At 48.0% G+C, this 50,495-nt stretch carries 48 protein-coding genes and 1 tRNA gene (1 of these 49 only partly in view); 35 read left to right on the top strand and 14 right to left on the bottom strand.

Translation table 11 applies throughout. From position 1 onward, the window contains the following. From cmoB to AC6R1A_RS09805, 3 genes are all read right to left on the bottom strand, one after another. Positions 1-937, bottom strand: a 937-nt coding sequence (gene cmoB / locus AC6R1A_RS09815; protein WP_500646176.1) for a tRNA 5-methoxyuridine(34)/uridine 5-oxyacetic acid(34) synthase CmoB, incomplete at its 3' end; no start/stop codon positions are given. Positions 938-1,077: 140 nt separating this feature from the next. After that, positions 1,078-1,815: a carboxy-S-adenosyl-L-methionine synthase CmoA gene (cmoA, locus tag AC6R1A_RS09810; protein ID WP_487902693.1), complete on the bottom strand. Its 738-nt coding sequence runs from the start codon at positions 1,813-1,815 to the stop codon at positions 1,078-1,080. Positions 1,816-1,917: 102 nt separating this feature from the next. After that, on the bottom strand, positions 1,918-2,799 hold the full coding sequence (locus AC6R1A_RS09805; protein WP_500634145.1) for a DUF72 domain-containing protein: 882 nt from the start codon (positions 2,797-2,799) through the stop codon (positions 1,918-1,920). Positions 2,800-3,068: 269 nt separating this feature from the next. Here AC6R1A_RS09805 and aspS point away from each other — a divergent pair, with 269 nt between their 5' ends. Then, positions 3,069-4,841: an aspartate--tRNA ligase gene (gene aspS, locus AC6R1A_RS09800; protein WP_500634144.1), complete on the top strand. Its 1,773-nt coding sequence runs from the start codon at positions 3,069-3,071 to the stop codon at positions 4,839-4,841. A 107-nt stretch (positions 4,842-4,948) separates the two neighbouring features. Here the strand turns inward: aspS and AC6R1A_RS09795 are convergent, their stop codons facing one another. Next, entirely contained in the window at positions 4,949-5,641 is a 693-nt protein-coding gene (locus AC6R1A_RS09795) for a pseudouridine synthase (protein ID WP_500634143.1), read from the bottom strand. Between the two features lie 345 nt (positions 5,642-5,986). On the opposite strand from AC6R1A_RS09795, the gene AC6R1A_RS09790 reads away from it, so the two are divergent. After that, positions 5,987-8,212, top strand: coding sequence for an NADP-dependent isocitrate dehydrogenase (locus AC6R1A_RS09790; RefSeq protein WP_500634142.1), 2,226 nt, complete (start codon positions 5,987-5,989; stop codon positions 8,210-8,212). A gap of 101 nt (positions 8,213-8,313) precedes the next feature. Here the strand turns inward: AC6R1A_RS09790 and cspD are convergent, their stop codons facing one another. Then, positions 8,314-8,535, bottom strand: coding sequence for a cold shock domain-containing protein CspD (gene cspD / locus AC6R1A_RS09785; RefSeq protein WP_334550993.1), 222 nt, complete (start codon positions 8,533-8,535; stop codon positions 8,314-8,316). Positions 8,536-9,073: 538 nt separating this feature from the next. On the opposite strand from cspD, the gene clpS reads away from it, so the two are divergent. Both clpS and clpA read left to right on the top strand, forming a co-directional pair. Further along, the gene (clpS, locus tag AC6R1A_RS09780; RefSeq protein WP_334550991.1) at positions 9,074-9,394 is read left to right on the top strand and encodes an ATP-dependent Clp protease adapter ClpS; all 321 of its coding nucleotides are present in this window, start codon (positions 9,074-9,076) and stop codon (positions 9,392-9,394) included. Positions 9,395-9,437: 43 nt separating this feature from the next. Continuing rightward, positions 9,438-11,708, top strand: coding sequence for an ATP-dependent Clp protease ATP-binding subunit ClpA (gene clpA, locus AC6R1A_RS09775; RefSeq protein ID WP_334550990.1), 2,271 nt, complete (start codon positions 9,438-9,440; stop codon positions 11,706-11,708). Between the two features lie 76 nt (positions 11,709-11,784). On the opposite strand, the gene AC6R1A_RS09770 is transcribed toward clpA, so the two are convergent. Both AC6R1A_RS09770 and AC6R1A_RS09765 read right to left on the bottom strand, forming a co-directional pair. After that, positions 11,785-12,411, bottom strand: coding sequence for a YdcF family protein (locus AC6R1A_RS09770; protein WP_500634141.1), 627 nt, complete (start codon positions 12,409-12,411; stop codon positions 11,785-11,787). 8 nt (positions 12,412-12,419) lie between these two features. Further along, the gene (locus tag AC6R1A_RS09765) at positions 12,420-13,241 is read right to left on the bottom strand and encodes an NAD-dependent epimerase/dehydratase family protein (RefSeq protein ID WP_500634140.1); all 822 of its coding nucleotides are present in this window, start codon (positions 13,239-13,241) and stop codon (positions 12,420-12,422) included. 258 nt (positions 13,242-13,499) lie between these two features. Here AC6R1A_RS09765 and AC6R1A_RS09760 point away from each other — a divergent pair, with 258 nt between their 5' ends. Continuing rightward, positions 13,500-14,270 (top strand): substrate-binding periplasmic protein, encoded by a 771-nt coding sequence (locus tag AC6R1A_RS09760; RefSeq protein ID WP_500634139.1) that lies wholly within the window; start codon positions 13,500-13,502, stop codon positions 14,268-14,270. On the opposite strand, the gene AC6R1A_RS09755 is transcribed toward AC6R1A_RS09760, so the two are convergent. The 3 genes from AC6R1A_RS09755 to AC6R1A_RS09745 form a co-directional block, all read right to left on the bottom strand. Further along, entirely contained in the window at positions 14,267-14,500 is a 234-nt protein-coding gene (locus tag AC6R1A_RS09755) for a TIGR02647 family protein (protein ID WP_334550984.1), read from the bottom strand. The genes AC6R1A_RS09760 and AC6R1A_RS09755 overlap by 4 nt on opposite strands. Before the next feature lie 245 nt (positions 14,501-14,745). Continuing rightward, entirely contained in the window at positions 14,746-14,877 is a 132-nt protein-coding gene (locus tag AC6R1A_RS09750; protein WP_487902670.1) for a hypothetical protein, read from the bottom strand. 188 nt (positions 14,878-15,065) lie between these two features. Continuing rightward, positions 15,066-15,866 carry an ABC transporter permease gene (locus AC6R1A_RS09745; RefSeq protein ID WP_500634138.1) on the bottom strand — a complete coding sequence of 267 codons (801 nt, stop codon included), beginning with the start codon at positions 15,864-15,866 and terminating at the stop codon, positions 15,066-15,068. A 429-nt stretch (positions 15,867-16,295) separates the two neighbouring features. On the opposite strand from AC6R1A_RS09745, the gene torE reads away from it, so the two are divergent. From torE to AC6R1A_RS09640, 21 genes are all read left to right on the top strand, one after another. Next, positions 16,296-16,472, top strand: a complete 177-nt coding sequence (torE, locus tag AC6R1A_RS09740; RefSeq protein ID WP_334550978.1) for a trimethylamine N-oxide reductase system protein TorE — start codon at positions 16,296-16,298, stop codon at positions 16,470-16,472. 76 nt (positions 16,473-16,548) lie between these two features. Next, positions 16,549-17,730, top strand: a complete 1,182-nt coding sequence (torC, locus tag AC6R1A_RS09735) for a pentaheme c-type cytochrome TorC (protein ID WP_500634170.1) — start codon at positions 16,549-16,551, stop codon at positions 17,728-17,730. A gap of 24 nt (positions 17,731-17,754) precedes the next feature. Further along, positions 17,755-20,217 (top strand): trimethylamine-N-oxide reductase TorA, encoded by a 2,463-nt coding sequence (torA, locus tag AC6R1A_RS09730; RefSeq protein ID WP_500634137.1) that lies wholly within the window; start codon positions 17,755-17,757, stop codon positions 20,215-20,217. 185 nt (positions 20,218-20,402) lie between these two features. After that, positions 20,403-21,212: a hypothetical protein gene (locus tag AC6R1A_RS09725; RefSeq protein WP_500634136.1), complete on the top strand. Its 810-nt coding sequence runs from the start codon at positions 20,403-20,405 to the stop codon at positions 21,210-21,212. A gap of 185 nt (positions 21,213-21,397) precedes the next feature. Next, the gene (locus AC6R1A_RS09720; protein WP_500634169.1) at positions 21,398-23,140 is read left to right on the top strand and encodes a glycoside hydrolase family 36 protein; all 1,743 of its coding nucleotides are present in this window, start codon (positions 21,398-21,400) and stop codon (positions 23,138-23,140) included. A 66-nt stretch (positions 23,141-23,206) separates the two neighbouring features. Beyond that, entirely contained in the window at positions 23,207-23,728 is a 522-nt protein-coding gene (gene ruvC / locus AC6R1A_RS09715; protein ID WP_487902666.1) for a crossover junction endodeoxyribonuclease RuvC, read from the top strand. Between the two features lie 71 nt (positions 23,729-23,799). Further along, complete coding sequence (gene ruvA / locus AC6R1A_RS09710; protein ID WP_500631932.1) at positions 23,800-24,417, top strand: Holliday junction branch migration protein RuvA; 618 nt, start codon at positions 23,800-23,802, stop codon at positions 24,415-24,417. Positions 24,418-24,438: 21 nt separating this feature from the next. Next, positions 24,439-25,446 (top strand): Holliday junction branch migration DNA helicase RuvB, encoded by a 1,008-nt coding sequence (gene ruvB, locus AC6R1A_RS09705; RefSeq protein ID WP_334550969.1) that lies wholly within the window; start codon positions 24,439-24,441, stop codon positions 25,444-25,446. A 494-nt stretch (positions 25,447-25,940) separates the two neighbouring features. After that, positions 25,941-27,533, top strand: coding sequence for a cytochrome ubiquinol oxidase subunit I (gene cydA / locus AC6R1A_RS09700; RefSeq protein WP_500634135.1), 1,593 nt, complete (start codon positions 25,941-25,943; stop codon positions 27,531-27,533). Positions 27,534-27,550: 17 nt separating this feature from the next. Further along, on the top strand, positions 27,551-28,687 hold the full coding sequence (gene cydB / locus AC6R1A_RS09695; RefSeq protein WP_500625846.1) for a cytochrome d ubiquinol oxidase subunit II: 1,137 nt from the start codon (positions 27,551-27,553) through the stop codon (positions 28,685-28,687). A 12-nt stretch (positions 28,688-28,699) separates the two neighbouring features. After that, on the top strand, positions 28,700-28,807 hold the full coding sequence (cydX, locus tag AC6R1A_RS09690; RefSeq protein WP_000270284.1) for a cytochrome bd-I oxidase subunit CydX: 108 nt from the start codon (positions 28,700-28,702) through the stop codon (positions 28,805-28,807). Next, a complete protein-coding gene (gene ybgE, locus AC6R1A_RS09685) occupies positions 28,800-29,102 on the top strand; it encodes a cyd operon protein YbgE (protein ID WP_500631935.1) in 303 nt (100 codons plus the stop codon). The genes cydX and ybgE overlap by 8 nt, the downstream gene beginning before the upstream one ends. A gap of 213 nt (positions 29,103-29,315) precedes the next feature. Further along, the gene (gene ybgC / locus AC6R1A_RS09680; protein ID WP_334550962.1) at positions 29,316-29,720 is read left to right on the top strand and encodes a tol-pal system-associated acyl-CoA thioesterase; all 405 of its coding nucleotides are present in this window, start codon (positions 29,316-29,318) and stop codon (positions 29,718-29,720) included. Continuing rightward, complete coding sequence (gene tolQ / locus AC6R1A_RS09675; RefSeq protein WP_500631936.1) at positions 29,710-30,408, top strand: protein TolQ; 699 nt, start codon at positions 29,710-29,712, stop codon at positions 30,406-30,408. The genes ybgC and tolQ overlap by 11 nt, the downstream gene beginning before the upstream one ends. 5 nt (positions 30,409-30,413) lie before the next feature. After that, positions 30,414-30,857 (top strand): ExbD/TolR family protein, encoded by a 444-nt coding sequence (locus AC6R1A_RS09670; RefSeq protein WP_487902661.1) that lies wholly within the window; start codon positions 30,414-30,416, stop codon positions 30,855-30,857. A 13-nt stretch (positions 30,858-30,870) separates the two neighbouring features. After that, positions 30,871-31,959 carry a cell envelope integrity protein TolA gene (gene tolA / locus AC6R1A_RS09665; RefSeq protein WP_500634134.1) on the top strand — a complete coding sequence of 363 codons (1,089 nt, stop codon included), beginning with the start codon at positions 30,871-30,873 and terminating at the stop codon, positions 31,957-31,959. 27 nt (positions 31,960-31,986) lie between these two features. Further along, positions 31,987-33,339 (top strand): Tol-Pal system beta propeller repeat protein TolB, encoded by a 1,353-nt coding sequence (tolB, locus tag AC6R1A_RS09660; protein ID WP_500625849.1) that lies wholly within the window; start codon positions 31,987-31,989, stop codon positions 33,337-33,339. A gap of 32 nt (positions 33,340-33,371) precedes the next feature. Next, complete coding sequence (gene pal, locus AC6R1A_RS09655) at positions 33,372-33,911, top strand: peptidoglycan-associated lipoprotein Pal (RefSeq protein WP_334550954.1); 540 nt, start codon at positions 33,372-33,374, stop codon at positions 33,909-33,911. 15 nt (positions 33,912-33,926) lie between these two features. Continuing rightward, complete coding sequence (gene ybgF / locus AC6R1A_RS09650) at positions 33,927-34,700, top strand: tol-pal system protein YbgF (RefSeq protein WP_500634133.1); 774 nt, start codon at positions 33,927-33,929, stop codon at positions 34,698-34,700. 199 nt (positions 34,701-34,899) lie between these two features. Beyond that, positions 34,900-35,961 (top strand): quinolinate synthase NadA, encoded by a 1,062-nt coding sequence (nadA, locus tag AC6R1A_RS09645; protein WP_500634132.1) that lies wholly within the window; start codon positions 34,900-34,902, stop codon positions 35,959-35,961. Positions 35,962-36,090: 129 nt separating this feature from the next. After that, positions 36,091-37,125 carry an ion channel gene (locus AC6R1A_RS09640; protein WP_500634131.1) on the top strand — a complete coding sequence of 345 codons (1,035 nt, stop codon included), beginning with the start codon at positions 36,091-36,093 and terminating at the stop codon, positions 37,123-37,125. A 42-nt stretch (positions 37,126-37,167) separates the two neighbouring features. Here the strand turns inward: AC6R1A_RS09640 and AC6R1A_RS09635 are convergent, their stop codons facing one another. Next, entirely contained in the window at positions 37,168-37,737 is a 570-nt protein-coding gene (locus AC6R1A_RS09635; RefSeq protein WP_500631941.1) for a UPF0149 family protein, read from the bottom strand. A gap of 125 nt (positions 37,738-37,862) precedes the next feature. Here AC6R1A_RS09635 and AC6R1A_RS09630 point away from each other — a divergent pair, with 125 nt between their 5' ends. The 9 genes from AC6R1A_RS09630 (at position 37,863) to AC6R1A_RS09590 (ending at position 48,272) form a co-directional block, all read left to right on the top strand. Continuing rightward, positions 37,863-40,289: a hybrid sensor histidine kinase/response regulator gene (locus AC6R1A_RS09630; protein WP_500634130.1), complete on the top strand. Its 2,427-nt coding sequence runs from the start codon at positions 37,863-37,865 to the stop codon at positions 40,287-40,289. Positions 40,290-40,543: 254 nt separating this feature from the next. Next, positions 40,544-40,993 (top strand): L-alanine exporter AlaE, encoded by a 450-nt coding sequence (locus tag AC6R1A_RS09625; RefSeq protein WP_487902653.1) that lies wholly within the window; start codon positions 40,544-40,546, stop codon positions 40,991-40,993. A 145-nt stretch (positions 40,994-41,138) separates the two neighbouring features. Next, positions 41,139-41,226, top strand: a tRNA-Ser gene (locus AC6R1A_RS09620). Between the two features lie 324 nt (positions 41,227-41,550). Then, entirely contained in the window at positions 41,551-42,777 is a 1,227-nt protein-coding gene (locus AC6R1A_RS09615) for an integrase domain-containing protein (protein WP_500634129.1), read from the top strand. Between the two features lie 80 nt (positions 42,778-42,857). Continuing rightward, positions 42,858-43,853, top strand: a complete 996-nt coding sequence (locus AC6R1A_RS09610; protein ID WP_500634128.1) for a hypothetical protein — start codon at positions 42,858-42,860, stop codon at positions 43,851-43,853. A 99-nt stretch (positions 43,854-43,952) separates the two neighbouring features. After that, positions 43,953-44,183 (top strand): helix-turn-helix transcriptional regulator, encoded by a 231-nt coding sequence (locus AC6R1A_RS09605; RefSeq protein ID WP_500634127.1) that lies wholly within the window; start codon positions 43,953-43,955, stop codon positions 44,181-44,183. Between the two features lie 266 nt (positions 44,184-44,449). Then, the gene (locus AC6R1A_RS09600) at positions 44,450-45,469 is read left to right on the top strand and encodes a hypothetical protein (RefSeq protein WP_500634126.1); all 1,020 of its coding nucleotides are present in this window, start codon (positions 44,450-44,452) and stop codon (positions 45,467-45,469) included. Next, positions 45,466-46,782 (top strand): VapE domain-containing protein, encoded by a 1,317-nt coding sequence (locus tag AC6R1A_RS09595; protein ID WP_500634125.1) that lies wholly within the window; start codon positions 45,466-45,468, stop codon positions 46,780-46,782. The genes AC6R1A_RS09600 and AC6R1A_RS09595 overlap by 4 nt, the downstream gene beginning before the upstream one ends. 698 nt (positions 46,783-47,480) lie before the next feature. Further along, positions 47,481-48,272: a hypothetical protein gene (locus tag AC6R1A_RS09590; protein ID WP_500634124.1), complete on the top strand. Its 792-nt coding sequence runs from the start codon at positions 47,481-47,483 to the stop codon at positions 48,270-48,272. A 149-nt stretch (positions 48,273-48,421) separates the two neighbouring features. Here AC6R1A_RS09590 and AC6R1A_RS09585 read toward each other — a convergent pair whose 3' ends face one another. The 3 genes in view from AC6R1A_RS09585 to AC6R1A_RS09575 are tightly spaced (each overlapping or abutting the next) and all read right to left on the bottom strand, a layout consistent with a single transcriptional unit that may run on beyond the window. After that, positions 48,422-49,579 carry a hypothetical protein gene (locus AC6R1A_RS09585; protein ID WP_500634123.1) on the bottom strand — a complete coding sequence of 386 codons (1,158 nt, stop codon included), beginning with the start codon at positions 49,577-49,579 and terminating at the stop codon, positions 48,422-48,424. After that, a complete protein-coding gene (locus AC6R1A_RS09580) occupies positions 49,569-49,907 on the bottom strand; it encodes a cyclic-phosphate processing receiver domain-containing protein (RefSeq protein WP_500638715.1) in 339 nt (112 codons plus the stop codon). The genes AC6R1A_RS09585 and AC6R1A_RS09580 overlap by 11 nt, the downstream gene beginning before the upstream one ends. Next, positions 49,868-50,495 carry the 3' portion of a hypothetical protein gene (locus tag AC6R1A_RS09575; RefSeq protein ID WP_500638714.1) on the bottom strand. 104 nt of this gene lie beyond the right edge of the window, so 628 of the gene's 732 nt are visible here — the last part of the coding sequence; its start codon lies off the right edge, out of view; its stop codon occupies positions 49,868-49,870. The genes AC6R1A_RS09580 and AC6R1A_RS09575 overlap by 40 nt, the downstream gene beginning before the upstream one ends.

The following is a 50,495-nucleotide window of genomic DNA, read 5'->3' as shown; positions in this document are numbered from 1 at the left end:
GCGCCGGATAGCCTTCCACGGTTTTGCTCGGATCGCTTGGGTCTAAATAGTCTGGCAATGAGTTATGCGTCATCCAATCGGTGGTGCGCTGTTCACCGGTGGTTGTGACGTTTTCATCCACAATACGCACTTGCTCAAAGCCAACCAGTTCCAGCCAGACTTTGAGCGCTTTGGCGGAAGGGAAGAAGTACACATTTCGCATCTGTGCGTAGCGCGATGTCGGCACCAACACGGATGTTTCATCGCCTTCGATAACCAGAGTTTCGAGCACCAGCTCTCCGCCTGCCACCAATTGATCTTTAAGTTGGATCAAGTGATCAAGCGGCGAGCGGCGATGGTAGAGCACACCCATGCTAAAGACGGTATCAAAGGCTTCCAGTTTTGGCAGTTGTTCTATACCCAGAGGCAGAAGATGGGCTCGCTGATCACCGCCCATCAGTTTGCGAATCGCTTCAAACTGGATCAAAAACAGGTGTGATGGGTCGATGCCGACCGTAAGACGCGCGCCTTCGCCCAGCATGCGCCACATGTGATAGCCATTGCCACAACCGACATCCAGCACACTGCGATTTTTCAGTGGAGAGATATGAGGGAGGACACGATCCCACTTCCAGTCGCTGCGCCACTCAGTATCAATATGGATACCGTGTACGGTGTACGGCCCTTTACGCCAAGGGTGGAAGGTACGCAGTAAGTTTTCGAGTTTCTTTAACTCGCCCTCATGGAATGGCGTGTCATTGCTCAACGTCACCGAATGTTTAATATCGACTTGATCTGGCGCGCCTTCTGGGATCTTGTTCAGTGCTTTTAACCAGCGGCCAAAATCACCGTGTTCGGCATTTTGCCAATCGGTCAACTGCTGTGGCAGAACATTCAGCCAAGGTTGCAGACGCGTGTCTTGAGCGATGAGTTGATAGAAATCGGCAAAATTAAACATGAAAACAAGGTCCTCGTTGATACAGGCATGCCCCTAGATATTTATGGTTGCTCGCGGCCTCTAGGGACTCGGCGCGTGCAAATGTGGAGATGGGTGTCGTACAACACTATTCGTTGATGGACACCATCTGATCGTGATGACTACTTAATCGCGAACATAGAACCAAAGTTAAAACACTGAAACCAAACGTCAAAACTACTAAAGCCAATCTTGGCAAAGCGCTCTTTATGCGCTTTGATGGAATCAGGACGCATGACGTTTTCAATTGCGCTGCGCTTTTGGCTGATCTCGAGTTCGCTATAGCCATTGGCGCGTTTAAAGTCATGGTGCAAATCAATTAATAGCTCGTTGGCGCCGACATCATCAAAGACAAATTTCTCGGACAAAATGAGAATACCGCCAGGTCTTAAACCCGCGTAAATCTTCTCTAGCAAACTGTAGCGGTCTTGTGGTGAGAGAAATTGCAGCGTGAAGTTCAAGACCACCACAGACGCGTTGTCGATGTCGATGTGTCGAATATCGGCTTCAACCACCTCAACAGGCGTATCGCTGCGATAGGCGTTGACGTGCAGTTTGCATCGCTCAACCATGGCTTGCGAGTTATCGACAGCGACAATCTTGCAGCCTTCTTGCTGGATGTGGCGACGCATAGAGAGGGTCGCGGCACCCAATGAACAACCCAAATCGTAAATGTTGGAGTGAGGCTTAACGAAGCGCTCGGCCAACATGCCAATCGCTGAAATGATGTTGCTGTAGCCTGGTACCGAGCGCTGGATCATGTCAGGGAACACTTCTGCGACACGTTCATCAAACGTGAAGTCACCAATTTTGTCGATTGGCGCCGAAAAAATGGTATCTGGGTTGCTCTTAGGGTTCATCACACACTCTCGCTACGGCCGATGCAAACAGTCAAGCATGCCATCGTCAGATGTCAAAAAAGGCGCGTATTTTATGAGATCTTTGCGCGCTTGTCATGTGACTTAAAACATTGATATTTGCGCGTGGTCGCCTTGGCTCGGAAATGGCGCTAAATCGGGCAATGACACCTGCTGTTGCAAACGTCGATAGAGCTTCGCGGCTAGCTCGGGCGCAATCAGGTTGTCGGCGGTATGGATCATCAGGTAAGGCTGCTTTCCTTCACCTATCCACTGCGGCAATTTATCGAGCCAAGGAGTAAAAAAAGCGTCATTGAGTGGTTCATCAGGATGGCCAATAAAACGCACCATAGGATGCGCTCCGGTGGCAATGGCGTGCACGGGAACGCGCGGTTTCTTCTCTTGGGCATCAATTAGGGCAGCAAAAAAGGGGGAGCGCCTGTCTGGCTGAGTCGAAAAAACAGGGCGACTGTCCATAATGATGCGATCGTAATTGCGCTCCAGCAGCCACTGATTGAGTCGCTTTTCGGCGTCACCTTTGGCGAAAAAGGCGGGGTGGCGCACTTCAACACCGATGGGAAAGTCCGGTGGCAGCATGGCGCAGAAGGTCGTCAACTGTGAAAAGTGTTCCGGTCCAAAGGCAGCGGGGAGTTGAATAGTCCATTGCCCAATGCGCGGTATCAGTGGCGCCATAATGCGCATAAAGTCGGCGAGCAGTGCTTGGCAGCCTTGCAACTGATGCTGGTGGGTGATGGCTCTGGGAAGCTTAAAGGTAAAGCGAAAATCATCGTGCGTGGCGGCTTTCCAGTTGCTCACGGTCGATGGCGTTGGCGTGGCGTAAAACGTGGTGTTACCTTCAACGGTATGGAACACGTCAGCATACTTTTCAAGGCGTTGTGAGGCCTGCGTGCCACTACCATAAAACGCCTGCTGCCAGTGGTTGTTTGACCACATCGTCAAGCCTAATCTTAGCGGTAACTTGTCCATATTCCCCTCAATACGCATCGGATGCCTCTACTCTACGAGAGTTTTGAAGAAAAAGGTAATCTGGCGTTATAATCGGGTCAATTTGACGGCGAAATCGGCTTTTTTGGCCATTTGTTGGTGTAAAAATCATCAAAGCACGATAAAACGCAATAAATTGTCGCTGCAACAGTCGATTTAAAATGACTTTCAGCGTATAAATGGACCTTTGCTCTGGCGGCAGTCAGCTAGGGCGTCATCAACTTATTACTAGAGAGATTGGGAATTTCATTATGCGTACCCATTACTGTGGTCACCTGAACAAGTCCCTAGCAGGACAAACTGTAGAACTGTGCGGCTGGGTAAACCGTCGCCGTGATTTAGGCGGTCTTATTTTTATCGATATGCGAGATCGCGAAGGTATCGTACAGGTAGTGGTGGATCCAGACATGGCGGACGCGTACGAAGTGGCGAATACCCTTCGTAGTGAATTCTGTATCAAGCTAACGGGTGAAGTGCGTGTTCGTCCAGAAAGCCAAGTCAACAAAGACATGGCCACCGGTGAGGTTGAGGTCCTTGCGAAAGGTCTTGAGATCATCAACCGCAGCGACGTTCTGCCTCTAGACTTCAACCAAAAGAACTCGGAAGAACAACGTCTAAAATACCGTTACCTAGACCTGCGTCGCCCTGAAATGAGCGACCGCATCAAGCTGCGTGCGAAAGCGTCTAGCTTTGTTCGCCGTTTCCTAGACGACAACGGCTTCCTAGACATCGAAACACCTGTACTGACCAAAGCGACACCAGAAGGTGCGCGTGATTACCTAGTACCAAGCCGTGTTCACAAAGGCAGCTTCTACGCGCTTCCTCAGTCTCCACAGCTATTTAAACAGCTGCTGATGATGTCGGGTTTTGACCGTTACTACCAAATCGTTAAGTGTTTCCGTGATGAAGACTTACGTGCTGACCGTCAACCTGAATTCACTCAGATCGATATCGAAACCTCATTCATGACCGCTGACGAAGTGCGTGCAACCACAGAGAAAATGGTTCGCGACATGTGGCTAGAGCTACTGAACGTTGACCTCGGTGAGTTCCCTGTCATGCCATTTAGCGAAGCGATTCGCCGTTTTGGCTCTGACAAGCCTGACCTACGTAACCCACTAGAGCTTGTTGATGTTGCTGACCTAGTGAAAGACGTTGAGTTCAAAGTCTTCTCTGGTCCAGCCAATGACGAAAAAGGCCGCGTTGCTGTGATTCGTGTACCGGGCGGTGCGTCACTCACTCGTAAGCAAATTGACGGCTACGGCGAGTTTGTTGGTATCTACGGTGCGAAAGGTTTGGCATGGATGAAGGTCAACGATCGCGCAGCGGGCATGGAAGGTATCCAATCTCCTGTGGCTAAATTCCTCAGCGAAGAGGTGATCAATGGCATCCTTGAGCGCACGCAAGCGGAATCTGGCGACATTATTTTGTTCGGCGCAGATAAAGCGAGCATCGTGGCTGAAGCACTGGGTGCACTGCGTCTGAAACTGGGTAAAGACCTTGAGCTGACAAAAGAAGGCACTTGGGCGCCTCTATGGGTTGTTGACTTCCCAATGTTCGAAGAAGACGACGAAGGCAACTTGCACGCGATGCACCACCCATTCACATCGCCTCTCGGTGTGACAGCAGAAGAGCTAAAAGCGAACCCTGCAGCGGCGAACTCTAACGCCTACGACATGGTACTCAACGGCTACGAAGTGGGCGGTGGTTCTGTTCGTATCCACAACGCGGAGATGCAAGCGGCGGTATTCGATATTCTTGGTATCGATGCGGATGAGCAACGTCTGAAGTTTGGCTTCCTATTGGACGCACTGAAATTTGGTACGCCGCCGCACGCTGGTCTTGCATTTGGTCTCGACCGTCTTGTGATGCTGTTGTGTGGTACCGAGAACATCCGTGATGTGATTGCGTTCCCGAAAACGACGGCAGCGGCTTGTCTATTGACCGACGCACCTAGCCTTGCTAACCCTGCCGCGCTTGAAGAGCTAGCGATTGCAGTGACCGCAGCGAAAGATAAAGAGTAATCCCTTTACGGGTGACGAAACCAAAAAAATACCGCTCAATAGAGCGGTATTTTTTTATCCTAAGTTACTCTGAGAGGGTAACGAAGAATCATTTATAACAAGGGCAGTTACAAGTCGACGGTTTGCCACTCGCCTGGCTGCAAATCGCCTAAGGTGATGTCACCCATCGAGTAGCGCACAAGCCTAAGGGTCGGGAAGCCGATGTGCGCGGTCATGCGTCTGACTTGGCGATTACGACCTTCGATGATGGTGATGGCGAGCCAAGTCGTTGGAATCGAGGCGCGAAAACGCACCGGCGGGTTGCGCTCCCAAATATCAGGCGCGTCCATGCGTTCGATGGTGGCCGGCAGTGTCATGCCATCTTTTAATTCAACCCCTTGGCGAAGCTTATCGAGATCCGCGTCGTTCGGCTCACCTTCTACTTGTACCCAATAGGTTTTAGGGGCTTTCGATTTGGGCGAGGTCAGTTTGGCTTGCAAGATGCCGTCATTCGTCAGCACCATCAGCCCTTCACTGTCACGATCGAGTCTTCCAGCGGCGTACACATCTTTAACATCGATGTAGTCGGCTAGGGTTTTTCTTCCCTCCCCATCGGTGAACTGGCTCAAGGTGTCATAGGGTTTATTGAAGACGATCACCTTACGTTCTGATGGCGCGATCTTCGCTTTTTGACTTGGCTTTTTTCTGCGATGTTTAGACGAGCTGCGCTTGGCATCAAGCGCGCCAAACGGTCGTTTTAAACGTGTTTGACCGTTGCGTGGTGAAGCGGGCTGAGACTCGCGTCTTGAGCGTGGTGACATGTTAACTACCTTGCAAAAATGTAAACGAAGTGTGGGCGAAAGTTTCGATCTATCTCGAATTACGCTATGATGTGCGCGCCTCGAATCAGGATTGGCGCACAAGATAATAGACTATTTTGCCGATTTTGTTTAATTATAACGATTACGTTCTCATGGACGCCGAGTCAGCGAAACACAAAGTTTCAACGGCGATGGCCAAACAAAAAAGAGACATCTAAATCGCAACAAGTGAGGGGATGACGATACCAAGGCAACCACATTCGTGTTGGTATTATCTACTTGTCGCGGACAGACCACAAAAGCCCATGCATCCAATGGGTTTGTCAGAACAAATAGGGAAATTTCATGCCTACAGAAAAGCCTACAATTATTTACACGATCACCGATGAAGCGCCAGCGCTAGCGACCTACTCACTACTGCCAATTATCCAGTCTTTCACTGCCTCCTCAGGCATTGACGTAGACACACGCGATATTTCACTCGCCGGTCGTATCATCGCGAGCTTCCCTGAGCACCTGACGCCAGAACAGCGTATCGGTGATGCGCTTGCTGAATTGGGCGAGTTGGCGAAAACACCTGACGCCAACATCATTAAACTGCCGAACATTTCGGCGTCTATCCCACAGTTAAAAGCCGCAATTAAAGAGCTGCAAGCCAAAGGCTACAACCTGCCGAACTACCCTGAAGAGCCAAGTACATACGAAGAGGAAGCGATCAAAGCGACCTACGACAAGATCAAAGGCAGTGCAGTGAACCCGGTGCTACGTGAAGGTAACTCTGACCGCCGTGCGCCGCTTTCAGTCAAGAACTACGCAAAGAAAAACCCACATTCAATGGGCGCGTGGTCAAAAGAGTCGAAGTCTCATGTCTCTAGTATGGATGACAAAGATTTCTTCGGTAGCGAGAAGTCGGTGACGGTCGAGCATGCGACCAAAGTGACCATCGAATTTGTCGCGAAAGACGGCAGCACAAAACAACTGAAAGCGCCGTTCGCCCTGCAAGATAAAGAGATCATTGATTGCGCGGTGATGAACAAAAACGCACTCGTGGCGTACTTTGAGCAAGAGATTGCAGACGCGAAGCAAAAAGATGTGCTGCTATCACTGCACATGAAAGCGACCATGATGAAAGTCTCTGACCCAGTGATTTTCGGTCATGCCGTGAAAGTCTACTACAAAGACGTGTTTGCTAAGTATGGTGAGCTGTTTGAGAAACTCGGCGTTGATGTCAAAAATGGTATCGGCGATGTGTACAGCAAGATTGAAGCCTTGCCGCAAGATCAAAAAGCCGAGATTGAAGCCGCGCTTCAAGCTGTGTATGAAACTCAACCACCATTAGCTATGGTCGATTCTGATCGCGGTATCACCAACCTTCACGTGCCAAGTGACATCATCGTTGATGCCTCGATGCCGGCCATGCTTCGTGCATCCGGTCAAATGTGGGGCCCTGATGGCAAACAGAAAGACACCAAAGCGATGATTCCAGATCGCAGCTACGCGGGTATCTACCAAGCGGTGATTGATTTCTGTAAAGAGCACGGCGCGTTTGATCCAACCACTATGGGTAGCGTGCCTAACGTGGGTTTGATGGCGCAGAAAGCTGAAGAGTACGGCTCACACGATAAGACCTTTATTCTCGACGCCGATGGTGCTGTCCGTGTTGTTGACAGCAACGGCCAGGTGCTGCTTGAGCAATCGGTGGAAGCGGGTGACATCTTCCGTATGTGCCAAGTGAAAGATGCACCGATTCAAGACTGGGTCAAACTTGCGGTGACACGTGCACGCGCAACCGGCGTCCCTGCGGTATTCTGGTTGGATGAAAATCGTGCTCATGATGCTCAGCTGATCAAAAAAGTGAACGCGTACTTACCTGAGCACGACACCTCTGGTCTAGAGATCAAGATCCTTGCACCACTTGAGGCGTGCAAATACTCGCTAGAGCGCATTAAAGAAGGTCTTGATACCATCTCTGTGACAGGTAACGTGCTGCGTGACTACTTGACGGACTTGTTCCCAATTCTTGAGTTGGGAACTTCAGCCAAAATGTTGTCTATCGTACCGCTAATGAACGGCGGTGGTCTGTTTGAAACAGGGGCGGGCGGCAGCGCGCCGAAGCACGTTCAACAGGTGGAAAAAGAGAACCATTTGCGTTGGGATTCATTAGGTGAGTTTTTGGCATTAGCAGCGTCACTGGAACACCTCAGCGTCGTGACAGGCAATGCTAAAGCGCAAGTGCTGGCCGATGCCCTTGATAAGGCGACCGGTGAGTTTCTTGACAACAACAAGTCACCGTCTCGCCGAGTTGGCGAGCTTGATAACCGTGGCAGCCATTACTACCTAGCGAGCTACTGGGCAAAAGCGTTAGCAGAGCAGACCGCTGATGCTGAGCTTGCGGCGGAGTTTGCGCCGATTGCGAAGTCGTTGCAAGACAACGAAGAGGCGATTATCGCTGAGCTCAATGGCGCTCAAGGTGTCACGGGCGATCTGGGTGGCTACTACGCACCAGTACTTGAAAAGGCCGCGACGCTAATGCGACCAAGCGCAACACTCAACAGCATCATTAATCGCTAATAGACTAGCGAACCGATAAACAAAAACCCGCTGACAAAGCGGGTTTTTTATTGCGTTTGATTTGCGGCGCCGAAGAATCGGGCGAAGTTTTTTGGCAGCGGTTATTTAGCTGGTTGAGCGTCCACTGGTGTCACCACGCTGGCGTGGTAGCCTTTGGGACCTTCTTCCACTTCAAAATTGACTTGTTGGCCTGCTTTCAGAGTACGATACCCATCCATTTGAATGGTTGAGTAGTGCGCAAACACATCACTCTCTTCACCTTCTGGACAGATAAAACCAAATCCCTTGGCATTGTTAAACCATTTTACTGTACCTGTAGCCATGCTATACATCCCTCATGCATTGTTTACTGACGTTGTTGGTGGTTACACGACCGATTTCAACTCCGCTCTATACTGCCGCCATTCCTGTTGCCATTTGATGACCGTCTAGCGCGGAATGCTGTCAAAATGTGACGTGTAAACAAAAAGTGAATTTCCATTCAGCCGCTGCCAAATTTTTACTCACTATTTGACCAATGTAGCCAATGATTGAACACAGTCAATAGAAAAAACGTATTACATCCTACATATTTGCAAACAAATCACTTTTGAGGTTTACATTTTTGCAACGGTTTTCAATTTCTAGTCTATGGGGTGATTTTGACAATTCAGCGATTTTGGCTTCTTTTTAATCAATCAGATAGAGGGCTTGAGAGAATAAAAATCTTTTATTTGCAGGCTTGGAAATGGTGGATTAGTCTCTAAGTAAGCGTGAAATTTTTGTTGTGCTTAAATGGTCTGAATTACAAGAGCAAAATCTAAAACTTCTCTTCCATGAAGTGGTAAACTGAAACCAGATAAACCTAATTGTTGAAGAGTCATGAGCAAGCAGTTTGAATGGGTGACTCCAGATTCTGACTTACTGGAGCAAGAAAGAACAGAAATTAAGCCACCGTCCATGTATAACGTTGTATTGAACAATGATGATTACACCCCCATGGACTTTGTCATCGAAATCCTAGAGCGTTTTTTCTCTATGGATATTGATAAGGCAACTCAGGTGATGCTCAAAGTGCATTATGAAGGTAAAGCGGTCTGCGGTACCTACACCGCGGAAGTCGCTGAAACCAAAGTGGCGCAAGTCACAATGTATTCCAAGGAAAATGAGCATCCCCTGCTTTGTACAATGGAACAAGCGTAACGTTTGTTCGAGCAACCATCGTTGTTCTATTTAGGAGGTACTTATGCTGAACAAAGAATTAGAGTCGAGTCTAAACGGCGCGTTCTCACGTGCACGTGACAAACGACATGAGTTTATGACCGTCGAGCACCTCCTGCTAGCATTGTTAGAAAATGATGCTGCGCGAGAGGCATTGAAAGCCTGCCAGGCTGACATCGATGCACTTCGTGCCGAGTTGGACATTTTCATCGATCAAACCACCCCCCTGATTCCTGATAACGACGAAACCCGTGAAACGCAGCCAACCTTGAGCTTCCAGCGTGTGCTGCAGCGAGCCGTTTTTCACGTGCAATCGTCCGGTCGCAGCGAAGTGACTGGCGCGAATGTTCTCGTTGCTATCTTTAGCGAGCAAGAATCCCATGCTGCTTATCTGTTGAAGAAAAACGACATCAGCCGCTTGGACATCGTCAACTTTATCTCTCACGGCATTACCAAAGCCTCCAGTTCGGGCGACGAGTCCTCTTCATCGGATTCCTTTGGCAGTGACAGTGTCGAAGAGTCAGGCTCTGAAGAGCGTCTAGAAAGTTTCGCGACTAACCTCAATCAAGTGGCTAAGCAAGGTCAAATTGACCCACTGATTGGGCGTGATAAAGAGCTAGAACGTACTATCCAAGTCCTGTGTCGCCGACGTAAAAATAACCCACTGTTGGTGGGTGAAGCGGGCGTTGGTAAAACGGCGATCGCGGAAGGCTTGGCGTGGAGAATCGTCGAAGGGCAAGTGCCTGAAATCATCGCCAACAGCGTGATCTACTCGCTCGATATCGGCTCGCTGCTGGCGGGCACCAAATACCGCGGTGATTTTGAAAAACGTTTCAAAACCATCTTAAAGCAGCTTGAAAAAGAGCAAGATGCCATCCTATTTATCGATGAGATTCACACCATCATCGGTGCGGGTGCGGCATCTGGTGGTCAAGTGGACGCCGCTAACCTCATCAAACCGCTCCTCAGCAGCGGTAAGTTACGCTGTATTGGCTCCACTACGTACCAAGAGTACAGCAACATCTTTGAAAAAGAGCGTGCGTTGTCGCGTCGCTTCCAAAAAATTGACGTGGTGGAACCTTCGCTTGATGACACCACCAAGATCTTGATGGGCCTAAAACCCAAATATGAAGCGCACCACGAAGTGCGTTACACCAACAAAGCCTTGCGTGCGGCGGTTGAATTGTCGGCGAAATACATTAATGAGCGTCACTTGCCAGACAAAGCGATTGACGTCATTGATGAAGCGGGTGCGCGCAGCCGTTTAGCCCCTGCCAGTCGACGTAAGAAAACCGTCGGTGTGGCTGACATCGAAGCGATGGTTGCCAAAATGGCGCGCATCCCAGAGAAATCGGTCTCCTCTTCTGACAAAGAAATTTTGCAGAACTTGGATGAGAAGATGAAGATGTTGGTGTTTGGTCAAGACGATGCCATCGATGCCTTGAGTGAGGCGATTAAGCTGACTCGCGCTGGGCTAGGTAACGACAACAAACCGGTCGGTTCTTTCTTGTTTGCGGGCCCAACCGGGGTCGGTAAAACCGAGGTCACGGTGCAGCTTTCTAAACTCATGGGTATCGAACTGCTTCGTTTTGATATGTCTGAGTATGGTGAGCGTCATTCGGTGAGCCGTTTAATTGGTGCGCCTCCAGGTTACGTTGGCTACGATCAAGGCGGTTTGTTGACCGATGCGGTTATTAAACATCCACACTCCGTTGTCTTGCTGGATGAGATTGAAAAAGCGCATCCAGATATCTTCAACTTGTTATTGCAAGTGATGGATAACGGCACACTGACGGACAACAATGGCCGTAAAGCGGATTTTCGTAACGTGATTCTTGTGATGACCACTAACGCGGGCGTGAAAGAAACCGAGAAGAAATCCATCGGTCTCATTCAGCAAGATCACAGCCATGATGCGATGGCAGAAATTAAGAAGGTCTTTACACCTGAGTTTCGAAATCGCTTGGATAACATCATCTGGTTTAACAGCCTGGATGAACATGTTATTCATCAGGTGGTTGATAAGTTCATCGTTGAATTGCAAGCTCAGCTGGATGCACGCGGCGTGTCGTTGGAAGTCTCTGATGATGCTCGTCACTGGCTATCGCTCAAAGGTTACGATAAGGCGATGGGTGCACGTCCAATGGGCCGCGTGATCCAAGAGCAGTTGAAGAAACCTTTGGCGAACGAGCTGCTCTTTGGCTCCTTAGTTAACGGTGGCACAGTGAAAGTCGACCTTGATGGCGACGCGCTGACCTTCAAATACTTAGGCGAGCAAGAAGAAGCGGTACACTAAATCCAAACACGAATAAGACCAAGGCCAAATCATCGCGATCTGGCCTTGTTGTTTTGCTACGAGGCTAAACTGTCGTTCAATCAAAGATGGCTTTGAGTGCACGATACGCCTGTTCGACGGAATCTGGCACCACTTGCTCGACCTGAAACCCAAGCTGTGGATAGGTTTTTATTCGCTCGAAATCGCCAAGCATTGCCCGCACTGTGGTATCAAGGTCAATCTCTTCATTGAAATAGTCCCAGACTGTTAATGCCGGCGAAGTGACGAACACCTGCCGATAGGGTAGAGGCCACTGTTTTAAAAACGCGGCATAGCAGCGCCGCTCCATATACGGTTTTTGTACCAATAGAATCGAATCGAGCTGAATGTTCAATCGTTGGAGCTTTTCAGCGCTAAACAGCAGGTTTTCGCCGGTGTTCGTGGCTTGGCTTTCTATCACAATATCACGGCGTGGAACGCCCATATCGATGGCAATTTGAGCGAAGGTGTCGGCCTCACTATCGGTAAATAGACCTTGCGTTAAGCGCCCAGCACCGCCGCTAAAGATCACCGTCTTGGCCCAGCCGTCGAGGTAGAGCTTGGCGGCGTGCTCTGCAACACGCACATCATTACTGCCGAGAACCAACAAACCATCACAACGCTCTAACGGTTGGTTGAGTCCCATATACGCCCATAGGTGCTCAAGATGTTGATACAGTCTCATGGTGTGACTCATAGCGCTTCTAGCGTATGTTGGAAATGAAAACGGTATCCGAGCTCTAGTAAACGGTCCGCCATAATCCGTTTATCTTCCACGTCGACAATCGGTGGTAGGGGCTCTGACAGCCCAGCCCTTTCTAACGCAGTTTGATAAAATTGCGCTTTGCTCACGGTATTAGGCGTCGTGGCATTGACTACCATATTGTTGTCATGCAGAGCTGCAAAACTGACTGCACCTATGGCATCAAGTAGGTGAATCATATTGGCGGGCGCAAGGCGACTGACTTGGCGAAGCTTGGCTGCAAATCGAGAAGGGTGACGCTCAGGGCCAATAAGACCGCTGCAACGAACGATGGCAAAACGCAACCCAGAATCTTGAATGTGTTGCTCAGCACGGAGCATGATTTTGGCATTGTCAGAAAAGGTACTGTGCGTGTTGGCCAATGCTAAGGTGGCGTCGTCCTCATACATCTCTTTCGCCACTGATGGGTAAACCGTGGTCGAACTGACCATTACCAGCTTGTTGACCCCGATATTGACACAGACTGTGGCGAGTTTTTTCCACTGCTCGGCATATTCATCACCCTTACCTTTACGAAAACCTGGCGGAAAACAACCGATCACGATCGAAGGTTGAATCGCGCTGAGTGAGCGTTCCACCTCAGACTGCGGACTCTCGAGCTGGCAGATAAAGCCATCGAGGTGCGCTGCTTTGAGCTCATCTGCCCCCGCCTCACTAGTGCGGCTGACCGATACCTGATGGCCAATGGATTCCAAGTATTGAGCAAGTGGGCGACCTAACCATCCGCCGCCAATAACCGCTATATGACTCATGACATCCTTCCTTCATTTGTTTCCTTTACTCTATCTTGCGTTAGGTGCAATGAAAAGCATTGTGAAAGTGTTCGCAACCGTACCGCAAGGACACGTAGAAGTGTTGGCCAAAATGAATCTAGCGAATTGAGTCAATCACGCTAATATTAAAAGTGAGACAATGGGTTGGCAATGGGCGTCAAACCTTGGATGTCACTCGCTTGAATAGCGATTGCTGCGAAGGCGTTGAATGCTAGGGTGTTGAAAAAGGAAGGTAAGATGATCAAGTGGTGGTTTGCTTTGTTGTTACTGACATGGCAGGTACAGGCTAATCAACGTGTCGTGATGACGTCACTCAACTGGCCACCGTATTCAGGTGAAGAGCTGATTGAGCAGGGTGTCTCCGTCGCCATTGCCAAGGAAGCGTTTGCCGCCATGGGCTACCAGTTAGTGGTTGAGTTCAAGCCTTGGGTCAGAACGGTGACGACGGCCAGTCGCAAAGCCCAGTACATCGGTTACTTCCCCGAATATTATTTTGATACACAAGAGTTTGTGTTTTCAGAACCGATTGGTCGCGGTCCGCTAGGGCTGGTGGAAAACACCCAATCCCCCATTCGTTGGAGCACACTCAGCGATCTCACTCAATACCGCGTTGGAACCGTGAAAGGGTATGTCAACACACCAGAATTTGATCAGATGGTCGCTTCCGGCTTCCTCACAGTGGAAGAGACGCTCGATGATTTACATAATGTTTATAAAGTGGCAAAAGGGCGATTGGATGCGGCGGTGATTGATGCCAATGTGCTCGATTTTTTGATTCGGCGTGATTCACGCTCCGCTTTATTGTCAAAGCGATTGCGAATGAACCCCACCTTATTGGCTGAAAAAGATCTCTTTTTGGCGTTTAACAACAGTGAAGAGGGGCGAAAGTGGCGAGACATCTTTAATCAAGGCCTCGCCAAAGTCGATCCACTGGCGATCGCGGCCAGTGTTCAGAAAAGACAACAAGAACCGGGTAACGTGACTCAGTTACCCGTGGCGGATAATTAGCTGCACAGCACGCGAAGAATCTTATCAGCGTGCTCGGCCACTTCAATGCCTTCGTCCGTCAGGTAGCCACCATCAGGTAGCGTACAAAGCCCCTTTTGATACAGACGAGCCACCGCGGATTGCATCTCTTGCGACGCCTCGTGGTGCACTTTGATGCCAGTCGCTGCGCTGCTGATATCGAACTGAAGTAAGAGATTCAGTTCAGAAAGGTGCTCGCTGGAGTATTTCATAGACGGTTTCCTTCTGTTTCTATCGTCGATCTCACCATAAGCGCCCAGGCCCGTTAGAACAACGCCTTACGGCGAGTTTTGTTAGCTCAACCACTCTTTTTAAGTGGCCAATGATCACTTCTGAAAGCTAAATCTTATTTCCTTACTTTTAGTGCTTAAATTTGATCACATTTAGAAACACCGTTTGGATGTTTAGTTGAATCAAAAAACCTAGCTCGCGCTAGGTTTTTTCGTATCGTCTCTGATTAATCGAGGCTTTGATGATAGGGCTCATCAAATGGCAGCAGTTCTTTGGGCAAAGAGACCAGCCAATCACGCAGCTCTTCACTGCCTACCTCTTCTTGATCGCACACTTGGTGTAACGGATTCACTATCATAACAACACTCCTTTGCAGTTACCGATTGCATCCTATGGTCATTTTATGACCTGTTTATTACAGTTATCGAAATAAATCATACTCGGATGAAAGTAAAGGAATTTTTCTATAATCGTTAAAATTTACGTTTTGCGTCTCGACCAAGGCTAGGTATCACCACGGTTATCCACAGAATCTGTGGATAAGATCTATTCTTGTTCAGGCTCGATCCTTTTGACCCGTGTTTGACCCGATTGGCTAAAGTTGACTGCAATATTCAGCCGAAGCGTGGTGGTAATGGAGATGGTCATCATGACAAATATCGCCACCATGATCATCACTTGGTATTTGATCGCAATAATAGGGCTTGCTCCGCCTAAAATTTGACCAGTCATCATTCCTGGTAACGTGACCAATCCGCTGGTGGTCATTGAGGCTAATGTGGGTGCCACGGATTTTTGAATCGCTTCGCGAACAAAAGGCAGGGTGGCAAAGCTGGGTGGCGCACCCAGTGAGATCGCCGCTTGGTACTCTGAATTGCGTTGCTCAAAGGCGGTGTAAAAATGTTGCAGCGCGACGATATTGCCGCTCAAACTGTTGCCCAGAAGCATGCCTGCGAGGGGAATTAAGTACTGAGCGTGATAAAACGGCGTGGGTCTCACGACCAAAGCGGTGATAATCAGCAACACTGGCGTCAGGCCGACGATGAGGCTTGTGGTGACGACCGCCATCAATGGGCGGCGAGGTAAACGTGCTTTGTTGATGATGGAACTGGCGCCAATCAAAATCATCACGGCGAGCCAGAGCACATTGACCAGCGCGCTATTGAGCTCAAACAGGTATTCGAGATAGACCCCAACCAGGGCCAGTTGCAGCGTCATTCTCGCGACGCCTATGAGCGCATCTTTGCCAATGTTCAGTTGATAGTAGCGACTGATAGAGAGCGGAACGCTCAAAGTAAGAAAAAACAGCCCAAGAATGGGCCAAGGAATATCCACCACACTGCTCATTATTCATCTCCATATTCGCGCTTATTCTACACCATTGCGTTCATTGTGACAGATTGACCGCTGCGCTCGGATTGAGCCCATCATTCCCGTTTCTTATTAATAATAATTTAACAATTTGTTGGGAAGTTGAGTGCTTAGACTTGCGTTTCTTAAGCCAATTTGAAAGTGAAATGTTATGTGAGTAACCGTTTTTTAACTCTTTCTTCTTGTTCATATTTCTTCACAAATGCACCTTATTTAACACATAAAATCGCAATCCATCACATCTCTGTATCAGCTCAAAAAAGTGTCGAATAGTCGCTGTGATGGGCTTGAATTCGATTGAACCCCACAGAATGTGTGGTCTACCATTACGCCTATCAGTTGTACGAAATTTGTGCGTATCGATCAGCGCTCAAAGTGAGCATCAGTGACAGGGCAGGCAAATGTATGAGTAATGTTAACAAAATAGAGAGTGGCGAAAAGCGCTCCTTGGAGTGGAAATCGTTCCTCTTCATCACAGTGATTCTTTTCCCCGTGTTGAGTGTCGTACTGGTGGGTGGATACGGATTCATCGTCTGGATGCTACAGGTCTTTTTCATGGGACCACCGGGAACGCACGGTTAATGACGCACGGTGAGTGATGCACGGTTAAACCAAGAACCGTCACTGACGTTAAGAATAAGATGAAAGAGAAAGAATGATGAAAGCACTAATTGTTAAGCTGTGGCGAACCATGACTCGCCCTGCAGTTCATATCAGCCTAGGTGTGCTCACCATGGGTGGCTTTATTGCTGGGGTGATTTTCTGGGGTGGATTCAACACAGCGCTAGAAGCGACCAACACCGAAGAGTTCTGTATTAGTTGTCACACCATGCGTGACAACGTCTATGTTGAGCTGCAAGAAACCGTGCACTGGAAAAACCATTCAGGGGTTCGCGCAACCTGTCCGGACTGTCACGTACCTCACAACTGGACGGATAAAATTGCACGTAAAATGCAGGCCTCCAAAGAGGTGTTTGCACAGGTGTTTGGCGATCTCGATACTCCTGAGAAATTTGAAGCGCGCCGTCTTGAGTTAGCCCGTCACGAATGGGACCGTTTCTCAGCCAATGGTTCACTGGAGTGTAAAAACTGTCACAACTACGAGTCGATGGATTTTGATTTGATGTCACCCACCGCGCGCATTCAAATGCAGTCCGCGGCTGAGCGCGATCAAAGCTGTGTGGATTGTCACAAAGGTATTGCGCACCACTTACCGGATAATATGGAAGCGGCGAGCGGCATTGTGGGGGATCTTGAACAGGTCGCCAACGGCACTTCATACAATGTGGGCAATTCTGTGGTTTCGATTCGTCACTTGCCTCTTTACACCGACGAAAGCGCGACCACCGAAGCGGGCCTACTTAGCCCAGCAAGCCAAGTGGCGATTGTAGAAACGAAGGGCAACATGATCAAAGTAGAGATCGACGGCTGGCGCAAGGCGAAAGGCTTTGGACGTGTCATTCAAGAAGATTTTGGTATGAACATCTCAACGGCCATTTTGACGCGCGATGTCTCTCAGGGTGACCAAGTGGTGACAGGAGAAAGCAAAGAAGACGAACTCACGGGGTTGCCATGGGAAAAAGTGGCCGTGGACTTGTGGATGAAAAAAGAGTCGATGGTCTCGGATTTCGAACCGATTTGGAGCGCTGCCGGCCAAGCGTATCAAACCAACTGCTCGACGTGTCATACGCAGCCTGATGAGGCGCACTTTAGTGCCAATGGCTGGGTGGGGATGCTCGATGGCATGATTGCCTTCGTCAACTTTGACACTGATACCGAAGCCTTAGTGCTCAAATACCTGCAAAAACACTCTTCTGATTTCTCAGATGGTCACCACTAATTCGCGGCAATGGAGTAACAAATAATGGCAATCACAAGAAGAAGTTTTCTAAAAGGTGTCGCGGGAACCAGTGCTGCCTCCTTGATTGGGCCGAGCTTATTGACGTCGGCTGCGGCGAACGCCGGAGAAGTGGAGGGTACCTGGAAGGTATCTGGCTCACACTGGGGCGCATTTCGCGCCCGCATCTGGGGCGGAAAAGTACAAGAAATCAAGCCACTTGAAGTCGATAAGTACCCAACCGATATGCTAAATGGCATCAAAGGGATCATCTACAGCCCCTCTCGTGTACGCTACCCTATGGTGCGTTTGGATTGGTTGAAAAAGCATAAGTACTCGACCGATACACGCGGCAACAACCGTTTTGTTCGAGTCACTTGGGATGAGGCTCTGGATCTCTTCTATCGTGAGTTGGAACGCGTGCAAAAAGAGTATGGCCCTTGGGCTTTGCACACTGGACAAACTGGTTGGCGTCAAACCGGTCAGATGCACAGCTGTAACAACCATATGCAGCGTGCGATGGGTTTGCATGGTTACTCCGTGAAAAAGGTCGGCGACTATTCAACCGGCGCGGGGCAAACTATTTTGCCTTATGTGTTGGGTTCCACCGAGGTGTACGCGCAAGGCACATCATGGGAGCTGATCCTCGAAAACAGCGACAACATCGTGTTGTGGGGTAACGATCCGGTCAAAAACCTACAAGTGGGCTGGACATGTGAAACGCACGAGTCGTTTGCCTATCTTGAGCAGTTGAAAGAAAAAGTCGCGCAGAAGCGCGTCAATGTCATCTCCGTTGATCCAGTACGCAACAAAACTGCGCGCTATCTAGGTAATGAGTTGCAATACATCCACCCGCAAACGGATGTGCCTTTTATGCTTGCAATCGCGCACGTGCTGTACAACGAAGATCTGTACGACAAAGCCTTCATTGATACCTACTGCCTCGGTTTTGAAGAGTTTATTGACTACGTGCAAGGTAAGACTAAAGACAAGGTCGAAAAAACACCCGAGTGGGCGGCAGAGATTTGCGGCGCATCCGCCGACGAGATTCGCCAATTTGCGCGCATGCTTGTGAATGGCCGCACTCAGATCTTGGTCGGCTGGAGTATCCAACGTCAGGAGCACGGTGAGCAGCCATATTGGATGTGCGCCGTGATTGCTGCAATGGTGGGGCAGATTGGTTTGCCTGGTGGCGGTATCTCTTACGGTCACCATTACTCAGGTATCGGTGTATCCTCGACGGGATTTGCTGCGCCGGGATCGTTTCCGCTTAACATCGATCAAGGTCAAGAACCAAAGCATACCAATCAAGATTTCAACGGCTATAGCCGCGTGATTCCGGTGGCGCGTTGGGTGGATGCCTTGCTCGAGCCGGGTAAAAAAATCAACGCCAATGGTGCTGTGGTTACCCTGCCAGACATCAAAATGATGGTGTTCAGTGGCAACAACCCTTGGCATCACCATCAAGACCGCAACAAAATGCGCCAAGCGTTCAAAACGCTGCAAACCGTGGTAGCGATTGATTTTGCTTGGACGGCCACTTGCCGTCACGCTGACATCGTCTTGCCCGCCTGTACTCAGTTTGAGCGTAATGATATTGATGGTTACGGTGCGTACTCTGGCCGTGGTTTAATCGCTATGCATAAGCTGGTTGATCCGCTGTTCCAGTCGAAAACCGACTTTGACATCATGACGGAACTGACGCGCCGTTGGGGTCGTTCTGAGGATTACACGCGTGGTATGAGTGAGATGGAGTGGATAAAATCACTCTATGATAACTGCCGTGAAGCCAACAAAGGCAAGTTTGACATGCCTGAATTTGATGTGTTCTGGCAACAAGGTTTCCTTGACTTTGGCCAAGGTGAACCTTGGGTTCGTCACGCTTCGTTCCGTGAAGACCCGGAAATCAACGCGCTGGGCACGCCATCGGGCTTTATTGAAATCACCAGCCGCACTATCGGTAATATGGGCTATGAGTTCTGCCAAGAACACCCGATGTGGTTTGAAAAATCCGAGCGCTCGCACGGCGGCCCAGGTTCACAGCAGTACCCCTACTGGCTACAATCGTGCCACCCAGACAAGCGTCTGCACTCACAGATGTGTGAATCTGAAGCGTTTCGTGCGACCTACGCGGTGCAAGGGCGTGAGCCTATCTACATCAACCCAACCGATGCTAAACGCAAAGGCATCAAAGAGGGCGATGTGGTTCGAGTGTTCAACGGCCGAGGTCAGCTACTTGCTGGCGCCGTGTTGACCGATAGCTACGCCCCAGGCGTGGTACGTATCGAAGAGGGCGCATGGTATGGGCCACTTAACGAAAAAGTGGGCGCGTTGGATACCTACGGCGATCCGAATACGCTGACTCAAGACATCCCGTCCTCTGAGCTAGCGCAAGCGACCTCTGCCAACACTTGTCTGGTGGACTTCGAAAAATACACCGGCACATTACCGCCAGTGACCGCCTTCGGCGGGCCGATTGAGGTCATGTAGCACCCATGTAGCCAGCAAAGACCAGCATCGCGCTGGTCTTTTCCTATTTTAGTGACCTGATCACTCCCTGTTTTGGGAATAATGGTTATTCCTATCAGTTCGAGCACGATAACCGCATAATTCGCCACGTTTAATTCCAATAATCAGTGAAAGGGACATCGCTGAACAACTTTGTGGAGATGGCGATGAGCAACAAACCTCTATTCGCACTGAGCGCGTTGTCGTTGGTGCACTTTAATGCAGTAGCCAATGAAGATGTGCAGGACATGTCGGATCCGTTGGCGGTCTATACCCAGGCGGGTGTCGGTTATACCGACAAAGGTCTGAACCTGAAACTCGGTCAAGCGTACGACACCGGCAATCCAACCACGATGGCGATGCACATCGCAGAGGTGAAAGGCTTCCTTGGTGAAGATCTTGGCTGGAATGGCGGCACACGTTCAGACAACGACAACAGCATCGATAGTTTACGCTACCGCCACTTCAGCGTGGATATGACTAACGGTCGTGGCTCGCAGGTGGACGTGAATCTTGGATTCCAAAACACAACGCCAAACGGCGAGGCAATGGGTACTCAAGGCAGCGTCTCTTACAGTTTTATTCAAGCGTTGCCTAAAATGGGCCCGGTAAACTTCTACCCATTGGCAGGAGCGGGCGTCGCATTTGGTGAAAATCCCCAAGCTGCGACAGATAACCAAGCGCAAGATCGCTGGGACATTCACGGCACCTTCTATGTTGTGGGTATGTACAGCAAAATCGAAGTGACTGAGAACATCTGGCTCAACTACAACCCAATGTACCTAGGCACCATGTCTGGCTCTAGCTTCTACAAAGACAATGCTTTTGGTGCAGGTGAAGATACGCTGTACGCGCACGAAGCGGCGGTCTCTTACCAAATCAACCCACGCGCCAACGTTCGCTACTTTGCCAACTGGAACGAGAACGTCAACTACGCGAAAGGCGATCACCGCATCGAATTTAACTACCAGTTCTAACGTTAAATACGTTTTGTATGGTCAATGCCGCTTCCTGTGAAGCGGCATTTTTCGTTGCGTCGAATTTGGCGAAAACAAAAACCATCACATATAGTGATAAAAGTGTGATTTGTAATAGATTTGTTGGTTAGACAGGCACGGTGAGCAGTGCTGTAATGTCAATCGTTGTGGTGAGAGGTAACGAGATGGGCCAAGTGATTCGATTAGATAACGAACAGGTGCTGTATGTGCCGAGCCGCGATCTTGATGCGGTGGCAGAGGGCAACGAAGTCCACTTTCGCTTCCAAGGCTTAAGTAATGATCCATTCGGCTCACACTACGCACTGTTCTCAACGGATTTTCAGTTTGAGCGTCAGGCAACGGTACTTGGTGATGGCTTTCAAATGCTCGCTCAAACCACCGGCACCATCGACAAGCCGGTGGATATCGGTCGCTGCCCCGACAACAGCGCGAGCTATCGGCTCTATGGCTCCAACGAACCTAAACGCTATTACAACTATCTGGTGGTCGAAGACTCGCTGGGCTACACCTTGTTTGGCTTTACCTCTTGTCGGCGTTTCGCCGGCTATTTTGAGGTGAGAGAGCAGAAGGGTACGCGTACCCTCACGGCTTACATTGATGGTGAAAATACCCACCCTAGTGATTGGAGCCATAGCGAACTCGAATCGGTTGTTGTGCTGAAAGGCTCTTCACTTTCCGGACTGTATGAAACCTTCAGTGACTGCATTGCCAAACATCATCCATCGCGTGCAGGTGTTGATGGTGTCGCGCCGCTGGGCTGGTGCTCTTGGTATGCCTATTATGCGCAAGTCAAAGAGCAGCAGATTCGCGACAATGTGCGCTGTATGAAAGAGAACATTAAGCCGCTCGAGTACGTGTTAATTGATGACGGCTATCAAGCGTTTATGGGCGATTGGCTCTCGCCTTCTGCGCAGTTTCCGTCTGGGCTTGCGTCCTTGATTGAGGAGATAAAGCGCAGCGGCAAAAAGCCTGCGATTTGGGTCGCGCCTTTTATTGCCGAGGGCAACTCAACCATTTTTCGCCAGCATCCAGATTGGTTTGTCACCCATGACAATGGCCAGATCATGAAAGCAGAAGACGTCACCTATGCGGGCTGGCGATGTACGCCTTGGTATCTGCTCGATACGACTCACTCGGATGTGCAAGATCATCTCACCCAAGTGTTTAAGACCATGTGTGAAGAGTGGGGGATTGAGCTGTTTAAGCTTGATGCTAACTATTGGGGAGCGTTAAAAGGCCGTCGTTGGCAGTCGGGCATTACGGGGGTGGAAGCCTACCGAATGGGGATGGATGCCATTGCTCAAGGGGCAGGCGATGCGTGGCTACTGGGCTGCAATGCCCCAATGTGGCCGTCGCTAGGCATGGTAGATGCGATGCGCGTATCCGATGATGTCGAGCGAGACCCAAGGCGATTTGAACAAATCGCCAAAGAGACCTTCTACCGCAGTTGGCAGCATCGCAAACTGTGGCAAATCGACCCCGATTGCGCGACGTTGGTCTCGTTGCCCAATCAGGCAGCGGAACGTCAAGCGTATGAATTCCATCGTGATGTGTTATTAGCCAGTGGCGGATTACTGCTCTCTGGCGACCCTCTACCGGATCTCACCACATTCGCGAAAAAGACCCTAGCGAAACTGGTGATGCGACACAACCACAATCAAGACGCCGCCAAGTTTACCGCGTTTAACCTGCATCATGGGTTTTTGAAACTGACTGAGCGTAACGACTTACACTGCTTATTTAACTACCACCAAACCGGCCGAGAAGTCACGCTGACCTCCGATTACCCAGTGTATTGGTTTGATTATTGGAGTGGCGAGAAGCTGACCGCTGAGCCTGAGCAAGTGATTGAAGTGACGCTTGAGGCGGGCTTATCGAGCCGCGCGATCATTACCGCCCCGTCTTGATGCTTTACGCTACATATTCCCCCATCGATTGGGTAGAATGACGTTTTTTGCCAATCTAGGATCTCAATGTCGATAATTTTAGGAATCGATCCGGGCTCAAGAATTACCGGATATGGCGTGATTCGCCAAACAGGTCGACATCTTCACTACCTCGGCAGCGGTTGTATCCGCACGTCAGAATCGGAATTGCCCGGCAGGCTCAAGCAAATTTACGCGGGCGTTTCGGAGATCATCACCCAGTTTCAGCCCGATGTGTTTGCTATTGAACAGGTCTTTATGGCGCGCAATGCCGATTCCGCACTTAAATTAGGTCAAGCCCGGGGCAGCGCTATTGTGGCGGCGGTGAATGCTGAGTTGCCGGTGTACGAATACGCTGCGCGTCTGATTAAACAAGCTGTGGTGGGTAATGGCGGCGCGGATAAAGAGCAAGTGCAGCACATGGTTCAGTCGATGCTCAAACTGCCAGCCAAACCACAGGCGGACGCCGCCGATGCGCTGGGTGTGGCGATTTGTCATGCCAACACCAACAAAACCTTGGTGGCGCTCGCGGGAAAAGCGACCAGCGCACGACGAGGACGCTACCGCTAGTTTTTTACTGGCTATATATCCAGTTCTTTATTATCATCAAACCACTTTTATACAGCGAATAGGACGAACCAGTGATTGGACGATTACGCGGCATTTTAATTGAAAAACAACCCCCAGAGCTGCTGATTGAAGTTAGCGGGATAGGCTATGAAGTTCAAATGCCCATGAGCTGCTTCTATGAATTGCCCAACATTGGTGAAGAAGCGATCATCTACACGCACTTTGTGGTTCGTGAAGATGCGCAGTTGTTGTACGGCTTTAATACCGTCAAAGAGAGAGCGCTGTTTCGTGAAGTGATCAAAGCCAATGGCGTAGGGCCAAAACTGGGTCTCGGCATTTTATCGGGTATGACGGCGAGTCAGTTTGTCGCCTGTGTCGAGCGAGAAGATGTCTCTACCCTGGTCAAGCTGCCTGGAGTAGGCAAAAAAACCGCAGAACGATTGGTGGTTGAGATGAAGGATCGCCTCAAAGGCTGGGGAGCGGGCGACTTGTTCACGCCACATACTGATGCCGCGCCGATGGATTCGGCGACACAATCAAGCCAATCGAACGCGGAAGAAGAGGCGATCAGTGCGCTGCTTGCGCTTGGCTACAAGCCAACCCAGGCGTCTAAAGTGGTATCGCAGGTGAAAACGTCAGAGATGAGCAGCGAAGAATTGATTCGTGAAGCGCTCAAATCTATGGTCTAGCCCATTGAAAGGTAAACAGTCATGATTGAAGCGGATCGCCTGATTGCCCCAGACAATGCTGTCTACAAAGAAGAAGACGTCATTGACCGTGCAATACGCCCGAAAAAGCTCGAAGATTACCAAGGCCAGGATCATGTCCGTGATCAAATGGAAATTTTCATCAAAGCCGCCAATTTGCGCAGCGAAGCACTCGATCACTTGTTGATCTTTGGTCCTCCGGGTCTGGGTAAAACCACGCTGGCGAACATTGTGGCTAACGAGATGGGCGTTAACATTCGTACCACCTCGGGGCCAGTACTTGAAAAAGCGGGCGATCTGGCCGCCTTGTTAACCAATCTCGAAGAAAATGATGTGTTGTTTATTGATGAGATACACCGCTTGAGCCCAATGGTTGAAGAGGTGCTCTATCCTGCAATGGAAGACTATCAGCTTGATATCATGATTGGTGAAGGCCCGGCGGCGCGGTCGATTAAAATTGATTTGCCGCCGTTCACCTTGATTGGCGCTACCACGAGAGCCGGGTCGTTGACGTCGCCACTGCGCGATCGTTTTGGTATTACTCAGCGTTTGGAGTATTACAAAATCGCCGATTTGCAGCACATTGTCCAGCGAAGTGCCGATTGTCTAGGGCTGTCGATGGATGCGGAAGGGGCGCTTGAAGTCGCGCGCCGTGCGCGAGGCACGCCTCGTATCGCCAACCGACTGCTACGCCGCGTACGTGACTACGCTGAAGTAAAAGGCAATGGCCATATTTGCGCTGACACCGCAGACAAAGCGCTCAATATGCTTGATGTTGATGCCAAAGGCTTCGATTACATGGATAGGAAATTACTGCTCGCCATTATGGAGAAATTTGGTGGCGGACCGGTTGGCCTCGACAACATGGCGGCAGCGATAGGTGAAGAGAAAGACACCATCGAAGACGTTCTTGAACCTTACCTCATTCAACAGGGGTATCTGCAACGCACACCAAGAGGTCGTATTGCGACCGATCGAGCTTATCTCCATTTTGGTATCGACAAGTCTTAGCGAGTCAATGCCCAATCGTGAATGAAAACTAAGTTTGCATAACCAGCTCCGATGAGCTGGTTTTCTATTTTTGGTGATCAATGTCACAAATGTAAATTCTTTACTACCCCTTTATGGTTAATGAAATAAGGTGTTTTGTTAATCGCTTGTTCTGCATAAAAATGAATTCGACTCGTCTAATTACGCCCCATTAACATCCGCGCTGATTTTCTTTTGATACAGATCAATTTGATGGAAAATTAATCAAAAATGCGGCACTAAAGTTGATACAAATCAAAGCGGACAGTTTCTATAAACCTTTTGAAACGCAGAATTTTTAGCAGTAATATTAGTTCCAGCTATATTAGCTGATGCTTAACAATTAACTAACTGTTACGGTACATTTTTGCAACAGTAAGTCGTTATCTGATAACAACTTTTAAGATTGGGTAACGAATAATCATGCTGCATCAATGGAAGTAAAGTGTCTTCAGCCGGCACAAAAGGAGTAATCAATGTTCGATATTGACGTAGTGGATCTGTCGCGGTTGCAGTTTGCATTAACCGCGATGTATCACTTCCTCTTCGTACCGTTGACTCTCGGAATGGCGTTCTTACTCGCCATCATGGAGTCTCTGTACGTGATGACCGATAAGCAAATCTACAAGGACATGACCAAGTTCTGGGGTAAGCTGTTTGGTATTAACTTCGCCCTAGGTGTAGCAACGGGCCTGACCATGGAATTTCAGTTCGGAACCAACTGGTCTTACTATTCTCACTACGTAGGCGACATCTTTGGTGCGCCTTTGGCCATCGAAGCACTGGTTGCCTTTTTCCTCGAATCCACCTTTGTCGGCTTATTCTTCTTTGGCTGGGACAGGCTCTCTAAGCGTCAACACTTAGCCGTCACTTGGCTCGTTGCGCTTGGCTCCAACTTTTCGGCGTTGTGGATCTTGGTGGCCAACGGTTGGATGCAAAACCCAGTCGGCGCAGAGTTCAACTTCGAAACCATGCGTATGGAAATGGTGAGCTTTGCCGAAGTGGTGCTCAACCCAGTGGCACAAGTTAAATTCGTTCACACGGTCGCTTCAGGTTACACGACGGGCGCTATGTTCGTGCTAGGCATCAGCTCTTACTACTTATTGAAAGGTCGTGACGTTGCCTTTGCGCGTCGTTCGTTTGCGATTGCGGCTTCTTTCGGTATGGCGGCGATTTTGTCGACTATCGTCCTTGGCGATGAGTCAGGCTACGAATTGGGTGAAGTGCAGAAAGTGAAACTTGCGGCAGTTGAAGCTGAGTGGCACACAGAGCCAGCCCCTGCGGCCTTTACTTTGTTTGGTGTCCCGAACCAAGAGACCATGCACACCGATTACGCGATTAAGATCCCTTACGTCATGGGCATCATCGCGACACGTTCGTTTGATGAGGAAGTGACGGGTCTTCGTGATTTACGTGATCAGCACGTGGACCGTATCCGCACGGGTATGCTTGCTTATGAGCTGTTAGAGAAGCTGCGCGCTGGTGACAAATCTGCTGAAAACGTCGCGGCGTTTGATGAAGTGAAGGGCGACCTTGGCTACGGTTTGCTGCTCAAGCGTTACACTGACAACGTTGTCGATGCTTCAGAAGAGCAAATTCAAGCGGCGGCGGATGACTCAATTCCTACTGTTTGGCCTCTATTCTGGTCGTTCCGTATCATGGTGGCGTGTGGTTTCATCATGTTGTTTGTCTTTGGCGCGGCGTTTATCCAGACCTGTCGTCAGAAAATCGAACAGAAAGCGTGGATCCACAAAGCGGCGCTATTTAGCATCCCACTGCCTTGGATTGCGGTTGAAGCGGGTTGGTTTGTCGCCGAGTTTGGTCGTCAGCCTTGGGCCGTTGGTGAAATCCTACCGGTTCACGTTGCTGCATCCGCGTTGACTGCGGGTGAAATCTGGACGTCGCTGTTTGCCATTTTGGCGCTTTACACCGTGTTCTTGATTGCAGAGGTCTACCTGATGGTGAAATTTGCACGCAAGGGACCGAGCAGCCTGAAAACAGGTCGCTACCACTTCGAGCAAGATGCTAACTCTGTTGAAGACAAAGTTAGTCGCCAAGTAGAAGCTTAAGGCAAGGAGAAACACAGATGTTTGAATACGAAATCTTGCGATTGATTTGGTGGGTACTGATTGGTGTTCTACTAATAGGCTTCGCCATTACTGACGGTTTCGATATGGGGGTTGGTGCGCTGGTCCCTGTTATCGGCAAAAATGACAACGAACGTCGTGTCATGATCAACTCTATCGCCCCGCACTGGGACGGTAACCAAGTGTGGTTGATTACCGCGGGTGGCGCGCTGTTTGCCGCTTGGCCACTGGTGTACGCGACCTCGTTCTCCGGTTTCTATCTGGCGATGATCGTGACGTTGGCAGCACTCTGGTTGCGTCCGATTGGGCTTGATTACCGCTCTAAGATTGAAGATCCTAAATGGCGTAACACTTGGGATATCTGTATCTCGATCAGCGGTTTTGTCCCACCGATTATCTTTGGTGTGGCGTTTGGTAACTTGCTGCAAGGGGTTCCGTTCCAACTCAATGAGTTCTTGATGCCGACCTATCACGGTTCCTTCTTTGGCTTGTTGAACCCATTTGCTCTGCTGTGTGGCCTAGTGAGCTTGTTTATGATCATCTTGCAAGGCGCAACCTGGCTACAGATGAAAACCACCGATGACGTGCACGCTCGTGCTCGTGGCGTGGCTCAACTGATGGGTCTACTGACAGCGGCTGCCTTTGTGGGCGCGGGTTTTTGGGTGCAAAGCATTGATGGTTATGTGATCACTAGCGTGATTGATGGCAATGCGGCGTCAAACCCACTCAATAAAGAAGTGGTGCGTGAAGCTGGCGCATGGATGAGTAACTTTGAAACCTACCCACTGATGTGGCTAGCACCTGCACTGGGTGTGGCGATGCCTCTGTTGGCGGTAGTGGCGTCTCGATTTGAAAAAGGCGGCTTTGCCTTCTTGGCATCGAGCCTTGGTAATGCGGGCGTCATCTTGACCGCAGGTTTTGCGATGTTCCCATTCGTGATGCCATCGGATTTGATGCCAAGCCACAGCCTAACCATGTGGGATGCGACGTCATCTGAGCTCACACTGAACCTAATGACCGCGGTTGCGGCCGTGATGGTACCTGTGATTTTGGGTTACACATCGTGGACCTACTACAAAATGTTTGGCCGTCTCGATAATAAATACATCGAAGACAACAAAAACTCACTCTACTAAGGAGCAACAATTATGTGGTATTTCGCATGGATTCTGGGTGTACTCTTAGCGTGTGCGTTCGGCATCATTAACGCGCTTTGGTTAGAGCACTCAGAAATGATGGACAAAGACAGTGAGTAATCTCACTGCGCGTGTCACTAAGTGGCATGCGCCAATGGATAAGACCCTATTTCGGGTCTTATCTTTGGTGTTGGGTTTTTACCATGTCGCTATGGTGATGTGGGATCCAGAACGCTACGCTGCATCCATTGGCGGTTTTAATGCCGTGATCTCACCGCTGATGATTTGGGCCATTTGCTCAAGCATGGTGTATGGCATCGGCTTTAAGCCGCAGAAATGGGTTTGGCAGTGCCTGTTTAGCCCCTATTTCTGTTTGAGTGTTTTGGGCTACCTCACCGTAGTGAGATTGCTCTAAACGCGATCCCCTCACCGCCGGCGAACCCGTCCGCTCATTCCATGAGCGAAATAGCACTACTGATTGAAAGGTAGTGCTATTTTTTTGTTTCAATCTTTGAAAAGCGCCGATAAGCCCTTGCGTAAACCCCAATGAGTTGCGTTATAGTAACAAACCGTTTGTGATGGGCTTGCGTCCTTTCTCCGGTGGGACCGATAGGCACAAGGAGCCGAGATGACATTTGAATGGCCAGTGACGGTCTACTACGAAGATACCGATGCCGGTGGCGTGGTATATCACTCCAACTACTTAAAGTACTTTGAACGCGCGCGAACCGAGCTACTTCGCACTATCGGCGTATCGCAACAGCGTTTACTGGAACAAAAGTTGGGTTTTGTAGTCCGACACATGGATATCGACTTTTTACACGGAGCGCGTCTAGACGACCATCTCAAAGTGCTGACGCGCGTCGAAGAAATCAAAAAAGCATCGCTCACATTCTGTCAGGAAATCGTTAATCCTGAAGGAAGGTCATTGTGTAAAACAATGGTTAAGGTAGCATGTATTGATAATGAGAAAATGAGGCCAACGGCGATACCTCAGTCAATAATTACGGAGTTTACACACGGTGACCGCTGATATTTCCATGCTGGATCTGTTCCTGCAAGCAAGCTTGCTGGTAAAAATGGTCATGCTGATTCTTTTGGGCATGTCGATAGCCTCTTGGGCGATGATCATCAAGCGCAGTAAAGTGCTCTCACAAGCCGCGAAAGAAGCGGAGACGTTTGAAGATAAGTTCTGGTCGGGCACCGATCTTTCTGTCCTTTATCAAGCGGCCAATAAGCGCAAAGATGAACTGGCCGGTACGGAAGAGATTTTCTACTCGGGCTTCACAGAGTTTGCTCGCCTACGTAAATCCAACGCTGATTCGCCAGACTACATTATGGAAGGCACGGGACGCTCGATGCGCGTCGCAGTCGCTCGCGAAGTCGATGAGTTAGAAACACATCTGCCGTTTCTTGCGACCGTTGGCTCCATCAGCCCTTATATTGGTTTATTTGGCACGGTTTGGGGCATCATGCACGCCTTCATTGCACTGGGTGAAGTGAAGCAAGCGACGTTAGCTATGGTGGCGCCAGGTATCGCCGAAGCATTGGTAGCGACTGCGATGGGTCTGTTTGCTGCTATTCCTGCGGTAATGGCGTACAACCGCCTGAGCAACAAAGTGGGCAAGCTTGAGCACAATTACGCCACCTTCTCCGAAGAATTCCACAGTATCTTGCATCGTCAAGCGATGGCCGGAAGAGACAAAGCGTCCAAGGAATAAGCGCGATGGCAGGCTATCAACCGAAAAAGCGTAAGATGACCGCAGAGATCAACGTCGTGCCTTACATTGACGTGATGTTGGTACTGCTGATCATCTTTATGGTGACTTCACCGTTTGTCACGCAAGGGGTCGATGTTGAGCTACCTAAGACCTCCACCGCCAAACCTGCCTCAGAAATGGCGGGAGACAGCGACGCGAGCTTCATCATTGTCGAAATCGACCGAGATGGAAACTTGGGGCTAAGTGTCAACGACGAAGACGTGGTGCGCGGCTTATCACTGCAAGACATTATCGTGCGAGTTAAAGCGGAGCTCTCGCTTAAGCCAGACTCACCGGTAGCGGTGGGCGGCGACGCGGCCACCCCTTATGCCGAAGTTGTCTTGGTGCTGGATGAGCTCAGCCGTGCGGGCATTCCTAAAGTCGGCCTCCTGACAGACATCAAAGAGTAAGTGCTCCCAATCTATGAAAGAAAAGAAGTCTCTATTTCGTGAATACAAAAAGCCCATACTGATTTCAGTTGGGCTTCATGCGGCTTTGGTGGTGGCACTGATTTTGGGAACGGATTTCACCATGTCGACGCCAAAACCAACGGGCCAGCTCGTGCAAGCGGTGGTCATAGACCCCAGTGCGGTGCGCGCGCAAGCACAGCAAATTCGCAGCCAGCGTGAAGAGGCCGCGAAAAAAGAGCAAGAGCGTCTCGATAAGCTGCGCCGAGAAAGTGAAAAGCTCGAGCAGAACCGTAAAGCGGAAGAAGAGCGCATTCGCAAGCTAAAAGAGCAGCAAGCGCAAGAAGCCAAAGCGGCGCGCGAAGCAGAAAAACGCCGTGTTGAGAAAGAAAAGCAGCGCGAAGCGGAAGAGCAGCGTGTAGCCAAACTTGAGGCGGAGCGCAAAGCGAAAGAAGAAGCGGTGAAGAAAGCAGAGCAAGAACGCCTAGCCAAAGAGGCGGCGATTGCTAAAGCAGAACAAGAGCGTGTCGCTCGTGAGAAAGCCGCGCAAGAGGCGCAAGAAAAGGCGCGTCGTGAGCGTGAAGCGGCGGAAAAAGCGGAACAAGAACGCATAGCGAAACAAGAAGCAGCGAAGAAGGCTGAGCAAGAGCGGATTGAAAAAGAGCGTGCAGCCAAAGAAGCCGCAGAAAAAGCGCGTCAAGAGCAGGAGCGTTTGCAGCGACTGGAACGTGAGCGCAAAGAGCAAGAGGCGGCGCTTAACGATATCTTCGCTGGCCTAGAGTCAGAGTCACAGAGTAACAGCAGTGCGCGTTCACGCCATGTAGCCAGTGAAGCGGACCGCTACGGAGCGATTTACACCCAGCTGATCCAGCAGAATTTATTGCTTGAGGACAGTTTTCGGGGAAAGTCTTGTTTGGTTAACCTGCGCTTGATACCCACGGGATCGGGCGCGATTGTTGGTAATTTGAGCGTTCGAGAGGGTGACAGCCGTTTGTGCGCCGCGACCAAGAGTGCGGTTGCCAAAGTCGGCACCTTTCCGCTGCCAACCGACCAAGACATAGTGAACAAGTTAAAAGACATCAACTTACGAGTAATTCCTGAGTAATTCAGGATTGAGTAAAAGGAAATGCTTGTGTTAAAGCGATTAGTATTAGGATGGGTGCTCACCACTATGAGCCTGTTTCAAGTAGCCAACGCGGCCTTGGAACTTGTTATTACCGACGGTATTGATTCTGCGCGTCCCATCGCGATTGTGCCTTTCCAATGGGAAGGTGCAGGCAAGTTACCTGAAGATGTGTCTAACGTGATTGCATCTGACTTGCAGCGCAGCGGTAAATTTAGCCCAGTTGCCACCAGTAAAATGCCACAAACGCCGTATAACGAATCTGACGTCAACTTTGATGCTTGGACGAGCATCGGTGTGGATGCTCTCGTCACCGGTAGCATTAGCCAAAATGCGGAAGGCAACTACGTGATCAACTACCAGCTAGTGGATGTGGTACGTGGTCAGTTGACGCAAGGGCAGAGCAAAGCGCTCAGCGACGATGGTCAATTGGTCCTATCAAAAGATCACGTGCTGTTTAACAAGCGTGCCACCGTACCGGGCGATCGCATGCGTGAGTACGCGCACCGCATTGCCGACCTTGTCTACCAAGAGCTAACCGGTGAACGCGGCGCCTTTCTGACCCGTATTGCCTATGTGGTTGTCAATGACAAAGAGACGTTCCCTTATCAGCTTCGCGTCGCCGATTATGATGGCTACAACGAGCGTTTAGTGCTGCGCTCTAAACAACCATTGATGTCACCAGCTTGGTCACCGGACGGTCAGCAGCTTGCCTATGTGAGCTTCCAAAACGGCCAAGCAGAAATCTACATCATGAACATTTACACCGGCAAGCGTGAAAAAGTGACCTCTTATCCGCGTCACAATGGGGCGCCACGATTCTCACCAGACGGCAGTAAGTTGGCGTTGGTGCTGTCAAAAACCGGTAACTTGCATGTGTATACTCTGGACCTAAACAGTCGCAAGTTAACTCAGGTGACGACGGGCCGCTCTAATAATACGGAGCCGTTTTGGCACCCAGATGGTAAATCTCTGATCTTTACCTCGGATCGGGGTGGAAAACCTCAGATTTATCAAGTAGATTTGGCAAACGGGTCATCCAGTCGAATCACTTGGCAAGGAAGTCAAAATTTAGGTGGACAAATCACGCCTGATGGTCGTTTTCTTGTGATGGTTAACCAAAGCAACACCGGTTTTAACCTTGCAAAACAAGACCTAGAAACAGGGGCGGTACAAATCCTAACGAAAACACTGCTCGATGAATCTCCGAGCATAGCGCCAAACGGTGGCATGGTGATTTATAGTTCGATCTATAACAAAGCCAATGTGCTGTCCATGGTCTCCATCGATGGGCGTTTTAAAGCGAGATTACCAGCGACAAACGGACGTGTTCGTGCACCTGCATGGTCACCATTTTTGTAGCAAGTAAATACCTAAAATAAGGAAAATCAACAATGCAACTTAATAAAGTGTTTAAGGGGCTTCTAATTGCGCTTCCTGTCCTTGCAGTTACAGCATGTAGCTCAAGCGACGACGCAGCTAACGCTTCTGGTTCTGAAACTAACCAATCAGTTCAAGGTTCAGCGAACGGTACAGATACCACTATGGTCTCTCCTATCGATCAAAACGCTCAACTTTCTGAGCAAGAACTAAAAGAGCAAGCGCTACGTGAAACGCAAACTATCTACTTTGCTTTCGACAATGCAACTATCGCAGCAGATTACGAAGAGATGCTAGCAGCACACGCGGCATACCTAAGCAAAGATCCTGCGCTTAAAGTGACTATCGAAGGCCACGCGGATGAGCGTGGTACGCCTGAGTATAACATTGCCCTAGGTGAGCGTCGTGCGGAAGCCGTAGCGAAATACCTACAAGCACTTGGTGTTCAAGCTGATCAAATCGCTATCGTAAGCTACGGTGAAGAGAAACCTCTTCTTCTTGGTCAGTCAGAAGATGTTTACGCTAAGAACCGCCGCGCTGTTCTAGTGTACTAATTCGAGGATTGCCTCATGTTCAGTAACTTAAAGCGAGCGTTTACGCTGACGTTACTGGCAAGTGCAGCGAGCTCTGTGCTCGCTGCACCAGCCCCAGTATCTGATCTCGGCAGTAGTGGCAACGGCGCTGCGTCGACATCCGTTGTGCGTAGTAACGAGTCAGACGTAGAGCGTCTTGAACGCTTATTAGAAAACCGCAACCGTGTGCAGCTACAAATGCAGCAGCAACTTGATGGTATGGCGCTAGAAATCAGCGACCTTCGCGGACAAATCGAAAAGAATAATTACGACATGCAGCAAATGCTGCAACGTCAACGTGAGCTGTTTATCGAGCTCGATAAGCTGCGCGCTCAAGCCAGCGCCGCGCCTGCTGTGGTCCCTGCGGATGCAGCAGACAACCAGCCGACCGGCACCTTCAGCTCCGATGCGAGCGAGCAAGAAGCCTATCAAAACGCCGCCGATCTCGTGCTGAAAAAGCGCGATTACACCGGCGCTATCGCTGCATTTAAACAGTTCCAGCAAGACTACCCAGATTCTAGCTTTGCGCCTAATGCCCACTACTGGTTAGGACAGCTCTATTTCGCGAAGAAAGAAGACAAAGAAGCCGTGAACAGCTTTGCCGCTGTGATTGCCTACCCAGAGTCCAATAAGCGTGCAGACGCACTGCTCAAATTGGGTGACATTGCTAAGCGCAACAACAATGAAGCTCAGGCGAATAAGTACTACCAACAGGTGGTAGATGAGTACCCTACCAGCGCATCCGCCAATATGGCAAAGGAACGCATGTAGACTCTGTCTCGTTGCGTGTCTCGTCGCCCTGGGGCAACACATCATCAACAAGAAGGAGCGCATGTCGCTCCTTCTTCATTTTGGGTTCGATAGCCTTTGTCTCTTACGCATAAGCAGCGGTTCTAAGGATGAGGTGGAATCTACAACACACTTGGGGTTACAATATTCGGACTACTGGAAGTTGCGTAGAGCAAGAGCAATGAGCCACATACTCGATAAAATTGAAACCGTTTACCCATTCCCTCCTAAGCCCGTTCCGCTGACGGATGCAGAAAAGCAGGCCCACGTGGCCAATATTAAAGCGCTGCTGAAAGAAAAAGATGCGGTACTGATTGCCCACTACTACACCGATCCTGAAATTCAGGCGTTGGCAGAAGAAACCGGCGGCTTCGTGGGTGATTCGCTTGAGATGGCGAAATTTGGTAACCGTCACCCAGCCAGCACTTTGATCATTGCGGGCGTTCGCTTTATGGGTGAATCTGCAAAAATCCTCACACCTGAAAAGCGCATCTTGATGCCAACCCTAGAGGCGGAGTGTTCTCTTGATTTAGGCTGCCCAGCGGATAAGTTCAGTGAGTTCTGTGATGCACACCCTGATCATACTGTGGTGGTGTACGCCAACACGTCTGCAGCGGTAAAAGCGCGCGCTGATTGGGTGGTGACATCGAGTATTGCACTCGAAATCGTCGAACACTTAGACGCGCAAGATAAGCCGATCATCTGGGGCCCAGATCGTCACTTAGGTTCTTACATTGCCAACAAAACAGGCGCAGAGATGTTGCTTTGGCAAGGGGAGTGCGTAGTTCATGACGAATTCTCCGCAGATGCACTGCGTAAGATGAAAGCCGTCTACCCTGATGCGGCGATTTTGGTCCACCCGGAATCTCCCGCTAGTGTGGTTGAATTGGCCGATGCGGTTGGCTCGACCAGCCAGCTGATCAAAGCCGCTAAGGCTCTGCCGCATAAGCAGATGATCGTCGCGACGGATAAAGGTATCTTCTTCAAAATGCAGCAATTGGTGCCAGAGAAAGAGTTGATTGAAGCCCCAACCGCTGGCGCGGGTGCAACGTGTCGCAGCTGTGCACACTGCCCTTGGATGGCGATGAATGGGCTTAAAGCGATTGAAACCGCCCTGCGTGATGGCGGCAAAGAGCACGAAATCTTTGTGGACGAAGCGCTACGAGTGAAATCACTCATTCCGCTTAACCGCATGCTTGATTTTGCGGAGCAGCTTAACCTGCAAGTGAAAGGCAACGCCTAATCTTTGATGCGTTAAACGCCTATTGAGAGAACCAGCCATTGTGTTAGCGCATTGGCTGGTTTTTTTCGTTCTAGGGATCCGCTAGTATGAAAGCCATAGACGCCAATATCACAACAGTAGAGACTCAGCATGACATTGTGGCTCACCTTTAGAAAGTGGATGATGACGCACTTGTTCAAACTCAGTGCACGCAATGTGCTGATTTTGTTTTTTCTCTACGTGTTGATTGCATGGGTCTTGCTTGATGCCAGTGGTGAGCAAGCGCTCACACAAGATATTTCAACCTATTTTTATTTTTTGATGGTGACCGCCTCGACCGTGGGTTATGGCGATCACTCACCGCAGACTGCCGTAGGAAAATGGGTTGTGATGTTGTTTGTCATCCCTGGCGGGTTAACCTTGTTCGCGGCCTTAATTGGACGACTGGCGGGCAGTGCGGTGGACTATTGGCGAGCTGGTGTATTAGGAAAACGGAGAGTGGGTGTGGAGAATCATATACTACTGTTGGGGTGGAACGGGCAGCGCACGATGCATTTGATTCGGATGCTACAGCATGAGGAAGCGGGCAAGCGCCCGATTGTACTGTGTAGCCGCTCAGACATCGAAAACCCATTGCCTGGTGAAATTGGCTTTGTGCGAGTCACCAGTTATACCGACCAGCAAGAGATGGCGAAAGCGTCTATCACCGATGCGAGCTGTATCGTGGTCGACAATCTAGAAGATGACATCACGCTCTCTGCGGCTCTCTACGCGGCGAACGTGAACCCCAAGGCTCATTTACTCGCGTACTTTAAAGATGAGGCGCTCAGCCAGCTTCTTAGCCAGCATTGCCCGAATGCCGAGTGCATACCCGCAGTAGGCGCAGAAATGCTCGCCAAAGCGGCTGTTGACCCGGGCTCTAGCGCTTTGCATCAAGAGTTGCTTGCTTCGACGCGGGGTATGACGCAGTACTCCACCACGTTACCAACGGGCTTTATTCAGCGCGACATCTCGCCTATTTTTGATTACATGAAGCGAACTCAACAAGCGACATTGATCGCGATTGATGTTGGTGAGGGGATTGAGCTGAACCCGGATTTAGATCGGCAAGTCAAAGCGGGCGATAAGCTGTTCTATATTTCAGATGAACGAATCGAGTCGTTCCGGTGGCAAAAGTTGGATTAAAAAACGCGGCGTGATGCCGCGTTGTTCGTTTCCATTCAGGGATTAATCTTGCTCCGCCAGCATTGAGCCACGCATGGTAAGGCCGCATAGCATGGTTGGCACAGCGTTGAAAATCTCTTCAAACTGCTCTAAACCCTCAATACCTTGATCGGCCAAGGTGGCGATGGAGGTCTCGGGATCGTACAACATGCTGATAGAAAGCAGTACCCCACCCAATAGCGCGTTATCTTCGCTCTCTTCTGGCATGATGGTTTCCCAATCATCGCGCGCGAGTTGCCAGCCTTGCAGTAAGCCTTCGCAGAAATCGCGAGTCGCTTCGTTGACGATCTCTTCTTCATCAATCTGACAGCTCTCTGGCCATTGCCATTCATTGTTTAACAGGGCAGGACGGTAGTCATTCCACATCGCGATCACCGCTTCAATGTAGGACTCAAGCTGCTCACCATCGGAAAACGGAGCGACGTCTTCACCGCCCCATAAGAATGGAAGCCACTCTTCCGGTGCCAGCACGTTGGGTGCCGCGGCCATGGAAGTCACAAAACCGCGAGTTTTGTTTTCGTTAATAAGTCGGCCTTCTAGTTCTGGCAGAGCTAGGATCTCTTGTAGCGTCAAAATGGGTTCCATTGAGTGTTTGAGTTGTGATGGAGCAATGTTAACAGTCTCTTTCTGAGAGAAAAAGGTTGAACCCTAGTGATATCCGCTATAATTTTTTAGAAACAGTAAAAATTCAGACGTTTATGAAAATTCGTTCTTCCCTCAAGCGCAAAAGTAGTTATGCGCTGGCGCTCTATTTGGCGCTGGCGGTGACGCTCATTGGTACCGTGAGCTACTTGGTGGTTGAGCCACCGATACGCGATCAGTTGGAAGCGAATTTGGATCTGCGCACTGAGCTCCTCTCGGCGCAAATCGAAGAACCGATCAATAGCTCGCTGGGCATTTTGCAAAGCATTGTCGCCATCGGCAGCAACAACGAGCCGCAAGATCATCAAGAACGGATTTTGTACAAACTGTTTGAAACGCTGCAGGGCATCACTGTCAGTGGTGGACTGTGGCCGGCCTCGAACCAAGAGGGCGCTCAAGACGCGCGTGAGACACAACTCCAAAGCCTGTTCTTTACCCGAGCCAGTGATGGCCTGATAGACAGAATACGCTCATGGGATAATCCTGCTTTAGGGGGTTATCAGCAAGAACCATGGTTTACAGCGGCGGTGGAAAAGCCCGCCGGTTATGTCGCATGGTCTGAAGTCTATATTGATCCGTTCACCCACATTCAGATGATTACCGCTTCCTCGCCATACTATGTTGACGGGCGATTTGCCGGTGTCGCTACCGTCGATATTTCATTGTCCAGCTTGGTGAAATTTGTTCGCCAACATGCTGAGCAGTACGATCTCGGCGTCATCTTGCGCGATGCCTACGGGGACTTGGTGACCGAGCACAATTTTCAAGTCGTGAGAGGGATGTACATCAGTCGCTTCCAATTTGGTGAGTTTAATTGGAGCGTGGATGTCATCAACGCCAAGCGCCTCGTGACCGAACAAGTCTATGAAGTCGTCTACAAGGTGGAGGCGGGTATTGTCCCCATCATGCTGATCTGTGTACTGATTGGGTACTTTTTGATTAACCGCTACCTCATTTCTCCCATTGTCTATATCGCCAAAAAAGTGGATGATTCTCGTGAAGGTGGGGTGATAGACATTACCTACAACAGCCAAGATGAAATTCGTCACCTTATCGACACGTTTAACCAAAAGACCGTGTATCTTGATGCGGAAAAACGCAAGGCGCAGGCCTCGACCGAAGCGAAAAGCGCGTTTTTAGCCTCGCTGTCTCACGAAATACGCACACCGATGAATGGCGTCTTAGGTACGGCGCAGATTCTACTCAAAACCGATTTAGATGATGAGCAGCGCAAACACATGAAAACCCTCTATGACTCTGGGGATCACATGATGACGCTGCTCAATGAAATCCTCGATTTCTCCAAAATTGAGCAAGGTCGTCTAGAGCTCTCAAATCATCCTTTCCCGCTTGAATCGATCATCGGCAGCGTAAACAGCGTCTATTACACCCTGTGTAATGAAAAAGGACTCAAGTTAACCGTGCACAGTGACGTACCGGATGGGCGTTGGTACTGCGCCGACAAAGCGCGTCTAAGGCAGATCCTATTTAACTTGCTCAATAACGCGGTGAAGTTTACATCTCGCGGCTACGTGGAAGTGCATTTGAGTGAACAAAAGCGTGATGGGAAGAACTACCTCAACGTCGAGGTCAGAGACTCGGGAATCGGCATCGCCAAAGAAGCGCAAGGGAAGATCTTTAATCCTTTTGAGCAAGCAGAGTCTTCAACGACACGACGTTACGGTGGAACAGGGCTTGGCCTCTCTATTGTTAAACAGATTTGTGAACTGATGAACGGCGAAGTAAGCGTAACCAGTGAGGTAGGGATCGGCTCGAGCTTTCACATCAGCATCGAAATGGCCATCAGTGACATTCAACCTGTCGAAATGGCTCAGCGGTGCAAAGTGGACTACAAAGGGCTCAAAGCGCTGATTGTGGAAGATAACCGCACCAACTCCGTGATCATGAGCACGTTTTTGGCCAATAAAGGCTTTACGTGTGATTGTGTCGATAATGGTCAAAAAGCCATTGATGCGATTGGCTCAACCCACTATGACCTAGTGTTGATGGACAACCACATGCCCGTAATGGATGGGATCGAGTCCACCACAGCGATTCGAGCGCTCCCCGATGGCCATGCCAGCACCTTGATTTTTGGCTGTACGGCCGACCTGTTCAAAGAGACACAAGACAAAATGTACGCCGCAGGTGTGGACGCCATTATCTCCAAACCCATCGATGAAACCGAGCTTGACGACACACTGTTCCAGTTTACTCATCGTCTGTATGGTTCAATGAGCGCAGTCATTTCAAACGAAGAAGAGTTAGAGAAAGCACTGGTGAGTTTGTTCGTAGCGATTGAAAATCAACAGTTTGAAGAAGCACTGACCTGCGTTGAAGCGATTCAAGCAAGTGTCGACTCGTCGAAAAGTGCCAACTTACGTCAAGCCATCGACAACCTTCACGGTGACATAGAAGCCAAGCGTACGCCAAGCCAAATCGATTTGGATACTCTCGCCGTTGAAGCGAGTCGGAACATCTAGAATTGGCTGCCACATTCACCTCAATACTACCTGAATGCTCGTTTTGCTCAGAAAACACACAAAGGTCAGAAAGGTAGTGAAAAATGCTGCCTTGCTCACACTATTTGGTGGGTTATTGACCAAGCTTACTTAAATTCGAGATCAAAGACTGCAAATTTACTGTTCTAATAGCGCCATCAACTGGGTGATATTTTTATCTTAGTTGTATGTGTTGTTGTTTGTGTGTTGTATTAGTTTATTGTTTGGTGAGTGAAATGAGGCCTAGAGCGCCGTTTTGTATTCGTCATGCCGCTGCAGATACCTTTGCAATGGTCGTGTTTTGCTTTATTTCCGGAATGATCATTGAGATCTTTATCTCTGGTATGACATTCGAGCAGTCTCTTGCATCAAGAACGCTGTCTATTCCCGTCAACATCGCTATCGCATGGCCTTATGGCGTGTTTCGTGACTTTGTGTTGCGTCAAGGGCGACGACTATCGCCATCAGGTGCAATGAAAAGCGTCTCAGACTTGCTGGCTTACGTGCTGTTTCAATCCCCAGTCTATGCCGGCATTCTTCTGGCCGTGGGGGCATCCACCGATCAGATCATGACGGCCGTTGCCTCGAACGCTGTCATCTCATGTGGTATGGGTGTGTTGTACGGCTATTTTCTCGACCTATGCCGCAAGTGGTTCCGCGTTCCGGGTTACTACCAACGCGCGTAATTGCATGAACCTTAACCACTTAACCCAATAAGTAGCCAAACAAACCCAATGACTTGGCTTTTTTTGGGAATGGGTCTTGACCTAAGGTAATAGAATCATTAAATTAGCGCCTCGTTGGTGAGCAACACCAACCACAATTTGATTCGGTGAGTTGTCCGAGTGGCTGAAGGAGCACGCCTGGAAAGTGTGTATACGGCAACGTATCGAGAGTTCGAATCTCTCACTCACCGCCACATTCATGTTAAAAGACGTCCAAGGGCGTCTTTTTTCTTGCCTAAAATTCATTAAAAACAATTACTTATTGTCAAATCCTGCCTAATCGTGTCTATCCCAAACCAACTTTTTCTGTAATGCCAAAAGTAATGCTTTTATACTGTATTCAGAAATAGCATTACTTTTAGGGCTCAAATTAGCATTACTTATGCTTATAGGAGCAGAATTGGAATCGGTTTCTGAGCATGCTAACTATATGATAAATAGAAATTCACATAAGATGCATTACACAAAATTTAAGGAACCGGATTGAACCTCTAAAAGCATTACTTTTGGGAGTGGATATGGCAAAACTAACTGCTAAAGAAGTTGCAAGTGCAAAGCCAAAAGATAAGTCATACCGTCTTGGTGATGGTGGTGGGCTTTATCTACATATACGAAAGGGGGGTTCAAAAGCTTGGGAATGTCGGTATATCAAACCGACAACTCAAAAGCCTACGTATACAGGAATTGGATCATATCCTGATGTATCACTTGCCAATGCTAGAGATAAAGCTACTGAGATCAGACAACTAGTTTCAGAAGGTATAGATCCTCAACTGGTTAAAGCTGAACAAAAAGCAAAAACCACCAGTGAACAAAACAATACTTTTAAAGTGGTGGCCACGCTATGGATGGATACTAAGAGAAATAGAATCAAAGAAAAAACGATAGAAGGTAACTGGCGCAAGCTTGAGCTTTATGCGTTTCCTGAAATTGGTTCTATTCCAGTAACTATGCTTTCGGCACCTATGGCTATAGCAGCACTAAAGCCTGTAGAACAAAGCGGTCATCTTGAAACGGTCAAACGTACTGCACAACTTATGAATGAAGTCATGACTTACGCGGTCAATGCTGGTCTTATTCATGCGAATCCCCTAAGTGGTATTAAAGAAGTATTCCGAAAACCAAAAGTAAAACATATGCTTGCATTAAAGCCTGATGAGTTGCCAGAGTTAGTTCAAACAGTGTCACGTGCAAATATGGCGATAACAACAAAATGTCTTATTGAGTGGCAACTTCATACAATGACCCGTCCTAATGAAGCGGCCGGAGCGCGTTGGTCTGAAATTGATATTGAGAATGCTGTGTGGACGATACCAGCTAGCCGGATGAAGATGAATAAAGAGCATCAAATACCACTTACTGAACAAACATTAGCCATTCTTGATGTTGTTAGACCTGTCAGTGGTCATCGGGATTTTGTTTTTCCATCCATTCGTGATCCAAAGAAAGCGACAGATGCAGAAAGCATTAATAAAGCTTTAAGCCGAATTGGCTTTAAAGGACGGACCACTGCACACGGTTTACGTTCTCTAGCATCAACGACCTTAAATGAGCAGGGATTCAATGCTGATGTGATAGAGGCGGCACTTGCACATACCGATAAGAACTCTATTCGTAAAGCTTATAACCGTACGAGTTATTTTGAACAACGTAAACCATTAATGAACTGGTGGAGTGAGCATATAGATCAGGCTAGCTTTGGAACTTTATCCGTAACAGGTTTACGACAATTGAAAGTGGTTTGAAAACTATCAATTTCTAATTTTTAATTGAGGGGGGCATAACCAATGGATGCTCTTCTTAAGGGTATTTAAAGGAGTTAAGAGTGAGCGATTCAAAAGGAAATGGAAAAACTATTTTGATACCATTTCAAAAATGTTCGATATCTCGTGCGGCTAGATTCCTTAGCGAAGTATTAGAACAATCTATTGAAAATCAAGATATTGAAGATTTGATAACCGAGGGAGTGATTCTCACTTGTATCAATTTGGGCTCCTCAGTGGAGAACGATGAAAATATAGAGTCGTATATGTCATTACAGGCAAGTATTGGCGTCGAAGATGAGGAGCTAAAGAAAAAAATTAATCAAAGTGAATTATCTGATGATGTCGTTAGTCAAATAACGGATGAACTCGAATCAAATTTGAAGGTTTTTTGTGACAGCTACTTAGTTCCATTGGAAGATGGAGAGTACTTCAGTGGGCTTTTCCCTTTGTCATGGCAAGTTGATGAGCCATTGTCCAAGATTTTATTACCTGAACAGGAAGTTGCTGAAGGCTGGAATGTTGAACGTGATGGTCTAGATTATATGCTGTTCACAATTCCGATTATCCCTAAAGGCTTTTGGGGGCTTATCCCATCTTCATCAGATTCATTTATAGACTTGTTTTCTGTTGGTGTTGATTCTGACGAGTTTGACTTTTGCCGACTGCCAAATACTAATCACCACTGGTTGGGGAGTCTTAAGGGTAAAAAAATTTGCTCAGAAGATATTGTCATTTTTGCATCAGAGCTAAAAAAACTGATTGAGTTAAAGTTTAAAGATCAAGTCAACGTCGTGACGATTTCTGAGTTGGATCAAGTCAATAAAAAAATGCCTCATACTAAAAAACCGCAGGCCAGAACAATAGTGAAACAAACGCAGATGATAGTTTCATTAATAGCTGCTGATTCCAAATTAAGAGAAAAACTACTGATGGCTAAATCATGGAAGGAAAAACTTGTACGTGTGAATAACTATTTGGCGCAAAGTAAGATTCCTCCTTTGAACATTACTCCGGAAACTCTTCAAAATTGGTTAGGTGGTAATTTCGAAAAATAGAACTTTTCTGGAAAACTATTCTTGTTTTCCACATTACTATCGAACAGTCTTATAAGCTTCCCTTTGTCTAATGAAGTACAAACATGACAAGGGGAAACCATGACAAACATTGAAACCAACGATTCGTTAAAAATTGATCCTATCTTACGCTTTCCTGAAGTATTAGCTTTTACTGGAGCGCGTTCTCGCCAAACTATCTACAACTGGATGGAAAAGGGCTTGTTTCCATCATCAATAGAAATCGGGCCTAATAGCATCGGTTGGCTAAAATCCGAATGTGAAGCTTGGAAACAGCAACGAATGGAACAAAGACAAGTTGTTCAACAGTGAACCACGTTCGTTAGTCCATTATTAATAAAGTTACGAGCCACTAACTCTTCCTAAGTCGATAGGCATTTCTCAAATGTTAACTATGTGAAATATGCGGTACATCCGTAGGGATGAATCTTGCCTTAAATCTAGTGATTTCGGATCGTTAAGCTGAACTCATATGTGCGTTTGGGGTTAAACATTAGTCTCAAAAATTCATTCATGTGTTATCGCCTATTTTAGTGCTCGTATTTTCATTTTTTTGTATCCGGTAAAGTGGTAGATATATGTATTTATTGATTGAAAATATTTATCAAACAAAAGGATTTGAGTTGATTGACTGGAATCAACTTGTAGACTTAATACGAAATCCCCCGAAAATTAAAGCCACCTGCGCTCTAGAAGCCAAAAAACAAAGCCAGGTTGTAACAGCTAGTAATTGCCAGAGTAAGCGCTTAGAAGCGATTGCAGCGCATAATAACTTTACGTTATTACGTTTAGATCTTGATGAGACCCAACGCACGTTAGAAACGATAAGAGAGACTTTGCATAGCCTTGATGTCAGCTCTTATATCATTCACACAACAGCGAGTTATCAGCAAGCTGGTAAAGGGAACCGGTATCGAGTTTATATCGAGCTTGCCGATGGAGTACCTCATGATGAATGGCAACTAGCACAAACTTACTTGGCTTACTGTTTTGAAACTGATGATTGCTCAAATCGTCCTCAGCAAATTATGTATTTGCCTACTCGGTATGCTGGTGGCCAATATTTTAATCACGTTAATTTCGGTGAATCATTAAAGCTTGGTAATTCACGTTTAATTGAGCAAGCGATAAGTTTTGATGATGAACAAAAGAAGAAGATTCAAATACTTGAAGAGGATCAAGCAAATCGTATTAAACCAACTTATATAGGGAAATGGTTAACTGGCCAGGTATCGATAATTGACGCGGTTAATGCTGGCTACGTATGGTTAGATTTATTAACTCAATATGGTTATAAGCGTCAGGGGCGAGCATGGCTACCTCCTGAATCAAAGAGTCGATGTGCCGGTGCTTACATACTGACCGCAATGGACGGTATAGAGCGTTATTATTCTCATCATATTAGTGATCCTTGTGCTACTGGGATTTGCATCGATAAATTTGATTTTTTGGTTATCCGTTCATTTAGTGGAGATGTTTGTAAGGCTATCAGATCTTTGTCCAAACACTTTCCAGACATCGATCTTCACAATAGAAAAATTTATTGGGCCCAAAAAACATCATTGATGTTGGAAGAGTTTAAGGATGGGTATCAATGAAAAAAGTACCTAAACCAACCAATGTCGTGCAGTTAAAGACCTCTGTTGATAATAAAGAGTTTAGTGATCTTGTTTCTTTAGAATTTCCACATGTTCGAATTAGATCAAGTAAAGAACCACAGCTTTTGAATACAGCTGGTAATTTATCGGTACTACTGGGTCAGTTAGAGATGAAAGCTGTGTTTAACGAGATGACGTTAGATAGAGAGATCTTTCAAAATGAAAACCTTTGTTCATCGCTTGATTCTGCCCGGAGCAAGATAATCTCCGCGATGTCGATTTGTAGTCTACCAAAGCAAACTCTCGATGATCATCTATCAGCTTTAGCAGAGCTTAATACGTATCATCCGGTGAAGGACTGGTTGGATACTGCTCAATGGGATGGCATTCATCGACTAAAAGACATTGTTCAATGTATGAACCCAGCAAACTTTGAAGTTGCTTACATAGTAATGTCTCGTTGGTTGACTGGTTGTGTTGCGTCCTTGTATGAGCCGAGGTTTAGCAGCAAATTGACGCCAGTTCTTCAAGGAGATCAATCTTGCATGAAAACCGCGTTCATTGGTCGAATTGCTAATGTTGTACCTCGCTCCTTTCTTGAGGGAGCAGAGCTGAATCCAAGTAACAAGGACAGTGTTCTCCAAGCGATATGCTCATGGATTGTCGAACTGGGTGAATTAGAGCGAACGACAAAAGGTCGCAATACTGTTCAAGGTACAATCAAGGCATTTCTTACTAACGAAATCGATACGGTACGTCCCCCTTTTATTAAAGATCCAGTAAAGAAAAAAAGAAAAACACATTTTATCGCGACGGTTAATGGGGTCGATTTCTTGAAAGATGATACGGGGAATAGCCGTTATGGTGTTATTGAAATTTCTAGCCCTATCGATATGGAAAGAGTTAACGAGTTGTTAGGTTGGGAATACAACGGGACAGGACGCCTTATCCATAACCATCCAGAAAAGTTGAAACAATTTTGGTTAGAGATAAAAGCGATGTATTTGGATGGATATGGCTGGATGATGGATAAACATGAACAAGAAAAGGTTAGGCGAGTGACCGAACGATACAACGATAAGGGATCCTGGTATCACATTATTGTTGATAAATTTCTCCATGATGAAAATGCATCGAACCTTGAAGGGAGGTGGTTGAAATCAACGGATGTTTGTGAGCACTTAAACGCAGAAACACGGTTTAGTGTTTCGATAGGAAAAGCTCTGACCAAACTTTCAAGCGAAGGTGTAATTCAGCGTAGAACTCGGAGTGGGAACTCCCAATATTTCTTAAAGGTTCCTGTAAAGATTTAGCTTTTCACTTTCGACAAAGATGAGCCGCCTAATGAGAGGTGGCTTTTTGTTTTTAATGTCTATGCGTCAAGCGCCCTAAAGCTCTATTTAAATTCACATTATTATTATAATGGGATTTCAAATTTGAAATCCGCTTAATGGGATTTCAAGTGCTTCAAATCCCATAATGGGAATTCAAATGCTTCAAATCCCATTATGGGAAATCAAATGGGTTCATTCACGCAGAATCAGTAGAGCTCATTCATCGCTAAGCTGATCATTTCCAAGGGCGGGGGCTCTGAGCAAATGTGTTGTCCAATTCATCTTAATCTTTAAACTGTCCAATATTTGTAAATTAGTCCTATTCTCCACTATAAAAGGTAAAACCCCTTATACAGCAAGGGTTGATAGTAGTGGACTAGCTGGTGGAGTAAAAATTTAATCAATCATGCCTGGAAAGATAGATTTAAGACAGAAGAAGCATAGGGGAAAGTATTTTTTACACCACCGTGCTGGAAGTCTTGTGTGCCAATGAATGAAACCCAAGCTGGTGGAGTAGTTGATTAAAAATAAGTAATCACTATTGCTGTTTTAACGCGTTAAGATTATATCGAGATGAGATCAATCGGCAGGGATATGGATTGTGTTATATTGCTACTATGCTCATATGTCGCTTTAAGTGAGCAGAATCAAGTCAACCGTATACAACAGGGATGATAATGACAAGTACACAAAATGTTTATTTTATCGGTCTAATGCTTATTGCATTTGTTGGGCTAACAGCCTTTGTTATTGCATCACTTAGAGGCAAGCGTGAAGATAGCATCGAAGCTCACACCGATCCGGAAAAACCTCAAAAGGTAGTAACACACTACAAAGTGAATGACGTGGACGCTGAAAATGGTGTTGTTACAGATGCAGCCATATCGACACTGTCTGAATGGGCTCTGTTAAATAAACATGGGCGATTATTGAAGTCCGCTCCTACAGGGCAATACAGCTTAAATAGCTCACCTATTCGTGAAAAGAAAGCTGATACCCCGAATAAACGAGCGATTAACGAAAGAGCTGATCATACACGTGCGGCCAGAGTAAATGATTCTAACATGCATGAGTTGACGGGGATTGGACTGGGATTAGCCATGCTTAATAGTTCTACTCACATTCATGACGATGGTATTCACAGTGGGCTATTCAGCGAATCTGCTCACTCGGTCGATGACATATTCGATAGTTCTATTAATGGTTGTTCTACAACGAGCATATCTGATGATATATCCATCTGCGAACCAATTATCAGTATAAATCCAGCAAGTGGATTACCGATGATTGATGACTGTATGGATGTAGGGGGGAATATGTTTGGTACAGATTCAACGGATGTTACATTCGATGATCCTTTCAGTAGCGGCTCGATTGGAAGCGTTTTTGATGACTCATTTAGCAGTAGCGCGTTTGATGATAGTTTTGGCAGCTCTTCATTTGGAATATCCAGTGATCCGTTTGATTGAGATTAAGGCTTTGTCGGTTTGGGCGTCTAACCTGAGACTGACATGGTTAGACGCTAAATTCTCAACGCATCTCTTCATCAACAAGGACAGTCTCGTTACAATGCTATGAGAGTGCATAAAGAAAGCTGAATTAGAACCAGATGAACCAGCTACTTCAAATGCCCCATATCCACTGGTGTCTGCATTTCCGGTGGTGTAGTAACCATTGCTTTGCCATCTAGAAGATAAGGCTCGTCCAGATATCGGGAAGCAATAAAGGTATTGCTGTTACTGCTGAAGGTATACGCGACGTTGTCGTGATAGATTATGTGTGGGTAGTCATCGCTGTTACCCTGCAATGTATAAGGCGTTGAGTGGAATGTACGCAGGATATCGCGACCGATATGGGTTTTCTTAAGATAGCGCCACAACATAAGTGAATCTCTACCATCTTCAGTTTGGAAGATCTTTGGTTTACCGGATTCATCTAGAGTAATTCCTCCCATAGACATAACAACAAAAGAGTTATGTCCGTAGGTTGTCCATCCGATATCATTACCCAGCAATGCATGGACAGGGTCATTATCTTTTACTTTCACAAGTTCATTAAAAGAAACACGAATCGCGATATCGAAAGGTTTGTAGATGTAATCAGCATGCAAAGACTGGCTGTTAGTATTTGATAAGTAGTAATAGACATTTCTGGATTCAGAATCGCAGCCTATCGCGCATTCAACATGCCATCCCATTGTATCTGCAATTTTTTGTACCTGTCTTTCTGAAAAAGCTTTCAGGGCTTTTTGAGCCTGTTCTTTCGTTGTGATCAACTCACCATTATAAGTGTTCGGCAGCCATGCTTTTGAAGCGTACTCTTCACTGCCATCAAAAACTTCTCCCAGCACCAAACCTGCACCAAAGGCTACTGCACCCGCAGTTGCACCGGCAGAAGAATCAAATTGTCCGACTGCCAGGTCTGTTGTCATTTGTGCCATGGTGCCGGCTTGTGCAGCACTTCCTGCTGACCACTGAGCGTACGCTTTTGAACTGGTAACCTTCTTCTCAATAGCTGCACGGTTGTCACTTTCCATTAAATCTCTGGATAAGTAGCTGACTTTAATCACCTGATCCTGTTGGTCTTCGCTAAGCTTTACCTTTTCCGGATAAGTTGTCATATCAGCAAAATATGGATTTTTCATCCGGTCAGCACAACCGGAAAGTATTGACACTACTGCGAGTGTGAACAGACAACTTTTTTTCATTTTGTTACCACTAAAGATTTTGTTTTTATGAGTGTTCAGCCTGTACTGACTGAACGCTTTATATGGCATTTTTTGCCGCTTGTTTTTTTATGCTGCTTATTCCGGCCAGCATTTTCTGTCTAGCTGAAGAGTTTGCAGAATGAATGTGAATGACCGGCGGTGCAAAACCTTCGGTATAGACGGCCTCTTCTATCCATAAAATGACGTCATAGCCGGTTCCCCTAAGGTCATCGCCTAAGTCATGATCCAGACTTATTTCAGTCACTTCCCCTGTTTTTAAAAGCTCAATAACCTGAAACGGCCAATATACACGAACCCAGCCTTCTGGTGCCTCTCTTTCATCATCAAGATATATTTTCATTGTCTGGCAGTTCTCCGGAAAACGGTTCTCAGGCATTTCGCCTGCCTTTCTTTGATGATTAAAAACCGCAGCGTAGCTTCCGGGATACCCCATACCTCAATGTTTTCATTGTTCTGATACTGAATGAGCTTGTGTCGCAGTACATGCTGAGGAATCTCCAGTTTAACCAGCTTGGGGTTATGTAATCTGGAAACCAGAGATTTGATCGGCTTGCTGAGTGAGCCTCCTGTATGAAGGCGTACGTATTTATCAATAGCGTGGGTATTGATGAACACCTCATCCAGACTGGGCGTATTCACCACAACATGGCTAAAGTGACGCTCTGCAGGTTCATTGGCTATATAAAAATCCGGTTGAGAAACTTCTATTTCTTGGAAGCATTCAGGCTCAATATTCAGTTTTAAATCCACCCCTTTCAGCCGGTTACGCAAAAATGCACTGGTTTGATACAGCGGAGCTTCAGGAATACAGTTAACCAGCCCGAGAATCCGTTTATCTGAGACTTCCAGAGTAATGGGCTCCGGCTGTACGACCTGCATAGTAAAAACATTGACGTTAAACAGCAGGTGCTGAATGGTGAGGAGCTCCGCTAACAGATCAGTGTCGTCGGGACGGTGACTAAAC

Source organism: Vibrio sp. R10-SG3-ISO3 (assembly GCF_059834225.1).
Note: the sequence above shows the minus strand (reverse complement) of the source record. Positions and strands in the feature narration are given on the sequence as shown.

Excerpts from the sequence above, each read along its gene's own strand:
- cmoA (WP_487902693.1), bottom strand. The coding sequence starts at position 1,815 with ATGAACCCTAAGAGCAACCCAGATACCATTTTTTCGGCGCCAATCGAC.
- AC6R1A_RS09805 (WP_500634145.1), bottom strand. The coding sequence starts at position 2,799 with ATGGACAAGTTACCGCTAAGATTAGGCTTGACGATGTGGTCAAACAAC.
- aspS (WP_500634144.1), top strand. The coding sequence starts at position 3,069 with ATGCGTACCCATTACTGTGGTCACCTGAACAAGTCCCTAGCAGGACAA.
- AC6R1A_RS09795 (WP_500634143.1), bottom strand. The coding sequence starts at position 5,641 with ATGTCACCACGCTCAAGACGCGAGTCTCAGCCCGCTTCACCACGCAAC.
- AC6R1A_RS09790 (WP_500634142.1), top strand. The coding sequence starts at position 5,987 with ATGCCTACAGAAAAGCCTACAATTATTTACACGATCACCGATGAAGCG.
- cspD (WP_334550993.1), bottom strand. The coding sequence starts at position 8,535 with ATGGCTACAGGTACAGTAAAATGGTTTAACAATGCCAAGGGATTTGGT.
- clpS (WP_334550991.1), top strand. The coding sequence starts at position 9,074 with ATGAGCAAGCAGTTTGAATGGGTGACTCCAGATTCTGACTTACTGGAG.
- clpA (WP_334550990.1), top strand. The coding sequence starts at position 9,438 with ATGCTGAACAAAGAATTAGAGTCGAGTCTAAACGGCGCGTTCTCACGT.
- AC6R1A_RS09770 (WP_500634141.1), bottom strand. The coding sequence starts at position 12,411 with ATGAGACTGTATCAACATCTTGAGCACCTATGGGCGTATATGGGACTC.
- AC6R1A_RS09765 (WP_500634140.1), bottom strand. The coding sequence starts at position 13,241 with ATGAGTCATATAGCGGTTATTGGCGGCGGATGGTTAGGTCGCCCACTT.
- AC6R1A_RS09760 (WP_500634139.1), top strand. The coding sequence starts at position 13,500 with ATGATCAAGTGGTGGTTTGCTTTGTTGTTACTGACATGGCAGGTACAG.
- AC6R1A_RS09755 (WP_334550984.1), bottom strand. The coding sequence starts at position 14,500 with ATGAAATACTCCAGCGAGCACCTTTCTGAACTGAATCTCTTACTTCAG.
- AC6R1A_RS09750 (WP_487902670.1), bottom strand. The coding sequence starts at position 14,877 with ATGATAGTGAATCCGTTACACCAAGTGTGCGATCAAGAAGAGGTAGGC.
- AC6R1A_RS09745 (WP_500634138.1), bottom strand. The coding sequence starts at position 15,866 with ATGAGCAGTGTGGTGGATATTCCTTGGCCCATTCTTGGGCTGTTTTTT.
- torE (WP_334550978.1), top strand. The coding sequence starts at position 16,296 with ATGAGTAATGTTAACAAAATAGAGAGTGGCGAAAAGCGCTCCTTGGAG.
- torC (WP_500634170.1), top strand. The coding sequence starts at position 16,549 with ATGAAAGCACTAATTGTTAAGCTGTGGCGAACCATGACTCGCCCTGCA.
- torA (WP_500634137.1), top strand. The coding sequence starts at position 17,755 with ATGGCAATCACAAGAAGAAGTTTTCTAAAAGGTGTCGCGGGAACCAGT.
- AC6R1A_RS09725 (WP_500634136.1), top strand. The coding sequence starts at position 20,403 with ATGAGCAACAAACCTCTATTCGCACTGAGCGCGTTGTCGTTGGTGCAC.
- AC6R1A_RS09720 (WP_500634169.1), top strand. The coding sequence starts at position 21,398 with ATGGGCCAAGTGATTCGATTAGATAACGAACAGGTGCTGTATGTGCCG.
- ruvC (WP_487902666.1), top strand. The coding sequence starts at position 23,207 with ATGTCGATAATTTTAGGAATCGATCCGGGCTCAAGAATTACCGGATAT.
- ruvB (WP_334550969.1), top strand. The coding sequence starts at position 24,439 with ATGATTGAAGCGGATCGCCTGATTGCCCCAGACAATGCTGTCTACAAA.
- cydA (WP_500634135.1), top strand. The coding sequence starts at position 25,941 with ATGTTCGATATTGACGTAGTGGATCTGTCGCGGTTGCAGTTTGCATTA.
- cydB (WP_500625846.1), top strand. The coding sequence starts at position 27,551 with ATGTTTGAATACGAAATCTTGCGATTGATTTGGTGGGTACTGATTGGT.
- cydX (WP_000270284.1), top strand. The coding sequence starts at position 28,700 with ATGTGGTATTTCGCATGGATTCTGGGTGTACTCTTAGCGTGTGCGTTC.
- ybgC (WP_334550962.1), top strand. The coding sequence starts at position 29,316 with ATGACATTTGAATGGCCAGTGACGGTCTACTACGAAGATACCGATGCC.
- AC6R1A_RS09670 (WP_487902661.1), top strand. The coding sequence starts at position 30,414 with ATGGCAGGCTATCAACCGAAAAAGCGTAAGATGACCGCAGAGATCAAC.
- tolA (WP_500634134.1), top strand. The coding sequence starts at position 30,871 with ATGAAAGAAAAGAAGTCTCTATTTCGTGAATACAAAAAGCCCATACTG.
- pal (WP_334550954.1), top strand. The coding sequence starts at position 33,372 with ATGCAACTTAATAAAGTGTTTAAGGGGCTTCTAATTGCGCTTCCTGTC.
- ybgF (WP_500634133.1), top strand. The coding sequence starts at position 33,927 with ATGTTCAGTAACTTAAAGCGAGCGTTTACGCTGACGTTACTGGCAAGT.
- nadA (WP_500634132.1), top strand. The coding sequence starts at position 34,900 with ATGAGCCACATACTCGATAAAATTGAAACCGTTTACCCATTCCCTCCT.
- AC6R1A_RS09640 (WP_500634131.1), top strand. The coding sequence starts at position 36,091 with ATGACATTGTGGCTCACCTTTAGAAAGTGGATGATGACGCACTTGTTC.
- AC6R1A_RS09630 (WP_500634130.1), top strand. The coding sequence starts at position 37,863 with ATGAAAATTCGTTCTTCCCTCAAGCGCAAAAGTAGTTATGCGCTGGCG.
- AC6R1A_RS09625 (WP_487902653.1), top strand. The coding sequence starts at position 40,544 with ATGAGGCCTAGAGCGCCGTTTTGTATTCGTCATGCCGCTGCAGATACC.
- AC6R1A_RS09615 (WP_500634129.1), top strand. The coding sequence starts at position 41,551 with ATGGCAAAACTAACTGCTAAAGAAGTTGCAAGTGCAAAGCCAAAAGAT.
- AC6R1A_RS09605 (WP_500634127.1), top strand. The coding sequence starts at position 43,953 with ATGACAAACATTGAAACCAACGATTCGTTAAAAATTGATCCTATCTTA.
- AC6R1A_RS09600 (WP_500634126.1), top strand. The coding sequence starts at position 44,450 with ATGTATTTATTGATTGAAAATATTTATCAAACAAAAGGATTTGAGTTG.
- AC6R1A_RS09595 (WP_500634125.1), top strand. The coding sequence starts at position 45,466 with ATGAAAAAAGTACCTAAACCAACCAATGTCGTGCAGTTAAAGACCTCT.
- AC6R1A_RS09590 (WP_500634124.1), top strand. The coding sequence starts at position 47,481 with ATGACAAGTACACAAAATGTTTATTTTATCGGTCTAATGCTTATTGCA.
- AC6R1A_RS09585 (WP_500634123.1), bottom strand. The coding sequence starts at position 49,579 with ATGCCATATAAAGCGTTCAGTCAGTACAGGCTGAACACTCATAAAAAC.
- AC6R1A_RS09580 (WP_500638715.1), bottom strand. The coding sequence starts at position 49,907 with ATGCCTGAGAACCGTTTTCCGGAGAACTGCCAGACAATGAAAATATAT.